Here is a 56,409-nt window from a genome sequence, read left to right as displayed (position 1 = left end):
AGCGAGACCGGTCCCGAGCGCCAGAACGGCGATCACGGCGGCAACGATGAGGATCATCGTTCGTCTGGTCATCTTCTTCGCTGGCGTCGCGGTTTCGTCGGTCATTCGCATCCTTCGTTCACTCGAAGGCTATTGGGTCGGCCGCGCTCTTCGCGTCGTCCTGCCGGATGACACGCTGCAGGACGACCCTTCGTTGCCGGGTCAGTCGGCATCGCCCCCGAGCTGTCTCAACAAATCCGCCAACTGCGAGCGTTGTTGCGGCGTCAGGCGCTTGAGTTCTTCTGCCTCCGAGGCGACGAGTGCAAGCATCGCGGCGTCGACGCGCGTCATTCCCTCCTCGGTGAGCCGTGCGAGGTTGCTTCGTCCGTCGGCGGGGTTCGCCTTGCGCACGATCAAACCGCGCGCGGCAAGGTTCTCGAGCCGGTTCGACATGGCGGCCGTGCCGATCACCGTGGCGCGGGAGAGTTCCATCGGGCTCATCTCGTGTGGCGGAACGGCGCGACGCAGGGCCGCGAGCACGTCGAACTCCCAACTGCTCAGCTCCGCGCTGCGGAACGCGGCTGCCCGGAGTTGATTGAGGCGCAGAGCCACACGACGAAGCCGCGACATGACATCGAGCGGAGTGAAGTCAACGCCGGGAATCCGGTCGGCCCAGGCGTCAACCAGGAGATCCACTTCGTCGTCTCTGCTCATGATCTCTCAGAGTACCGAGAGGTGGCGCAGTTACCGACCTTTGGCGAGTGCGCCGCCGAGGATCGTTTCGAAAGCCGCTCGCGGATCCGTGTCGACGCCCCGAGCGATCCGGTGCAGGATGAGCCCTTCAAAACACGCGGTGGTCGCTTCGGCAGCGGCGCGGGGGTTCGCCGCTCCCATCCCTTCGAAGGCGGAAACCACAGCATCCTCCATCCGTGCGCGGCCCTGCGACAGCGCCTCGCGAAGAACCTCGTTGTGGCTCGCTTCCATGAACAGCACGAGCCGGGCGGTCGTCAACGCGCGGTTTTCGCGCGTCGTGACATCGAGTACCACGCACATCGCGTCGATGAACTCCGCTGGCGTTCGAGGCGCGAATGCCTCGCTCACGGCGGGGAGTTCGCGTTCGACGATCCAGTCCGTGACGCCAACGAGCAGGGCCGCCCGCGTGCGGAAGTAGTTGGAGGTCGACCCCTTCGCCACCCCCGCCCGATCATCGATGCGAACGTGGGTGAGGGCTCGGAGACCTCCCGTGGCGAGGAGGTCTATCGCGGCGTCGAGGACGCGTGTCTTGGTCGAAGTCACGCTTCACTATATGCATAGTGAAGGGTCGAACCAGGAGCGCAGCGCCGTGGCAGGTTGGTCATTTCTCGCTGCGGTCAGGCGCCGTTCACCCCCGCGGCCAGCCGCGCGCCCCACGCCCGCGCCCGCTCGAGTTTGCCCTCTGCGACAGGGCCGGAATACCCGTGCACGCCGAAGGTCTCCGGCTTGGCCACCGGACGGAAACCCAGCGTGACGAGTCGTTTCATTGCCTTCTTCGCCGCTGAACCCGGCAGCCTTGGGCTCACGACCCGCGTGTCGAACGTCGCAACGGCCACGGCGCGGTCGGGCGAAGGCTGAGCCGCAATCCATTCCCGGATGCCCCGCTCGGGGATTCGCTCGGCACCCTGCTGTCTCGCAGACGAGCCATGTCGTCGCCGCCTTCGCAGCCCGTCGTACGTCTGGCTCAGATACTGTCGAAGGACTGCCACCTGTCCTCTGGTGCGTGCAGTTCTCCCCCTGGCATGAAAGGAATTCACCATGCCGACCACCCACTTCACCGTGACCGCGACGTCCTGGGTCACCCCGTCTCTTCGTCGCGTGCATCTGCGCACCGCCGACCTTTCCGCGTTCGCGGCGAGCGCCTTCACCGACCGCTACGTGAAGCTCGTCTTTCCCAAGCCCGGTGTCGAGTACCCCGACCAGATCGACATGCGATCGCTGCGCGGCTCGGTGCCGCCCGAGGACCTCCCGGATGTCCGGACGTACACCGCACTTCACCCCGACGTCGACGCCGGAACGATCGACATCGACTTCGTCGTGCACGGTGACGAGGGAATCGCCGGGCCGTGGGCCGCGTCGGCCGAGGTCGGCGATCCTCTGATCGTGAATGGTCCGGGTGGCGCCTATTCCCCCAGCCCGAACGCGGACTGGCACCTGTTCGCCGGCGACGAGTCCGCCATCCCCGCCATCGGGGCTGCCCTCGCCGCGCTCCCGGCGAGCGCCGTCGCCCGGGTCGTGCTGCTCGTCGACTCCCCGGCGCACCAGCCCATCCTGACGACTCCTGCCAACACCGAGGTGACCTGGGTGTACCGGGCGGATCCGTCGACGGGCACCGTCGCATCCGCGGTTCGCGCTGTGGAGTGGCTCGATGGCCGGGTCCACGCCTTCATCCACGGTGAGGCGCAGGAGACGATGCACGGCATCCGGCCCTACCTCCGAACCGAACGCGGTCTCGGTCGCGACCAGCTCTCCATCTCGGGTTACTGGCGTCGCGGCCGCACCGAAGAGGGGTTCCGCGAGTGGAAGGCAGAACTCGCGAAATCCGAGAGCGACGAGCCGCGCGCCGAAATGCGGCCCGACGCGCGCTAACCGCCGGCGGCATCCGTCGAGAGGTCCCGAAGGGTCATTGGGCACATCGAGATGCCTGAAAAGGCCGTTCGCATCGACCGCGAACAGTCATTTGGGGCAAATCGATTCGTCGAGGAGCGCTTTGTGGCGATTCGGTTCGTCGAGTTTCATTCAGGGGCCTTGCGGCACGGCGGTCGGTACGAGTTACATGGCTAACCCGAAAGAAGGACAACGAAGGTAGGAGTACGTCATGACGCACCATGTAACTTCACTGCTCGACACCTATCCGAAGGGCATCCAGCTCGACAAGGAGAAGCTGGCCGAATGCATCACGGCCTGTTTTGAGTGCGCACAGACATGTTCCGCCTGTGCTGATGCCTGCCTCGGCGAAGACATGGTGGCCGAGCTCACCACCTGTATCCGCACAGACCTTGACTGCGCTGAGATGTGCACGACGACAGGGAACAGCCTGTCCCGCCAGACAGGTTTCAACCCGGAACTGACCCGCGCCCTGCTGACGGCGTGCCTCACCGCCTGCCGGCTGTGCGCCGAGGAGTGTGAGCAGCACGCCGATATGCATGAGCACTGCAGAATCTGCGCCGAAGCATGCCGCCGTTGCGAGAAAGCCTGCGACGACCTTCTTTCGGCACTGGGATAAGGGTCCGCGCGCTGGCTACGGCGCGACGACACCGTTCTGGAATGCCCAGACGACGGCCTGGAGCCGATCGCGGGCGCCGGTCTTCGTGAGGATGCCGGCGAGGTGATACTTCACGGTCGTCGCCTCGATGAACAGTCGCCCCGCGATCTCCGAGTTCGACAGCCCCTCGCTCAGGAGCGACAGGATCTCGAGCTCCCGGGCCGTGAGCGGCACGGACGGCGCGGACGGGGCGCGACCCGTTGCCGACCTTCGGTTCGCGAACTCGGTGATCACTCGCCGGGTGAGTCGCTGGTCGAGAGTGCCGTCACCGCGGGCGACCGACCGGATGGAACCGAGCAGCGTGGGCTCGTCAGCACCCTTCAGCAGGAACCCGGCCGCTCCCGCTTCGAGCGCGCCGAAGACGTAGTCGTCGAGGTCGAATGTTGTCACGACGAGCACACTTGTGGTGTTGTCTGGTTCGGCGGTGATCGCGCGCGTTGCTGCGATGCCGTCAAGTCCCGGCATCCGGATGTCCATGCAGATCACATCCGGGCGCTGGTCCCGCACGAGTGCGATCGCTTCGTGGCCGTCTCGAGCTTCTCCCACCACCCGGATGTCGGCTTCCTTCTCGAGGATGACCGACAGCCCCGCACGCACGATCGCCTGGTCGTCGGCGATGGCAACAGTGATCATGACTCGACTCCGTCGTAGGGGACCTCAAGGCTGTTGACCCAGCCGCCATTAGAACTCCGGCCGGTGCGGAGTGTGGCGCCGATCAGTTCGGCGCGCTCCGCCATCCCGAGAAGGCCGAAGCCATCGCGAGACGGATGCCCGGGGGCGCTTCCAGCAGGAACCGCCCCGTTGCTCACGGTGACGCGCAGCGCGCTCTCGCCATAGTCGAGTTCGACGGAGCATGCTGCCCCCGGCGCGTGCTGGCGCGCGTTCGCCAGCGACTCCTGAACCATCCGGTAGACCGCGATTCCCGCGAGGGGGCCGAGCTCTTTCGCGGTGCCGGACTCCGAGAACGAGACGGGACTCCCGGCCGCCGAGGCGTCGGCGACCAGGGCGGGCAGCTGCTCGATCGACGGGACAGGAGCAAGCGAGCTCCCGCTCTCGGTACGCAACAGCCCGACGGTCTGCCGCAGGTTCGTGAGTGTGGTGCGGGCGTCACTTTCCACGCGGCGAATGTATTCGCCCGCGCGTTCCGGGTCGGTGGATCGCAGAGCGTCCGCGGCCTGAGCGCTGACGATGATGCCCGTCAGGTGGTGGGCGGCGATGTCGTGCAGCTCGCGCGCCATGAGGGCACGCTCTTCTCGCACCGCGTCCTGGGCACGTCGTTCCCTCTCGCGCTCCGCGGCATCCGCTCGCTCACGCAACGCCTCGACGAGGCGGGTGCGCCCATCGACGATCTCGGCGAGCACGACAGGGAACACAAATGCCATGGCTCCGCGGAAGATCGCGAACGGAAGCGACCACACGGTCGGCACCTCGACGCTCGACTGCACGGCAATGAAGGCGACGACGGTCGAGGCCACAGCGAGGATGGTGGGGACGACATAGTGGGACGCCGCTCTGCGCTTGCGGGAGTACGCATACACCGCGACCATCACCGCGAATGTGCCAGTGCCCAGTTCTCCCGACGACATCAACAGCATCACTGCGTCGAGCACGACGATGGCAGCGAGCACCGTCGCCGGGGCCCGGTACCGCGCCAGTAAAGCTCCTGCCTGGGCGAAAATCAGGAGACCGAGCAGCCACGGGTGTTCCTCCGATGCTGAGCCTCCGTCGATCAGCGTGGCCCCGATGAGGTAACCGACCCCGATCAGAATTGTCAGCGCAACGGGCGTACCCCGCCAGAGAGCGTGTCGAACGCTGCTCTGACGGGGCGTTGTGGTCATTCGACCATTGTCGTGCACGGCAGGCTCAGATGTCGCGCGATCGCAGGGCGACTCCAGCCGCCGCCACCACGAGAGCGACGAGGGCCGCAAGCGCAGCCACGGCTGCGAGGGGCGGGATGCCTCCGGTTGCGCCACTCGACACCGCCGCCTGGCCGAGGGAGAGCGGCATCAGTTGCGCCCACACCGGGAGCGTGCCTGTGACGAGCTGGATGGTCGCTTGCCCGATCAGCTCGAACAGGAGGATGCCGAGCATGATCAGAACTCCGGCCAGCTGGCTGCGGGCAAGGATGCCGATGGCCAGCCCGAGGAGGGCGAACAGGGTCACGGCGAGCGCCCCTCCACCGAGCACTCCGGCGAGTTCGGGCAGGCTCGCGGCGAGCTCCGTCCGTGCGAGCAGGAGTGAGACCAGCAGTGTGCCGAGGCTGACCACGGCATAGATGACGCCGACGACGAGCCCGGCGAGCGCCGTCGCGAGAACCTTCGCCGTCAGGATCCTGCCACGCCGTGGTTCGGCGAGTGCGGTCGGAACGATTCCCCCGAAGCGGTAGTCGGTTGTGCCCGCAAGAACGCCGAGAATGAGAACCGCGAGAACCGCGATGCCGATCGAACCGGCGCCCGTCGAAGACCCGAGCGGGCTGACCGCGGCGAGTTGTGCGGCTCCCGTCGTCAGGTCGAAAGCCGGAAGGTCATCGCCGAGCACCTCGGGGCCTGGGCCGATGGCCCCGCTGGCGAGGGCGGGAAGGACAGTGACAAGAGTCACCTGCGTCGCGATCAGGCCGGCGACGCCGACAGCAATCGCTGCCTTTGTGGCCCGCGTGGTCGTGAGTTTGAGCAGTTCTGCACGGAACATCAGCGCACCCCCGCACTCGTTGCGGTGAGGTCGAGGTAGAAGCGTTCGAGGTCTCCGCCATGGGCGGCGACGGTCGACTGCAGTTCGCCTGCAGCCGCGACCCTGCCCTGGGCGATCACAACGATGTCGTCGGCGACGAGTGCCACTTCGGACAGAACGTGGGAGGAAAGGAGGACGGAGCCGCCGGCATCCGCAAACGAGCGGATCAGCTCACGGAGCCAGTGCATTCCCGCCGGGTCGAGCCCGTTGGCGGGCTCATCGAGAACGAGGATGGACGGCTCACCGAGAAGCGCAGCAGCGAGGGCGAGACGCTGCCGCATGCCGAGCGAATAGCCGGCGACGCGGCGGTTTGCGGCCGGGGCCAGACCGACCTCGTCGAGGACGGCGTCAATCCGCGCCGGTGGAGCGGCGATCTGTGCGGCGGCAATGCGGAGGTGCTCACGACCGGTGCGACCCGGATGCAGCCCGGCAGCGTCGAGGACCGCCCCAACCGTTCGGCCGGGCCGTTCGAGGTCACGATAGGCGCGTCCATGAATGAGCGCCTCCCCGCTGTCGGGAGCGGCGAGGCCAAGGATCATGCGCGTCGTGGTGGTCTTGCCGGCACCGTTGGGGCCGAGAAGGCCGACAACTCTGCCGTTGAGCACGTCAAAAGAGACGTTCTCAACGGCTCGGTAGCCGGAGAAGGACTTACTCAGCTCGCGAATCGCGAGAGCTGGAGTGGTGGATTTCGTCATGGTTCCAGCGTGCTGCGGTCGATTCGCCACCACCCCATCCGCAAGGACAGTCCTCATCCTGTCCTCACGGCCGGGGCGCCCGCGTCCAGGCCCGGGAAGGGTGGAACTGTCCCGATTCGCAGAGGACACAACCGTCATCACTCACAGGAGAAATCATGTCCACCTCCCAGAACGGCACGACGCACACGACACAAACGCCGGCGGCCCCACCCACCCGACGCCGCTCCGCCGCTATCGCGACCACGAGCGTCCTGGCCATCGGCGCCCTCGTCGCTGGCGCGTGGGGAGCTGGAGCTTTTTCGGATGCCGGCGCCGACACCCAGCAGAAGCCCCCGACCGGTTCTGTGATGCAGGAGCAACTCGACTCTCTGGTCGATCTTGGATTCCCCGGCGCACTGGCATCCGTCACCAGTCCGAACGGAAAAGACGAAAACCTCGTGGCCGGGATCGGCGACCTGGAGACCGGCGCACCGGTGCCCGCCGATGGCGAAGTGCGGGCGGGAAGCAACACGAAAACGTTCACAGCGGTCTCCGTGCTGCAGCTCGTGCAGGACGAGCTCGTCGAGCTCGACGAGCCGGTCGAGAGCTACCTGCCCGGGCTCGTCCGCGGCGATGGCATTGATGGGTCTCGGATAACCGTGAGGCAGTTGTTGCAGCACACGAGCGGGCTCCCCGAATACACGACCGATATCGCGACAGACATCGAGAAGATTCGGGATGCCTATCTGGCGCCGAGGGACCTCCTCGACCTCGCGCTCACGCAGCCCGCACACTTCGACCCGGGTGAGCGCTGGGAATACAGCAACACCAATTACGTGCTGCTCGGAATGCTCATCGAGCGGATCACCCAGCGGCCACTCTTCGAGGTGATCACGGAGAGCATCATCGAGCCGCTGAAACTGCAGAACACCTACTTTCCCACCGTCGGAGAGAAGACCCTTCGTGGCGATCACCCGAAGGGCTACCACCAGGATTCGGAGGGCAAGTCTCTCGATGTGACCGAGCTCGATCCCTCGTGGGGCTGGGCCGCCGGACAAATTGTCGCGAGCCCCAGCGATCTCAACGAGTTCCTGCGCGCCGTTCTCGACGGTCGGTTGCTCAGCGACGCCATGATCTCCGAAATGCAGACAACGGTCCCCAGCGACGATGGCCTGATCGCGGGCGCCGAATACGGCCTGGGAATCCAGAGTTTTCCCCTGAGTTGCGGCGGCGAGATCTGGGGGCACGGCGGAGACATCCACGGCTACCAGACCAGGGGCGGCGTGAGCGTGAACGGAGAGGCGGTCACCGTCGCCGTGACCTCCCTCCCCTGGGGCTTCATCGAGATGGATGATGAAGAGCGACTGACCGCGGCCTACAAAGCGGTGACGGATGCCGTCGATGCGGCTTTCTGCGAGAAGTGACGGCGGTCGCGCGGTGGAACAACCATCCCCATGGCGCGGGCTCTGTGACCTGTCGCTCGCAAGGAAATGCGGACGATGCCGCGAAGCCCTAGATTCGAGTGACTACGAAATCGGACATATGGAACACCGAAGGAATCCCGCCATGGACGACGACCTCGCCACATCCGCCCCTCGCAACGCCGCAGACTCACTCCGCTCCCGACGGACGTCACTCGGGATGGAGCTGGGCTCAACCCGGATCAAACTCTGCCTGATCAGCGACGACGACCCGTCGCTGGTTCTCGCCGTCGGCGCGCACGACTGGGAGAATTCGTTCGTCGATCAGCTCTGGACCTACTCGCTGGAGGAGGTCTGGTCGGGAATCCAGGCAGCACATACCGCGCTACTCGACGATGCCGAAAAACGTCACGGTGTTCGACCGAACGGCTACGGGGCCATCGGAGTATCCGCGATGATGCACGGCTACCTGGCGTTCGACGCAACCGGCGAGCTGCTCGTCCCGTTCCGCACCTGGCGCAACACGACAACCGGAGTTGCAGCGGAAGAGCTGTCGAATCTCTTCGGCGTCAACATTCCCCTCCGCTGGTCGATTGCCCACCTGCACCAGGCGGTCGTCGAAAATGAAGCGCACGTTCCGCAGGTCGACTTCATCACGACTCTCGCCGGCTACGTGCACTGGAAACTCACCGGGCGCAAGGTTCTCGGCGTCGGTGACGCATCCGGGATGTTCCCCATCGACTCCTCGACGAAGAATTACGACGCGGAGCTCCTCGCCCGCTACGACGCTCTCGTGGCTGAGAAGCGTCCTGAGCTGAAGCTCGCGGACATCCTCCCCGAGGTGCTCGTCGCAGGACAGGTCGCCGGCGCGCTCTCGCCGGAGGGTGCCGCACTCCTCGATCCGACGGGTGCCCTGCAGGCCGGCGCCGTGCTGTGCGCTCCGGAGGGAGACGCTGGCACCGGCATGGTGGCAACCCGCTCGGTTGCACCTCGAACGGGAAACGTGAGCGCTGGCACCAGCATCTTCGCGATGGTCGTCCTCGAACGTCCACTCGAGAACGTCCACCACGAACTCGATCTCGTGACCACGCCGGCCGGTGACCCGGTCGCGATGGTGCACTGCAACAACGGTGCAAGCGAACTCGCCGCGTGGGCCGGGCTGTTCGGCCGCTTCGCATCAGCCGCGAACGTCCCCCTCGACAACGACCAAGTCTTCGATGCCCTCTTCCGTGAGGCTCTCACGGGAGATGCGGATGCCGGCGGCCTGCTCGCGTACAACTACCTCGCGGGTGAGCCGATCACGGGGCTCAACGAAGGTCGGCCGCTCGTCGTTCGCGCGCCCGACAGCACGTTCACGCTCGCTAACTTCATCCGCGCCCAGCTCTACGGCGTGTTCGGCACCCTGGCTCTCGGCATGCGCGTGCTCGATGGTGAGGGCGTTGCACTCGACCAGATGTTCGCTCACGGTGGGATGTTCCGCACGGCTGGCGTGGCACAGAGGTTCCTTGCCGGAGCGCTTGCCTCCCCGGTCTCCGTCGCGGCGACGGCATCCGAGGGTGGCGCATGGGGAATCGCCGTCCTGGCGTCCTTCGTGTCTGCCGCGGATTCAGGCGCCGATCTGGACACGTATCTGAACGAGCGGGTCTTCGGCAACGCTGAGTTCGCCACCGTCGAACCGGACTCGGCCGACGTGGCAGGTTTTGCCGCCTGGCTGGAGCGCTATCGCGATGGCCTGGCTGTCGAACGTTCGGCGGTCGAGGCTCTGCCTCTTAAGGGGTCTGAGACCGAAGAAGGTTCCGCTCCCCAGTAGAACCGAGGCTGGCAGGTGTCACCCGCAGTGATGGGCGGCACCTACCAGTGGCTCGTTTAGCTATTGCGCTTAGCTAATTGGTTATGTACCATAGCCGTATGGCAACTGCTCCCAACACCCAATTTCTGGACCTGCCCGCAAACGGGCGGATCGCCTACGACGTTCAGGGCAATGGCCCGCTCGTCCTGCTCGTCCCTGGCATGGGCGAACTCCGCTCCACCTTCCGCTTCCTCGCGCCCTCTCTCATCTCGGCCGGATACCGCGTCGCCACAACAGATCTGCGTGGACACGGCGAGAGCAACACGTCGTTCACCAGCTACGGCGACGAGGACACAGCCGGTGATATCGCGGCGCTGGTCCGCGCACTCGGCGCTCCTGCTGTGATCGTCGGCAGTTCCATGGCCGCCGGCGCGGCCGTGATCGTGGCTGCCGAGCATCCGGAACTCGTTTCAGGCCTGGTCCTCGTCGGACCATTCGTGCGAGAACCCGCGAGACGAGCGGCAGAAACCCTTCTGTTCCGCGTCCTGATGGCGCACCCCTGGGTCGCGGCCGCATGGAACGCATACCTGCCGAAGCTCTACGCCGGCAAGAAACCTGTCGACTTCGCTGAGTACCGGGATGCCGCGATCGCCAGCATGAAACGCCCCGGCTACCGGCGCGCGTTCAGCCTCACCACGCGAACCGACCATGTGCGAGCGGGGAAGAGCCTTACTGCCGTCACGGCTCCGACCCTTGTCGTCATGGGTGAACTGGATCCCGACTTCACGAGCCCAAAAGCCGAGGCGGAATGGGTCGGCGATGCGCTCCGCGGAACCGTCGAAATGGTCCCGGATGCCGGCCACTACCCTCACGCCCAGCAACCGGAGATTACCTCGGCAGCAATCGAGCGCTTTCTCGCTACGGTGACTCACCGTGCCTAGGGCTGGCCTGGATTCGGCATCGGTGATCAGCCGGGCCGCTCACATGCTCGACGGCCCGGAGGGAGATGGACTCAACCTCGCGGCCCTTGCCACGAGCCTGGGCGTGCGACCCCCGTCACTCTACAAACACGTCGATGGCGCCGCCGGTCTGGAGCGCGGCGTCATGCTTCGGGCGAAAGCAGAACTCACGTCTGCGCTTGAGCAGGCGATCATCGGTAGATCGAAAGACGACGCAATCCGCGGCCTCTCGATTGCCTACCGACAGTGGGCTCTCGAGCATCCCGGCCAGTACCCACTCACCACCCGAGCCCCGAAATCCGGGGACGACGAAGACCTGAAAGTTTCCACGTCGGCCACAAGAGTGATCTTCGCTGCCCTCGCCGCGTACGGACTCTCGGGCGACGACGCGGTGGATGCCACCCGGTTCCTCCGGTCTGCCCTGCACGGATTCGTCGCCCTCGAAACCGGTAGCGCCTTCGAGCTCCCCGTGAGCCGCGAACGGAGCTTTCTTCGCCTCGTCGACAGTGTCGTGACGGCTCTCTCGACCTGGTCGTCGCGCTAGCCACCACACCAACGAAAAAGCCCCGGAGAGACGGCCAAACTGGCGTCTTTCCGGGGCTTTTCTCTGTGCGCCCGAAGGGATTCGAACCCCTAACCTTCTGATCCGTAGTCAGATGCTCTATCCGTTGAGCTACGGGCGCATGGGCTTGGCCTGGAGAACAAGTCCCTTGCAGGCCGTAGTAGAGACTACATGACCGCGCCGCCACGCGCCAATCCGGAGCCTTCGGCGCACTCACAGCAATCGCCGGATATAGTTGACCGTTGTCAACCATTCCCGAGCAGGAGTCCGATGTCCCGAGTCACACGCCCCAGCAAGACAAAACCACCGAAGCGCACCGTGTCTGCAGACGGCACCATGACGCAGCGCCAGGTGCTCGAATCACTGTCGGGCCTCCTGCTGGGCATGTTCGTGTCGATTCTTGCTGGCACGGTTGTGGCCACGTCGTTGCCGCTCATCATTTCCGAACTCAAGGGCGACCAGTCGGCGTATACGTGGGTCGTAACATCCACCCTTTTGGCGACGACCGTGTCCACTCCCCTGTGGGGCAAGTTCGCCGACCTGTTCAACCGCAAACTGCTCATTCAGCTTTCGCTCGGGCTCTTCGTGGTCGGGTCAGCGGCCGCCGGTTTCTCGCAGGACACGAACATGCTCATTCTGTTCCGGGTCTTCCAGGGCCTCGGCGGCGGCGGGCTCGCAGCCCTGAGCCAGATCATCATGGCCGACATCATCAGCCCACGTGATCGCGGCAAGTACGCCGGCCTCTTCGGCGGCGTCATGGCGGTAGGCACCGTCGGCGGGCCCCTTCTCGGCGGACTTGTAACGGATGCCTTCGGCTGGCGTTGGAACTTCTTCATCGCGTTACCGATCGCGATCGTCGCGATCATCCTGCTGCAGTCGACCCTGCACCTGCCGAAACAACCGAAGCGCAAGGTCCACATCGACTATCTCGGCGCGATTCTCATCGCTGGCGGTGTCTCGCTCCTGCTGATCTGGGTGTCGCTCGCCGGATCACAGTTCGACTGGGTCTCGGTCCCGAGCCTCGTGATGGTGGTCGGCTCCCTGCTCCTGCTCACAGCGGCGGTCATCGTCGAGCTCAAGGCGCGTGAACCGATCATCCCCCTCGGGATGTTCCGCAACCGCACGTTCACCCTCTCGGTCGTTGCGAGCATCGCGGTCGGCGTTTCCATGTTCGGCACGTCGGTCTTCCTCGCCCAGTACATGCAGCTCGCTCGCGGCGCCACGCCGACGGAGTCCGGCCTGCTCACCATCCCGATGATGGCCGGCCTGCTCATTTCGTCGACCATCTTCGGAGGCATCATCAGCCGCCGCGGCAAATGGAAAGCCATCATGGTGACCGGTGCGGTGCTGACCGTGCTCGGCTCAGCCCTGCTCGGCACGCTGCACTACGACACCAACCTCGTTCTCGTCGGCATCTACATGGCGGTCCTCGGCGCCGGACTGGGCATGCTCATGCAGAACCTCGTTCTCGTCGTTCAGAACTCGATCGAACTGAAGAACCTCGGGGTCGCCACGAGCGCCGTCACCTTCTTCCGGAGCCTGGGTGGAACGATCGGCGTCTCCGTACTCGGATCGATCCTCGGCACCGTTGTCGCCCAGCGCATTACGGAGAACATCGCCGCTCTCGCCCCCGCCGACCAGCTCACCGCGGGCAGATACCTCGGCAGTGGCGTGATCCCCCAGATCTCAGAACTGCCGGATGTCATCAAGACCGTCGTCGAGAGCGCCTACGGCACCGGAGTGGGTTTCGTCTTCCTCTGCGCCGTACCACTGACGATCGTTACGCTGATCGCTGTGATCTTCATCCCCAATGCCCCACTCGGCACGATGAATGCCGTGCAGCTCAAGAAGCAGACGGGCGCCACGGCGAAGCCGACTCGCGACGCGGGCGACGCCAGCGACACCCTCATCGATGTTTCCACAGCGAGCGTCGCCCTGCCGGCCGTTGGCCTCGCTCACCCCACCGGTTCGAACCGCGTCGTGAGCCCGGGCGAGCCCACGACGTGTGAGGGCACTCGATGACTGACGACCTCTCAACTGACGCTGCCGCCACGAACGACAGGCACGCCGAAGCGCTTCTCGCCGTCGAAGACCGGATGGGGGCGCTGTCACGCAGGTTGCAAGTGCTCGTGAAGAACGCTGCGACCGCCATCGATCCGTCACTGCCCCCGGCGGGATTCCGTTTACTGAGGATGATTGAGCGCTGCGGTAGCGTGCAGTCCAGCGTCGCCGCGGACATGCTCGGGGTGGATCGCAGCATGATCAGTCGGCAGGTCCGGCAGCTCGAAGAACTCGGTTTGGTCGAGACACGCAGCGACCCGGTCGACGGTCGCGTTCGCTTTCTCACCCTGACGGAGGAAGGAACGCAGCGCATGCTCGAGGTCAACCCGACGAGTCGGACGATCATGTATCCGCTGCTGACGAGCTGGTCGGTCGACGAGCTGGAAGGCTTCTCTGCTCAGCTCGGTCGTCTCGTCGCGACGATCGACGACGGGACGACGCAGACAGGCGAGACGCCCTCCGAGTGATCCACGACCGGCGGCGACGGTCACTTCACGCTGCCGCTGACCAGCCCGCCAACGAGCCAACGCTGCAAGAAGACGGCGGCTGCGAACACCGGAATCACCCCGATGATGGATGCCGCCGCGATCTTCCCGAAGTCCTGGATCCGTTCCCCAAGCATGAGCGACAGCACCACGGGCACCGTTTGGGCGTCTGGACCCTGCGTGAGAAATGTGGCGAGGACGAACTCGTTGTAGTTGAGCACCGCGACGATCACCCCGACGGCCACGAGCCCAGGGGCCAGTAACGGAACGACGACGCTGACCAGCACACGGAAGGCGCCCGCGCCGTCCAGTTGAGCCGCCTCGTCAAGCTCGACCGGAAGCTTGCGCACGAATCCCTCGAGCAGCCAGACGGCGACCGCTGTATTCGCGAGGGCGTACACGATCGTGAGTCCGGCCAGAGTGTTGTTCAGGCCGAGCACGCGTAGCAGGGTGAAGAGCGGCACGACGGCGACGATCGGCGGCAGCAACCACGGGCTGAGGATCGTCGCAGCGAGTGTTCGCCCTCCGGTCCGGTAGCGGACCATCGCCCACGCGGCCGGCAGAGCGATGATGAGAGTGAGCAGCGCCCCACCGAGCGACGCAATTACAGAATTCAGGACGCCGCGGGGCAAACGCGACGCGACGGCATCCGCCCAGTTGCCCCACTCGGGCGTCAGCGACCAGAGGATTCCCGACGCGATCTCACTCTGCCGCATCAACGACACCGAGAAGAGGTAGAGCAGAGGCACCAGGGTGAACAGGAGCGCAACGCCCACGGCGATGGTTGCCACCCGGCTCGGACGGTTAATCATTGTGCAGCCTCCGCGTGATTGCCACGATCGGCAGCGTGACCACGGTCACGACGACGGCCAGGAGAAGTGTGATGGTTCCCGCCCGCCCGAGATCGAACTGCTGCAGAGCGGCCTGATAGATCAGGTAGGCGGGGACGGTGGTCGACTGCCCGGGGCCGCCCGATGTCATGATGTAGACGAGATCGAACACCTTGAAGGCGAGCACGATCCGGATGAGGAACGCCGCCCCAATCGTTCCGGCGATCGCCGGAAGCGTGATCCGGCGGAAGAGACGGATGCCTCCGGCCCCGTCGAGCGCGGCTGCTTCCGTTACCTCGGGGTCCTGTCCGAGAAGGGCGGCGAACACGAGGAGCGCAATGAGCGGTGTCCATTCCCACACGTCGGCTACGGCGACGCCGAGGAACGCGAGGGTCGGCGAAGCGAGGACCGAAACGGGGTCTCCGGAGTAGCCGAAGAAGGTCAGAACCGTATTGAACAGTCCACCGGAGGGGTTTAAGATCAGTTTCCACAGGATCCCGACGACGACCGGTGGCGTGATCATCGGCAACAAGAGCAGGGTGCGAACGACGGCCCCCGAACGCGCACTCCGGAACAGGGCCAGAGCCGTCGCGACTCCGAGCACCACGCTCGCGGTCGAGACGAGGACCGCGTAACCGGTGTTGCGGACGAGGGAGGCGACGACATCCCCATCGGCCAGTGCCGACTCGATGTTGGCGGAGCCCACCCAGTCCTGGAACGGGCGGCCCAGGCTCGACTCAGAAACCGCCGTGAGCACGATGAAGACGAGCGGGTAGAGGCCCAAAACCAACAGCGAGAGCACACTCGGCAACACGAACAGCCGGTGCGCCGTCGAGTCAGGCCGGGGGGTGCCGACCCGTGCACGGCGAACGCCGGCACCCGGCACCGTCGCGGGACGGTGGCGGGTGTCCGGCTCCTCGAGAGTGCTAAGAGCCAAGGATGTCTTCCCACTCCGTTTGCACCTGGTCGAGCGCCTCCTGGGCGGAGTCGTACTGACCGGCGAGGAGCTTCGCGAGCTCATCGGTGAGGATCTGCGCCAGCTGGGTCGCGTGCTTTCCGGTCGGCCAGGCGAGGGCACCGACCAGCGTGGCCCGGTTGGCTTCCTGCAGTTCCGGGTACTCAGCGCCATAGCTGTCGCTCTCCAGCGACGACACCCGGTTCGGGTCGATGCCGGTCGGAGGCGTTGCGGTCAACAGAGCCTCGTTCACCTCAGAGGACGCTGCCCATTCGATGAAAGTCTGAGCGAGCTCGGTCTTCTCGGTGTTCGCGGCGACCACCCAGCTGAAACCGGCGACGAGCGATGCACGGTTCTCAGTGTTGTCTCCTCCTGTCGGCAGGAATGACACGCCCCATTTGTCTGCGACCTCCGAGCCGCTGGCCGGGTCCTGCGACCTCACGCCGAGGTCCGTCCAGTTCTCGATGAAACCGACCTTGCCGGCGAACCACGCGCTGTTTCCGGCGCCGAAGTCGGTCTCTGCCGGAGTGGGCAACGCGTAGTCGTTGATGTCGACGAGTGCCTGAGCGGCCGCGACCGCCTCGGCGGAGTTGATGACAGGATTGCCATCGTCATCGAGGAACTCTCCGCCGAATCCGGCGAGCCGGTTGGCAAAGCTGGCACCGAGAATCAGGGGCGACTTCTGGCCGAAGATGGCTGCTCCGTAAACCCCGTCGGCTTTCTCGTTGGCCGTGATCGTCTTCGACTGTTCGAGGTATTCGTCCCAAGTCGCCGGCGGTTCGGTGAAGCCGTTCCGCTCGAGGATCTCCTTGTTGTAGAACAACACGTGGGTGTCGCCATCGAACGGAATCCCGTAGAGCTTGTCGCCGACCTCGCTGTACGGCTTGTAAATCGACGGGATGAAGTCGTCGGTGTCGAGCGAGCCGGTTGAATCGACCCACTCGGTGAGGTCCTGGATCGCGCCGTCCGCGGCGAGGTCACCCAGCGAGACGTACCAGGGTGCCGCGACGTCGATCGTGTTGGCGCCGGACTGCTGGTCGAGCGCGAGTTTCGATCCGATCTCGTCGTACGGCACGATGACCGGATTGATCTTCGCGCCGGTCTCCTTCTCGAACTCGGTCGACAGCCACTCGGATGCTCCCTCGTGGGACGAGATCAGAAGCACTGTGAGTTCCTGCCCGGTGAAGTCGCCGTCGGCGGTGTTTCCCGCCGCGGCCTGGCCGGAGCAGCCAACCAGGACAAGACTGGCGGATGCCGCAAGGCCGACCGCCGTGACGATGGTGCGCTGCCGGCGGGTGCGGCGAGAAAAGAATGACATGTCGGACTCCTGAGGGATGGGTGCACCCTGAATGTAGAGATGTCCGGTCCCTGTCCGTCAGTTGTGACGTAAGAATCCGACACGTTTCGTCATGTTTCGCGTCGGCCGGTCACGATGGCCGGCACGTCCTCGTGACCGACCGCTGCCAGAATGAAGCCATGGAAATAGCAGCAGCCCAGGAAGACGTTCGTCGGGTCTACCGCCACGGTGCGGTCGGACAGATCGTGACAGCCCTGGTCTGGGCGGCAGCCGCGACGACATCCACGCTGGGGTTTGGAACCATCGCTCCGTTCGTCCTCTTCCTCGGCGGCATGCTCATCTTTCCGCTCACGACGGCGGGGCTTCGCCTTCTTGGCGGGACGGCGACACTGCCATCCGGTCATCCGCTGTCGTCCCTGGCGTTTCAGACGGCAATGCAGGTTCCGATCGGACTCCTCGTGGCTCTCGTGCTCGCCACGTTTGACCCGAATCTCTTCTTCCCCGCCGCCATGGTGATCGTCGGCGCCCACTACCTGCCGTTCGTCTTCCTCTACGGAACGCGTTCGTTCCTGTTTCTCGCCAGCCCGATGATTGCCATCGGGGTCGGGATAGCGATCGTCGCCCCCGCCTGGTCCGTCGCCGGGGCCTGGCTCACTGTCGCTCTCCTGGCCACTTTCGGTGTCATGGCATTTGCGCGCGACGGTCGGGTCCGGGCAGCTGCCGTAACCCGATAGGCCGATCGGCTGCCCCGCCTGACTCGCTGTGGCTTGCACTGACGTTCTGCTCGGGCACGAAACCGACCTCGCGGGATGCGTCCACGCCAGACGACCGAACATGTCCTTACGTTTCATCGACCGGGCGGCGGGGACGTCGCCGCTGCTAGCTTTCGAAGTCCGGTGAACGGAACAGCAGGCATCCGTTCACGCGTTCATCACGACAGCATCGGACGGTTCCATGCCTTCTCGCATCATCCTCAACGCCTTCGACATGAGCTGCGTCACTCACCAGGCGCCAGGGCTCTGGCGCCACCCGGCCAACCGGGCAGACGAGTACAACACGCTCGGGTACTGGACTGACCTCGCGAAAACCCTCGAGCGCGGCAAGTTCGACGCGCTCTTCCTCGCCGATGTCGTGGGCATCTATGACGTCTACCGTGATTCCGCCGCTCCTGCTCTGACGGATGCCGCCCAGGTGCCGGTCGGGGACCCGCTGTTCCAAATTCCCGCCATGGCAGCGGTGACCTCGAGGCTCGGATTCGGCGTGACCGTAGCCCTGACGTATGAACAGCCATATGCACTCGCCCGCAAGTTCTCGACGCTGGACTCATTCACCCAGGGCAGGATCGGCTGGAACGTCGTGACGTCCTACCTCGACAGCGCCGCCAGGAACCTCGGCCTGACCACGCAGATTCCGCACGACGAGCGCTACAACCTCGCCGATGAGTTCCTCGACGTGACGTACAAACTGTGGGAGGGATCGTGGGAAGACGACGCCGTCGAACGCGACCGGACCACGGGGGTCTTCACCAACCCGGCCAAGGTCCACCCGATCAACCACCACGGGAAATACTTCGACGTTCCCGGGATCCACCTCTCCGAACCGTCACCGCAGCGAACCCCGGTGATCTTCCAGGCCGGGGCGTCGCCCAAGGGCAGGGACTTCGCTGCCAAGCACGGCGAGGCCGTGTTCATCAACGGGCTCACCCCTGAGTTGACCCGCAAAGCGACAGATGACATCCGGAAACGGGCCGAAGCGCTGGGTCGCCCACGAGACTCGGTCAAGATCCTCACCCTTGCCACGGTGATCACCGCGGAGACAGACGAGGCCGCGCAGGCCAAGTACCGCGAATACCAGGAGTTCGTCAGTCTCGAGGGCGCACTGACGCTGTTCGCCGGCTGGACTGGAATCGACCTGGCAGAGTACGACCCGGACGAACCGCTCAAGTACATCGAAACCGATGCCGGCCGCTCGGCGCTCGGGCTGTTCACCACCGCAGACCCGGACCGGGACTGGACCATCCGCGACATCGCGGAGCACGTCGGCATCGGCGGGATCGGTGCGGTCATCGTCGGCTCTCCGGTCACTGTCGCCGATGAACTCGAGCGCTGGATCGACGTGGGCGGCATCGACGGATTCAACCTCGCCTATGTGGTCACGCCTGGAACGTTCGAGGATGTCGTCGATTTCGTCGTTCCCGAACTGCAGAAACGCGGCCGGGTCTGGGACGACTACCCGGAGGGCACGCTCCGCGAACGGCTCAGCGGCGCCTCCTCTCCATTCGTTCCCGACTACCACCCCGCTTCCCAGTACCGCGGCGCATACGCGGCCCTCGAGTCAGCCGCAGATCACACGGCGCCATCGCGCTTCGACCGCACCCATCAGCCCGCCTGACCGTCACACCGCACAGGAGAACACCATGACCCACACGCTTGCAGCGGCATCCGTCCGCACCCACTGGTCCGGCAACGCCGACCAGTCCGAACTCGATTCCTGGCAGACGGTCGCCGAAGGCGTCGCCCGCGAACTGGCCGTCGACGTCCTGGAGCGTGACCGCGCCAACCAGGATCCCCACCGGGAACTCCAGCTGTTCCGCGATGCCGGTCTGGTCAATCTCCTGGACCCCGCCGAGCTGGGCGGAGGCGGCGCTCACTGGGAGACCGCGTTCCTCGTGCTCCGCACCCTGGCCCGCGTCGATGCATCCGTCGCCCAGGTCCTCGCTTACCACTACATCAATAAGAGCAACATCGCGTTCTCGCTCCCGGCAGACAGGCAAGCCGAGTGGTACCGCGCGACGATCGAGGGCCAGTGGTTCTGGGGCGACAGCGTGAACCCGGTCGATCCCGACCTGCAGCTGACACCGGATGCCGACGGCTGGCTCCTCAACGGCGTCAAACACTTTTCGACGGGCGCGTCGGTCGGCGACCGCATCCTCATCTCGGCGGCCGTCACCGGCGGGGAGCGCAACGGGCAACTGGTCCTCTTCGTGCTGGACGCCCACGCGGACGGCATCGAACCGCTCGGCGACTGGGATGCATTGGGCCAGCGCCTCTCGGCGAGCGGATCCGTCCGTTACTCCGACGTCCGCGTCACCGAAGCTGACCTCCTCGGCGAGCTGACAGACGATCCGTTCGCGAATCTGATCACGCCCGGCATTCAGCTGGCATTCGCGAACCTCTACCTCGGCATTGCGCAGGGTGCGCTGGAACAGGCCCGCGACATCACGCGAGCGCGCAAGAACGCCTGGTTCCTCTCGTCGGCCGACCGCTATCGCAACGATCCGTTCGTTCTCCGCGTCTTCGGCGAGTTCGTCGCGCGGATCGAAGCGGTCGAAGCACTCACCGACAAGATCGGACGCCGATTCGACGACGTTGTTGCCCTCGGCGACGGCGTCACCTTCGAGACCAGGGGCGCGATCGAGGTCGACATCGCCAAGGTCAAGATCGTGTCGACGGAGGTGGGTGTCGAGGTCGCCAACCGGGTGTTCGAAGTCACCGGCTCGAGCTCAGCCAAGTCCAGCGTCGGACTCGACCTGTTCTGGCGCAACATCCGCACCCACTCCCTCCACGACCCCGTCGACTACAAGAAACTCGAGGTCGGCGCCCACTTTCTCAACGGCGAGTTCCAGCCGATCTCGCTCTACACCTAGGAGTTCCCGTGCCAACGACAACAGAACAACGGACTCGGCTCGGGTCGGTCCTCGATCGGTTCCGGCCGATCTTCGACGAGATCGCTGCCGGAGCTGTTGCGCGCGAGCAGGAGCACACTCTCCCGCACCGGGAAGTCCGCCAGCTCGTCGATGCCGGTTTCGCCGCCCTGCGGGTTCCGGTGGAGAACGGCGGCGACGGCCTGAGCATCCCCGAGCTCGCCGAGGTCCTCGTCGAACTCGCGACGGCTGATTCGAACCTGCCCCAGATCTTTCGCGGGCACATCGCGTTCGTCGAGGACCGTCTCACAGCACCTTCCGGTGACGAGCGGGACCGCTGGCTCCGGCGCTTCGCGCAGGGAGAGTTCGTCGGGAACGCCTGGAGCGAAGTGGGCCAGGGCGCGCTCGGCGTCTCGCAGACCACCCTGGATGCCGGGGCTGATGGCTGGAGCGTCAGCGGTCGCAAGTTCTACACGACCGGCAGCATTTACGCCGACTGGATCGACGTCACCGCACGCCGCTCCGACGGCGTCGACGGCACCGCCCTCGTGCGTGCCTCCCAGCCCGGGGTGAGCATCTCCGACGACTGGGATGGCTTCGGCCAGCAGCTGACCGGTACCGGGACGACGACGTTCGCACAGGCATCCGTCGACGACGAGAACGTGTTCGCCTTCGCCGACCGGTTCCGCTACCAGACGGCGATCTACCAGCTCGTTCTTCTCGCTGTCCTCGCCGGCATCGCCAGGGCCGCCGAACGAGACACCGCTCGCGAGGTCTCGCATCGTCAGCGCGTGTACAGCCACGGTTCCGCGTCGCTCGTGCGAGAGGATCCTCAGATCCAGGCCGTCGTCGGTGAGATCTCCTCGGCGGCGTTCGTCGCCGAAGCCACGGTGCAACGCGTCTCGGATGCTCTCCAGCGCGCTTTCGAGACATCCGCCCGTCGCGGTTCGCCCGAGGATGATGCGGCGAACATCGCGGCAGAGATCGCGTCAGCCCAAGGCCAGGTCGCGCTGTCGACGCTGGTGCCCCAGGCGGTGACGCGAGTGTTCGACACGCTGGGGGCCTCGGCGGTCAGCCGATCTAAGGGCCTCGACAGGCACTGGCGCAACGCCAGGACCGTCGCATCCCACAACCCGTGGATCTATAAGGCCAGAATTGTCGGAGACTGGGCGATCAACGACACGCCTCCCCCGTTCATCTGGGAGATCGGCGTCGCCCCGGCCCGCTGAACCCAACACCCACCATCGAGGAGACCACCGTGCCCGACGACGTGCGCTTCGACGCATCCGTTCCCGACATCCACGCGCCGTACCAGGCGGCATCCGATCGGTACACCCACCTCGGCTATCGCCGGGTCGGGAACTGCGGCCTGCTGCTGCCGCCGATCTCGCTCGGCCTCTGGTACAACTTCGGCGATAACCGCCCGTTCGACACCCAGCGTGAGATCCTGCGCCACGCATTCGACCGCGGCATCACTCACTTCGACCTCGCCAACAACTACGGCCCGCCGAACGGAAGCGCCGAGGAGAACTTCGGACGGATGCTGTCACGCGACTTCCGCCCGTACCGCAGCGAATTGATCGTGTCGACGAAGGCGGGCTGGCCGCACTGGCCAGGGCCGTATGGCAACTTCGGATCGCGCAAGTACCTGCTCAACAGTCTCGACGAATCACTCGAGCGCCTGCGCACTGACTACGTCGACATCTTCTACTCGCACCGGGTTGACGCCGACACCCCGCTCGAGGAGACGATCGGCGCACTCGACACCGCCGTTCGCCAGGGCAAGGCGCTCTACGCCGGCATCTCGTCGTACTCGGCTGAGCGCACCCAGCGGGCGATCGAGATCGCGAAGAACCTCGGCACTCCGCTCGTGATCCACCAGCCCTCGTACTCCCTCGTCAACCGCTGGGTCGAAGAGGGACTGCTCGACACGCTGCGCACCGGCGGTATGGGCTCGATCGCGTTCACTCCGCTCGCACAGGGGCTCCTGACGGGCAGCAAGTTCCTCGCCGACCCTCACGCCGAACACGCGACGCCCCGCGGCTCGTTCAACGACAGTTTCCTGTCAGAGGACAACCTCGCGCGACTCCGCGGCCTCAACGACATCGCCGAATCGCGCGGGCAGACGCTCGCTCAGATGGCGATCGCGTGGGTGCTGCGTCCTGGCGGAGCGACGAGCGCGCTCATCGGGGTCTCGCGCATCGAGCAGCTCGATGAGAACCTCGCTGCCCTCGACAACACCTCGTTCAGCGACGACGAACTCAAGCGTATCGACGAGTTCGCCGGCGACGCAGGGGTCAACATCTGGGCACAGTCCAGCGATCTTTAGCGCATCGAGCCGCACTCCGGGGTTCGCGCTGGCCTTTCGGCGTTGCGCGGGTGACACTGCACCCGCGCAACGCCGAATCACCCGCGCACAGGCTCCGCGCCCCGGAACTACCGCAGCTGCAGCTCGTTCAGAGCGGTGAGCTGGCGTTTGAGGGCGACCTGGCGGTACGACGTGTCGATGAGTTCGGCGACAAACTGCCAGTCGGTGCGCTTGAGTGACAGGTCCATTCCGAGCCACCCGCCCGGACCGAAGTAGGGCGGCACGAAGAACCGGTCATCGTCGAGAAGCGCCGGGCGCTCGTCGGGGTCGGGTTTGAACACCATCGTGTGCGGCCGGTCCATCGACGAACCCATCACGACAAACAGCTTCTTTCCTGCCCGGAAGGTCGGGCGGCCCCACGCTTCGACCTCGGCAAACTCGGGATAGTCGACGCAAATGGCACGAACGCGGGCGACGACCGGGTCAGCGGGCTCAAACACCTTGGGATGCTCCATGGCCGCGATTGTACGCGCGCCGATCCGCCGCTGGCAGGGGCCGGGTCAGGACGAGGGGGGAGCGGTGGGGCAACGCAACTGGGTTTTCACACCCGTGCGGTCGACGTTGTGGAGCGACATCGCCTGCCCGCAGATCGGGCACGCGGACTCGGAGGCAGGAGGAAGCGCATCTTCACCGTACGGCCCGAGCGGCGGCGGCCCAATGTACGGACGCAGTCGGTTATTGAGCCAATTGGTGAAACCACCGGCATCCGAAATGCTCTCCCGCGGTTTCTTGTTTCGTGCCATGGCTCCAGCGTAAGCCTTCAGCCGCTACTGGCGACTCGGCATCCGGTCCGGCTCCTGCGGTAGGCTGGGAAGCGCGAAGGGGAGTAGTTCCCACCGCCGCTTTCACTCCAGAAACGGCGACGCGGTCTGTCGACATACTGGTTTTCACAACCCGGCAGCCCACCCGTTCCTGCGGGCGAGCGAGACCTTCGGCCATACGTTTGACGATGGCCGAAGACGGTTAGCCGCTTCGGTCACCAGCATCAGGAGAACACTGTGACCGAGTCCCCCACCCGCGGAACGCCCACCCCGACCGAGATCAAACGCTGGCGACAGTACCTTGCCGATGAACGCGCCGAGGCCCAGGTCTACGGCGAACTCGCGAGCCGTCGAACCGGCGAGGAGCGTGCGATCCTGCTCGGACTCGTCGAGGCCGAGCGCCGGCACGAAGCACACTGGATCGCGCTGCTCGGAGAACACGCGAATGACCCCACGCGCACCGCCCTCCGCACCCGGTTGCTCGGCTTCCTTGCGCGCCGCTTTGGTTCTGTTTTCGTGCTGGCCCTCATGCAGCGCACCGAATCCCGCTCCCCCTATGAAGCGGATGCCGACGCCACAGACGCGATGGCGGCAGACGAACGACTGCACGAAGAGATCGTGCGGGGTCTCGCGGCCCGCGGACGAAACAGCATTTCGGGCACCTTCCGGGCCGCGGTCTTCGGCGCCAACGACGGGCTCGTCTCCAACCTCGCCCTCGTGCTCGGGATGAGCGCTACCGGTGTCGGCACCGGAGTGGTCCTCGCCGCCGGTGTCGCCGGGCTCCTCGCCGGAGCTTTGTCGATGGCCGCCGGCGAGTTCGTCTCCGTACGGTCGCAGCGTGAGCTGCTCGAGTCCACGACCCCTGATCCCGCCGCGCGCCGGGTGCTGCCGCAGCTCGACGTCGATGCCAACGAGCTTCAGCTCGTCTACCGGGTTCGCGGCATGCCGCCGAGACAGGCGGCGGAGCACGCCCACGAGGTCCTCAACGGCCTTGACTGCGTACACGTCGGGATCAACACCGGCAGCGTGTCGGTCCAGCAGGACGACCACGAGGAGGTCGGCTCCGCCCGTGGAGCCGCGATCTCGAGCTTCTTCTTCTTCGCCTCGGGCGCGATCATTCCGGTGCTGCCGTATCTCTTCGGGTTGACCGGTCTCGCGGCGGTCGCCGTGGCATCCGTTCTCGTCGGAATCGCGTTGCTCATCACCGGTGCGATCGTCGGGGTGCTGTCGGGGGCGTCGCCGCTCAAGCGGGCGCTGCGACAGCTCGCGATCGGGTACGGCGCCGCTGCTGTGACCTACCTGCTCGGATTGTTGTTCGGCACGACGGTGGCGTAACGCCGATCGTTCAGGAGCGTCCGCCGCGCCCCCGGTTGCGGCCTTTGCCGAGCTTTTTCGGTGCGCGGCCCTGCCGCGGGGTGAATGGCTTCGCCTTCGGCTTCTGCTGCGGTTTACGTTCCTTCGGTGGGGCCTTCTCAGGCTCCTCCTGCGGCGCACGAGAACTGCGGGCGGTGCGGCCGCGGACGACCCCGATGAATTCTTCGACGTCGGGAGTGGTGTTCTCCTCGAGCCAGGCGAGCGCGATCTGCGACTCGGCGGCATCCGTCACCGGGCGCGCGATCACGTCCTTGCGGCTGTGCAGCCGGGCCACCGATTGCGGCACGATGACGATGCCGACGCCAGCTGCGACGAGTTCTGCCGCGTCATCACCGGTGCGGATGTCGGGAAGCGGCCTGCGAGTGCCGTCGCGGATCTCGTCGGCGATGTCGCGCCATTCGGGCACAGAGTCAGGATCCTGCAGCAGGTGCTCCCCCGCAAGATCCGCCACGGTCACCGTTTCCTGAAGCGACAGGTCGTGATCCTTGGACAAAACGACGACCGGGATCTCCCGGTAGAGCGGGATGACGCTGAGCTCCGCGTTCTCGACGGGGAGGCGTACGAAGCTGACCTGTGCTGTGCCGTCGTGCAGCACGCTCACCTGCTCGCTTTCCGCTGTCGGTGCGAAGCCGAGCGGCAGGTCGGGGCGCCTCTCGGCCCACACCTTCGACCATTTGGCGAGCGTCACTCCGGGCACGAACGCGACAGTGAAGAGGTGTTCGGCCGTTGGTTCGGCGTCCATGGGTTTCCCTCTCCTGCCGTTTTCGCGTGAAAACGGTCGTGTCACAGGGTATTACGGATGCCGCTGCCCGCGTGATCGGCGCGTCTCACCGGTTACGCTGGGGTCATGGCTTCCAACAAGACCCCCCAAACAATGAAGCCGGAGACGGCAGCGAAAAAGCTCAACGTCTACCTGCCCGCGATGCCCGAGGAGTTCCGTACCGGGTCGATCACCCGCGACCAGCTCAATGAGCTTCTCGAATCGCCCCCGGAATGGCTCGTCGAACTGCGCAAGAACGGTCCGCACCCGCGCCAGGAAGTCGCGCGCAAGCTCGGCATCTCGGTCTCGGGTCTCGCCCGCGCCGAGATGACGGATGCCGCCCTCACGACCGCCGAGATCACCGAACTTCTCGCGGCACCGCCGGAGTGGCTCGTCACCGAGCGTGCCGTGCAGGCCGAGGTACGCGCGGAGAACACCCGGATCAACGAGCGCGACGCCGGCCGCCGCGCCCTTGCCGAAGAAAAGGCGCGTCAGGAAAAGCAGTAGTCGAACGCCGAAACGGCCCGGAAGCTTTCGCTTCCGGGCCGTTCGTTTTGCTGGCGCACCTTTTCGGGCGTCGGCGTAGTCATCCGTTCCGGACGACAACATCCGGCGTACTGGATGTTGTCGTCCGAAGTGGACGATCAGGTGATCAGGCCTTGCGGGTCCGGCGCACGAGCATCAGCGCGATGCCACCGAGCAGCAGCGCACCGGCGAGCGGCAGCGCCCAGCCCATCTCTGCACCCGTCGACGGCAGCTCAACGTCGGGTGGTGTCGTTGCCGCGGGCGGCTCGACCGGAGGAGTCGTCGCTACAGGCGGTTCAACCGGGGGTGTCGTACTGACGGGCGGTTCAACCGGAGGAACAACGACGGGCGGTTCCGTCGGCGGGACAACCACGGGCGGTTCTACCGGCGGAACAACAACCGGCGGCTCCGTCGGCGGAACAACCACCGGCGGCTCTACCGGAGGAACAACAACCGGCGGCTCCGTCGGCGGAACAACCACCGGCGGATCTACCGGCGGAACAACAACCGGCGGCTCTTCCGTCTCCGGGCACGCTTCAGTGATGCCGTCGAAATCCCGGTCGTATTCGGTGCCGGTCGCGTCGACCTCGACGGTCCACTCCGTGCCGACGGTGATGTCGTCAAAAGAGTAGGTCTCGTTGAAAGACGCTCCGAACGATTCGGATGCAATCTCTTCACCATCCAGAGTCACGATGATTTTATTGGGTGCCGCGTTGCCGGCATCCGCGGTGTAGTTCTCCAACGCAACGGTCAGTTCACTGCAGGTTGCCTGCACTTCGGGGGTGTGTGCACTTGCTGGGGTTGCACCGGCGAGAAGCACGAGGGCTCCGCCTACGAGGACGCTGGTGTTGAAACCGGCCATCAATTTGGTACGAGTTCTCAAGATATCCGTTCCAGGCGCGAGTCCCGTTTAGGGCGGAACGCGCCATTGAGCCCGGCTCGAGAAGCGGAGCAGTACACGTCGGGAAACGCAGGATCGCCCGCACTCGGGCCTGGCGTGCGCTGGTCTCGATAGACCGAGCGCTAAGTCGGGAGGAGATTTCCTCCCGCATTCCTCATACTCCGTGAGGCGCGTCAGGATAACCCACGCATTAGACGCAATTTTTGCCTGCGTGCTTTTCGGTTCGGCGCAATCGCTCATTGCGGACGAACACATCCGGCGTGCCGGGTGTATTCGTCCGTGATGGGTGATCAGGCGCCCGGCCGCCGGGCATGCTCGCGGAGCGGCTCTACTTGGTGTTCGCCACCGCCGCGGCCGTCGCAGGGTCGTTCGCGACAGCATCCGGGGTCACGTTCCTGCCCTTGCGCCGCCTCGTCGTGCCGCCGGAGCGGCCGTACACGAGGTACATCGTGAGACCCATGATGATCATGAGAAGCACGGTGTAGACGAAGGTGATCGACATCGAGTCGAGGTTGCTCTCACCCTCGGTGCTGGCCTTGATCGCTATACCGAGCGGCTCGTACAGCGGGTGGTAGAGGAACACGGCGGCGTCATAGTCATCGAGCAGGCTGTTGAAGTTGAGCGCCGTGATGGCGGCGGCCGTCGGGATCACGAGCGGGAAGAGCACTTTCCGGAACGTGAAGAGCGACTTCGCGCCGAGGATGCGCGCGGCATCCTCGAGTGAATCCGGGATCGAGGCGAACGCCGCTTTGAGCAGCCGCAGCGTGAAAGGGATTTTCACGATGATGTACGCGACGAGCAGCAGCAGGGTTGTCCCGGTGAGCACCTGACCGCCGATCAGCGGGTTCGGCCGGTCGAACGTCATCACGAGCGCGAGGGCGATGAGGATCGTCGGGAGGATCCACGGAATGTGCAGCAGGTATTCGAGAACGGATGTCACAGGGTTGCGGTATTTCTGAATCACCCGAGATACGAACAACAGCCCGCCGACGACGATGAGGGCCGCGAGCGCGCTGTAGACGATGCTCACGATGAACGGCCGGAGCACCGCAGGAGAACCAAAGACCGTTGCGTAATTCTCGAGCGTGAAGGAGCCGAGCGTGATGGACCCGGTCAGCACGGCCGAAGAGTCGACGAACGAGAACAGCACGATGAGAAGCACCGGCGTCGCATAGACGATGAAGAGCAGGTAGGCGACGACGTGAACGACGACGTTCGCTAGCGGGTTCGGGATCCGTTGCTTCTTCAGCGGAGTAGCGACTTTCGCGACCGAGAAGTAGACACCGGACTTTTCGACCCGGTTCATCACCGCCAGGAGGATGATCGTCGCGAGGCCGAGGATGATCGCGAGGAGCGCGGCGAGGTCGCGCGAGCTCGCGCTCTTCGAGAACGTGACGATCATCGGGGCGATGGTCTGGAAGTCGGCGCCACCGAGAACAAGCGGTGCGGTCAGGGCGCCCAGCCCGGTCAGAAAGGTGAGCACGGTGACGGCGAAGATCATCGGCCGGAGCGCGGGGAGGACGATCTTCCAGAGGATCTTCCACGTCGACGCACCCATGTTCCGCGCGGCTTCGATGGTTTGGTAGTCGATCTTGGCGAGCGACGAGGAGAGGAACAGCATGTGGTTCGTCGTCGTCGCGAAGGTCATGACGAGGAGCACGGCGAAGAACCCTGAGAACCAGTTGGGGTCGACCTCTGGCCAGACGTTCCTCACGGCATTAGTGATGAATCCGTAGCGACCATAAATGAAGTTGTATCCCGCGGCGAGAACGATACCGCCGTAGATCAAGGTCGTCGCGTATCCCAGCCAGAGGACGCGGGATCCGCGGATCTGGAAGTACTTCGTGACGAGCACGATGAAGATTCCGACGACGTTAACGGTGACCGCGAGCGAGAAGGCGAGAAGGAAGCTGTTGAACAGGCTCTTCATCGCCCGTTCAGAGCTGAAGAGTTTTTCGACGGCACGCGCGCTGAACTCTCCGCCCGGGAAGAAGGTCGACACGAGCAGGTTGATGTTCGGGAACAGCAGGAAGGCTGCGATGAACCAGAGGAGAACCACCGAGACGACGAGAACCAGCGGGGAGCGGAACATGGTCCGCAGTGACGAATTCCGCATGTCGTCGCCTCAGTATTGAAGGATCGAGGACGGATCGATGTACAGGTCGGCGGTGGCACCCGGCTGGAGCACTGCTTCACCGTTCTCTGTCACCATGGCGATGAGTCTCGTACCGCTCGACTCGATCACGTAGGTGCTGTATGCACCGTGGTAGGTGCGCTCAGCGACGATGCCGTCGAGCCGGATCGCAGCCTCTCCTGTGCGGGGCGGATACAGCGACACCTTCTCACGGCGGAGGTACGAAGGTTTCGACGGGTCGAGCTGCGCAGCCCCGGCGTCAACGAGTCGCTGAACGAACTCACGCGAGAGTGTGTTGATGGCACCGACGAAGGTGCAGACGAATTCGGTGGCGGAGCGATCGTAGATGTCTTCAGGCGCGCCGACCTGTTCGACGACACCCCTGTTGAAGACCGCGATCCGGTCACTCATGGTGAGTGCTTCCTCCTGGTCGTGCGTGACATACACCGTGGTGATGCCGAGCTCGCTCTGGAGGTTTTTCAACTGCTCGCGCAACTGAACCCGAAGCTTGGCGTCGAGGTTCGACAGCGGTTCGTCGAGGAGAAGGATGCGGGGCTTGAGAACGAGAGCGCGGGCGATCGCGACCCTCTGCTGCTGCCCACCGGAGAGCTCAGCGACGTTCTTGTCCAGCTGGTCGCGGGTCAGCTCGACCTGATCGGCGATCTCCGCGACGAGGCGTTCGGTCTCCTGCTTCTTCGTCTTACGGACGGAGAGGCCGAACGCTATGTTCTCGCCGACGCTCATGCTGGGGAACAGCGCGTAGTTCTGGAACACCATGCCGACGCGACGCTTCTCGCTCGGCAGCCGCGTGGCATCCTTGCCGTCGATGAAGACCTTGCCGCGCGATGGCTCGATGAAGCCGGCGAGGGTGCGGAGCGCTGTCGTCTTGCCGCACCCCGATGGGCCGAGAAGCGTGAAGAACTCCCCTTCGCGGATCTCGAGGTTGAGGTCCGGGATGGCGACGTGGTCGTCGAAGCGGACTTCGACGTTGTCATAGCTGATCATGAGCGCTCCCGTCGGCCCGTTCAGCTGTGAACGGCCGACGTAGGTCGAATGACGGCCGCGGCGCTCGAAAAGCACCGCGGCCGCCACTCCCCGCAATCGGGGATGAGTGAGGTTAGGGCAGGTACTCGAGTTCGGTCTTCTCGACCCAGGCGGCGATGTTCTCGCGGACCAGGTTGTAGTCGATGTCCTGCTTGTCGAGGGAATCGATCAGCTCGATGACCTCGGGCAGCGCCTGAGCACGAGCCTCTTCGTTGACGGGGTACGCGGAGAATTCCTTGGCGAACTCCCCCTGCACTTCGGCGCTTCCGAACCAGTCGATGAACTCCTCGGCGCGGTCCTGCTTCGAGGTGCCCGCGATGACGGAGATCTGCTCGGTCACGTACGGAACGCCGACCTCAGGTGCAATGACACCGGTCTCGGTGCCGTACTCGGCGTCACGTGCGGCGATGCCGCTCGAGGGGAGGACTCCGAAGTCCACCTCGTCGCGGGTGATGCGAGCGTAAAGGTCGGTGCCCTCCACAGCGGGCGAACCGTGGGCGAAGTACTTCTCGACCTCTTCCCAACCCTCGTCGGACACACCCAGGTCGCCGTCTTCGTCGAGGTGCTGCGTGAGCAGTCCGGCGAGGATCAGTTGAGGGGTGGCCTGGCCGAGTGCGGTGTTGACCTCGTAGCGACCGTCCCACTTGGAGTCGTTCCAGAGGTCGCTCGTGTCATCCGGAGCATCCGACTCGGAGATCTTGTTGGTGTCATAGACGGTCACGATGGCTTGCTCGACGAGCGGCCAGAACGCACCGTCCTTCGGGTCCCCGGACTCCTGGTCGACTTCAGCGGCCCACTCGGGCTCGTATGCGGCGATGGCCTCTTCGGCCTTGAGGGTTTCGAAGTACATGTTGTTGAGACCGAAAACGACGTCGCCGACCGGGTTGTTCTTCTCCGCGACGATGCGGTTCGCGAGGTCGGCGCCACCGAGCCCGACAATCTCAATGTCGAGGCCCGCCTCCTCAGCCTGCTCGGTGATCCACTCGCCGCGGCCGTCGGAGTTGGAGTTCGTGTACACGATCAGGGTGCCGGTCGAGTCGCCCGATTCGCTCGATTCGCCGCCCGACGTTTCCGTACCGGCGGCGCATCCCGTCAGGCCGATCGAACCCACGACGACAACGGCAAGAGCCGCAGATTTGAGATTGCGCTTTTTCACGGTCAGTCCTTTCGAGCAACGACAGACCCCCGGGTCGTCCCTTGCTGATCATGCGAGTTTCAAGTGCTTCCCAACCTAGGGGACGGAGCGGCTCGAATGAGGGTCGGTTGACGAATGTTCGCCTGATGTTCGTTATCCGGAGCCTCGACCGCGTGATGGGTGCGCGCTAAAGTGCGCGAAGGGTCGCGCCAGCACGACGTCACCCAGTGCGGACCAAACCATCCGGCGTACCGGGTGATTTCCTCGGGGGGTGGATGCCCGGAGCTCAAGGAGTCCGGGCGGGCGAGCCCTAGAGGACCCGATCGAGCTCGCGCTCACGGCGGCGGGCACGCACCCGAAGAACGGTCCGGACGACCCACCAGATGACGAGCGCCACGACACCGGCGACAACGATGTACTTGAGGATGTCGGCGTACTCGAGAACGGCGCTCCAGTTTTCACCGAGCAGGAACCCGGCGATCACGAAGATGCTGTTCCAGATGAGGGAGCCCGCAGCGGTGAGCAGTCCGAACGTCACCAGGTTCATCTTTTCAATGCCGGCAGGGATGGAGATGAGACTGCGGAAGATGGGGAGCATCCGCCCGAAGAAGACGGCCTTCTTGCCGTGGCGACCGAACCAGGCGACCGTCTTGACGATGTCGTCAGGGTCGACGAAGGGGATGCGAGCTGCGAGCCAGACGGTCCGGTCGTGACCGAGCCAGCGGCCCAGCCCGTAGAGAACAAAAGCCCCGAGGATCGAGCCCAGCGTCGTCCAGATAATGGCTTCGGCGATGGTGAACGAACCCTGACTGGCCGTGAAACCGGCGAGCGGAAGAATGATCTCACTCGGGATGGGAGGGAAAACGTTCTCGAGGAAGACAATGAGGCCTGCACCGAGCGGGCCGAGCGCTTCCATAACCTGAATGGCCCACTGGGCGATTCCGTCTGCGACGCCGGCGGAGGTCGAATCGGCGGATGCCGCGAGGAGTGACTCCGAGCGAGAGGTTGAAAGCATGGGGGTTGTCTCCACAGTGGATGGGACTGCGGCAACGACAACTCCGACGATGCCAGGACGGACGGCGCCAGTCTTGCACATCGACTCCGGCCTTGGCTGGGAGTCTCAGGCGATTCCCGGGCGCCCGCCGTGCCAGCCCCGACTCCTTGTGCGTGGCCACAAACGGCTGGACTCCGGCTCGAAGTCCAGCCATTTGTGGCGGAGCAAAAAGCGACCTATGCGGCTGACCAACCGCCGTCGCTCGCAAGGATGACGCCGTTGACGTTCACGCCGTCGTCGCTGAGGAGGAAGGTGATCGACGCGGCAAGAGCGTCGCCCTCGACCGCCTCGGGCATGACGGCCATTCCGGCACGAACGCGCTCAGAGCCGAGGGTCGACGCGAACGTTGCCTCGATGTTGGTGATGACCGGACCGGGTGCGACGGCGTTCACGCGGATGCCGCTCGGTCCATACATGAACGCGCTCGACTTGGTGAGCCCGGCGACCGCGTGCTTCGACGCGGTGTACGCGGCGCCAGCGGCTGAACCACGAAGTGCTGCTTCAGATGCCACGTTGACGATCGAACCGGCCTGGCGGGCGAGCATCGACGGAACGACCGCGCGCATGAGCTTCATCGTTCCTTCGACGTTGATCGCGAACACGCGCTTCCAGACGGCATCCGACACTTCGTGCACCGGCGTCATGTCGTCCATGATTCCAGCGACGTTGGCGAGAGCGTCGATCTGGTCGCCCGCAGCAGCGACGATCTCGGCGATTGCGTTGTCGTCGGTGATGTCGGCCGTCACGGCGATGATGTCAGCAGACGGGAGCTCGTCGAGGAGCTCGTCGAGACGCTCGCGCGCGATGTCGACAGCGATGACGCGTCCACCCTCACGGGCGACCCTGGATGCCGTCGCCCGACCGATTCCGGATCCGGCGCCGGTGACGATGACCGTCTTGCCGGTGAAGCGACCGTTGCTGATCCGTTCGACCCACTCCGGGCGCTCGACGGCGTCGACGGCGTTGTCGTCCACCGGAGCCGGCGCAGCGACATCGGTTGTTGCGGTCGCAGCGGATGCCGGCACGTCGCCGATCTCGACGCGGCGCACGAGTTCGTCGATCAGTTCGGCGGGAAACGAACCCTTGCTGAGCTTGACGAGGCGCTTAATCGCGAGGCGACGGACGGGTCGGAGCGTCTCTGCGCTCTGGCCGGCCTGGGCCAACAGGTCGCGGAGGATGAGCCCGCCAACCGGGTGGTCGAGCCAGGTGCCGACGGAGGAGTCTCCGGAGAGGGTGGAGGAAGAAGCCATGGGAATTCTGCTTTCTGGTCGGGATCGCCGATGCATACCGGACAACGTTGTCCGGTTGTAGGCTACACGGGTGTCAGCTCCCGGTAAAGCGAATCGGGGCCCGAGTGCCGGGCCCGAGAACCGTCGAGCCCTCGTGGCCGCGGCTCGCGAGGTATTCGCCGAAGACGGACTGTCTGCGCCGCTCAGTGCGGTCGCCAGGCGGGCAGGCGTCGGGCAGGGCAGCCTCTACCGCCACTTCCCCGATCGCATCGCCCTTGCCGTAGCCGTTTTCGATGAGAACACCGTCGACCTCGAGGGCGTCGTCGACAATCCGGATGCCACGCTCGACGACTTTCTCGATCTCGTCATCGCGCAAGCCCTGGTGTCGACGGCCCTGATCGAACTCATGACCTCGCATCGCCTTGACGAGCGCATCGCACACCTGGGCGACCGGCTGGCATCCCTCGTCACACGGATCACCGAGCGCGAGAAGGCGGCAGGGCGCATCGGGCGCCACGTCGACGTCGAGGATGTAATCCTCGCCATCTCGATGCTGGCGGGGGAACTTTCCCACACCGAACCGGATGCTCGCGCGAGCGTCGGTCGGCGCGCCTGGGCTCTTTTTCAGGCGGCTTTCGCACCCCACCCGGGCTAAGGCGCACACGCAAAAACCCCCGCTGCGAAGCAAGGGTTTCAGTGGCGGAGACGGCGGGATTTGAACCCGCGCGGAGCGAAGCTCCGCGAAAGGCGGCAGCCCGATCCCAGGTAATCCCGGGAACGAGACTGCGATCCGCAACCATATTAAGAAGTGGCGGAGACGGCGGGATTTGAACCCGCGGTCCCCTTACGAGGACTCCACCTTAGCAGGGTGGTGCACTAGGCCGAACTATGCGACGTCTCCATGAGCGACCGCTGAACGGACGCACGGGCTTAATCATAACCGGCAAATCGCCACCGACCGAATTGGGGTCAGTTGTTGGCGACAGAGCAGGTCTGGTCGAAGGCCGTCTGGCCCTGCAGCCCTTCGATCACATCCGTCGTCGGGGTGGGCGCCGGGGTCGCTCCCGGCGTGGCATCCGGAGCCGGCGCGTTCGCCGGAGGCGTCGCGGGCGGAGCCTCGGGCGCATTCGGATCTGCTTCAACTCCCGTACGGTTCGCGTTCGGATCCGGGGCGAAGGGAGCGTCAGTCTTGATGCGCTCAAAAAGCTGGTCGGCGAGGCCCTGCAGCGGCACGACGCGGTTGCGGTTGTTCGGGTCGTCCATCACCGGGTACTGGATCAGGTTGAGCTTGTCGAGATCGACGGTGACGAGTGTGCGCGCCATCGCAACCATGCGCGTGGGGTTCGTCAGCGACGTCGACAGGTTGACGTGCTTCGCAGCGACCTGGGCGAGGGAGTAGAGCTTCGTCACGTCGGTGAGGGTGTCGTTGCTCTTGATCGTGCGCACGAGTGACGAGATGTACTGCTGCTGGCTCGCGATACGCGAGAGGTCGCTTCCATCGCCGACGCCGTGGCGGGTGCGGAGGAACGCGAGCGCGGTTTCACCCGACACGACGCTCGTGCCGGCGGGAAGGTCGAGGTCGGAGAGGGGGTCGTTGATCGGGGCCGTGAGGCACACGGGAACACCGCCCACGGCATCCGTCATGCGGACGACCGACGCGAACGACATCAGCGCCGCGTACTCGATCTCGAGCCCGGTGAGGTTCTCGATCGTCCCGACGACACACGCGAGACCGCCGCGTTCGAATGCCGCATTGAGCGGCTGGGCCTGTGTCGGGCCACTGCTCTCGCCCGTCTCCGGATCGACGCAGGTCGGGTGCGAAATGACGAGGTCGCGCGGGAAACTGACGACGACGGCGCTGGAGTGGTCCTCGGACACGTGCAGCAGCATGTTGACGTCGTTGAGGGTGATTTCGCGTTCGCCGAATGCGTCACCCTGCTCCGGATCGTTATCGGCGCCGACGACGAGGAGGTTGAAGCCACCCTCGAAAGCGTCGATATTCGGCACGGCGGGGAGCGGTGTGTCATCGGGGCCACTGATATCGATCGCGTTCGACGAGACGTTGGACGCCAGATCCCAGACCACCCAGGCGGCAACGGATGCTCCGCTCACGAGCACGACGGCCATCACGATTGAGAGACCCCGAAGCAACGTCGAAAGCGCACCGCGGCGCGGCTGGCGGCCGTGCTTGATGCTTGTCTCGGTGGATCTCGACGTTCTCACAAAGTAACTCTAAAGCCCGAAGCTGACCGTCGGATCCTCCAGGAGGAGGAGAGGTTCAGTCGTTGCCCTTTGAGCAGGTGTAGTCGCCGGCCGTCTGGCCCTGGACGGACTTGTCGAGCACGACTCCCGGCGGTGTCGCGTCGGTTTTCGGCGCCTCGGGGTCTTCGGTTTGAGGGGTGTCGTCGACCGGTGCATCGTCGACCGGTGCATTCGGGTCGAGAACCGAACCGGGGCCGGTGTCACCGCTCAACGTCAGGGGTTCATCTGCTGCGAGCGCGTCAAACAGCTGGGCCGCGGGCGTCTTCAGCGGAAGAACGCCCTCATATCCGTTGATGTCGCCGTATTCCGTCGGGTACTGCACAAAGACGACCTGGTCGAGCGGGATGTTCTTGAGCGCCATCGCGATCGACACCATGGTGTTGAGGTTCGACAGGCTCGTCGACAGCGTCATATTGCTCGCGGCTGCTTTGGCGATACCGAACAGCTTCGTCGGGTCGGTGAGGGTTTCGCTGCTCTTCAGCGTGCGCACGAGCGAGGAGAGGAAGACCTGCTGGTTGCTGATCCGGCCGAGGTCGGATCCGTCACCGACGCCGTGGCGGGTGCGGAGGAACTGGATCGCCTCCGTTCCCTGAAGCGTGTGGACGCCCGCGTCGAGGTAGGTTTCGGTGCGCCAGTCGTTGATGGGCTCCGCGACGCAGACGTCGACGCCGCCAACGGCGTTGGAGAGCTCGATCACGCCACCGAACTGCACTTCGGCGGCGAACGGAATCGAGAGCCCGGTGAGCTTTTCGACCGTGAGGACCGTGCAGGCGAGGCCGCCATACGACAGCGTCGTGTTGATCTTCTGCGCCGCCATGGAGTCGTACGTGCCGCCGTTCTCCTTCGGGCAGGAGGGGATCGGAACGAACATGTCGCGCGGGAAGCTCACAACGGTTGCAGCGCTGTGATCCTCCGAGATGTGGAGGAGCATCGTCACATCGTTGAGCGTGGCCGAGTCCTTCGCGTCATCGCCGAAGACGGCATCCTGCCCCTGCCTGCTGTCGCTGCCGACGAGCAGGAGGTTCACGCCTCCTTCGATCGCGTCGATGTCTGGCGCGCTCCCGCCGGTCTCGTTCGCGAGGGTGACGGGCGGAGCAACACTCGAGGCGATGTCCCAGACGGCGTATGCCGCGATCGCGGATCCGCTCACGAGGATGACGGCGAGCGCTGCCGAAAGGAAACGCGCGATTGTGCGGCTAGCCGTCGACTTCTTGAGCTGGCCGTGCCGTGCCGTCGATGGCGCGGACCGGGGGCGACGGACGGGTTCGCTCACGCTCGTTCCTTTCGCGGCAGGCGGCTGTGGAGATGTGACTCGGGTGGCTCGAGCGGGTATGGCGGAGGGCGTGGGATTCGAACTGCACATGTCGTTTGTGCAATCCGTGCCCCGGTAGTGCTGGGTTTGTCCTCGCGTTGGCGGAGGGCGTGGGATTCGAACCCACGAGACATTTCTGCCCACCAGTTTTCAAGACTGGCTCCATCGGCCGCTCGGACAGCCCTCCATGCACGCTGTTCTACAACAGCAGGCAACGCTCGATTGTAGCCGATGAGGGCCAATCAAGAGTGACAGAGCGCCCTGACAGGGGACTGAAAGGCCCGGTCAGAGCGAGCGGAGTACTGCTACGAGGCCGTCGTCGTCGATGCTTCCGGTGACCTCGTTCGCCGCCGCTTTCACTTCATCCGGGGCCTGGCCCATTGCGACGGCACGACCGGAACGGCCGGCCCACTCGAACATCTCGATGTCGTTCCGCCCGTCACCGACGGCAACGATCCGGTCCTCGGGGATGCCAAGCCACTCCCGCACGCGCTCGAGCGCGGTCGACTTGTTGACGCCGAGCGGGGCAATGTCGAGCCAGGCCGTCCACCCGATCGCATAGGTGACCGAGTGCAGCCCCATCTTCTCCACGACCGAGAGAAAGTCGAGTTCATCGTGCTCGGGCGACACGACGACGACACGCGTGACCGGTTCGCTCAGGAGGTGCTCGAACTCCACTTCTTCGGCGTTTTCGAGGTTCCAGTCCGTCATGCCCTGGGTGTACCGGCGATACCCGCTCGGGTACTCGACCATGTACCGACCGTCTGCGAGGTGCGACCGGATCTGCGTCAGGACCTCGCGCGGGTTGAACGTCTCAATCACGTGCCTGCGGTACCCGGTGGGCTCAGTGGCATCCCGCTTCATGACGAGTGCGCCGTTCGCGCACACGACGTACTCGGGCGTGATTCCGAGCTGGTCGAGCACGTGGTGCGTGGTCTCCCAGCTGCGACCGGTCGCCAGCATGAGCACGTGACCGCGAACGGATGCCGCCTCCGCCGCGTCGATGACGGCATCCGACATCGTCCCGTCCTCGGAGATCAGGGTGCCGTCGATGTCGAGGGCGACGAGCAGCGGGGCGTCGGTCACAGCGGAGCGATGACGTCGAGCCCACCGAGGTACGGGCGCAACGCTTCGGGGACGAGCACGGATCCGTCAGCCTGCTGGTGCGTTTCGAGCAGTGCGACGAGCCAGCGGGTGGTCGCGAGGGTTCCGTTGAGTGTTGCGACCGGTGTGGTCTTGCCGCCGTCTTCGCCCGCCCGGTAGCGGGTGTTGAGGCGCCGGGCCTGGTAGGTCGTGCAGTTCGAGGTCGAGGTCAGTTCGCGGTAAGCGTCCTGAGTCGGAACCCACGCTTCGACGTCGTACTTGCGGGCGGCGCTCGAACCGAGGTCGCCGGCGGCGGTGTCGATGACGCGGTAGCTGAGGCCGAGGGCCTGCAGCATGCCTTCCTGCCAGCCGAGGAGTCGGAGGTGTTCCGCTTCGGCTTCTTCCGGGGTGGTGTAGACGAACATCTCGAGCTTGTTGAACTGGTGCACCCGGATGATGCCGCGGGTGTCGCGGCCGTAGGAGCCGGCTTCGCGGCGGTAACAGGTGGACCATCCTGCGTACCGGATCGGGGCATCCGCCACGTCGATGATTTCGTCGGAGTGGTATCCGGCGAGCGCGACCTCGCTCGTGCCGGTGAGGTAGAGGTCGTCGGCGGGCAGGTAGTAAACCTCGTCGGCGTGGGCGCCGAGGAACCCGGTGCCGGCCATGATCTCGGGCTTGACGAGCGTCGGCGTGATGAGCGGGATGAAGCCCTCGGTGAGGGCCCGGTCGAGCGCCATGTTCATGAGCGCGAGTTCGAGGCGGGCGCCGATACCGCGCAGGTAGTAGAACCGGGCGCCGGAAACCTTGGTTCCGCGCTGCATGTCGATCGCACCAAGGAGTTCACCGAGTTCGAGGTGGTCCTTCGGGGTGAAGTCGAACGCGGGCTTTCCACCGACCTCGCGGAGGGTGACGAAGTCATCCTCACCGCCGGCCGGGACGCCGTCGATGATGGGGTTCTGGATAGCGCCGACGATCTCGGTGAAGCGGGTTTCGGCATCCGTCACCTGGGCCTGAGCCTGCTTGACCCGGTCGGAGAGACCTTTCACCTCGGCGACGAGGGCGGCCTTCTCGTCTTTCGGCGCCTTGGCGACGCGTTTGCCGAACGCGTTCTGCTCGGCACGGAGCTCCTCGAATGCGGTGATCGCGGCGCGGCGGTCACGGTCGGCGTCGAGGGCCTGGTCGACGAGTTCGACACTCGATCGCCTCGCCTCCTGCGAACGCCTGATGAGGTCTGGATTTTCGCGGAGGAGCACTGGATCAATCACGGGGGCAAGTCTAACGTCGCACGGTACGGTTGCAGGTATGGGCGAGTCGGGGCTGAAGCACGCGGCGGTGGTGTACAACCCGACCCGTGTCACGCGGAGCGCCCTCCAGCCGCTGATCGAGCGGGCTGCGGCCGACGCCGGGTGGGGCGAAACGCTGTGGTTCGAGACGACGCTCACCGACTCAGGCAAGGTGCTGACCCGCGAGGCGGTGCGCTCTGGCGCTGATCTGGTTTTTGCTGCCGGAGGCGACGGTACCGTGCGATCGGTGGCCGAAGGCATCCGTGATTCGGGTGCCGCCCTCGCGCTCCTGCCGTCAGGAACGGGCAATCTGCTCGCCCGCAACCTCAAGCTCCCGATCAACAACGTGACGGATGCCATCACGATCGCGTTCACCGGACGCACCCGCCACATCGACCTCGGTATTGCGACGCTCAGCCGGGTCGACGGCTCCATTGAGGAGCACGGTTTTCTTGTGATGGCCGGGATGGGCATTGACGCCGACATCATGGCGAACACCAGCGAGGTCCTGAAGAAGACGGTGGGCTGGCTCGCTTACGTGGATGCCGGCATCCGTGTTCTCCCGGATGCGCGACCATTCCGGATCCAGTACCAGCTCGACGGCAAACCAGTGCACAGCGCCCACGTGTCGACGATCCTGTTCGGAAACTGCGGCACCCTCACCGGTGGACTCGAGATGATGCCGGACGCCATCGTCGACGACGGGCTCCTCGACATCGCCGTGCTGCAGCCGACGGGAACGCTCGGCTGGATCGACATCTGGCGCAAGCTGCGGTTCGAGAACGGCTTTTTGCGTCGGTCGAGCATTGGGCGCAAGATCATTTCGGCCACGTCCGGGAGCGCTTCGACCATTACGTACCTGCGTAGTGGAGGCGTCACGGTGTCGCTCGACAAGCCTCGCCACGTGGAACTCGATGGCGACGGGTTCGGCATCGTCGCGGGCGTGCGATTCGCGGCGGATGCCGGTGCGCTCGCCGTGCGGGTACGGTAGCGCTGCTCACGCCACGAGTTCATGTTGTTCCCCTGCTGCGTTGCCACAACCGGTTGTTGTATTCGCCTCATTGCCAGAACAGGTCGCTCGGAGGCGCAAACTCCTGCCCAATTTGGGAAAGGAGCGCCAGTAGTCCACCGGAAAACCTGTGGAGAACAGAAACAGGGGATGTCACCTTAAGGCATTCTCGAGCGGTGACATTCCGACGACCTCTTCCTTTACCGCTACCGGCAACGTTCTCGGTGGCCGATGCCTACAGTCGCGGATTCACACGAGGGCAGATGCGAAATCCGTCCCTTACATCGCCCTTTCACGGCACCCGAATCAGCATCGGCGCCGCGACTGACTTCGAACTGAACTGCCGCGCACTCTCGACACGGATGCCATCCGGCGCCGCCTTCAGCCATCGAACGGCCGCGCACCTGCACGGAATGCCACTTCCTCAGGGCAAAACAGTCGGCCCGCTTGAGGTGACGGTGCCGGTGCCCGGCCGAGCGATGCGCCGTCGCGGAATGCTGGGGCACCGAGCCTTGCTCCTCACGGGTGACGTCCAGATCCTCAGGAATCTGCCCGTCACATCCGTCGAGCGAACCTGGTGTGATCTGGGGACCGTTCTGGACCTGCCCGACCTCGTCGCCGTCGCTGACTTCCTGTTGTGGCACGAGGCACCCTTGTCGACGATGTCCCGGCTGACGGAGGCCACCGAGACCTACCCGTCGCGCACCGGGCGACCTGCCCTCCGCCGCGCTATCCGCCTCAGCAGCGACCACTCCCGGTCGCGTCCTGAATCGCTCGTCCGGGTGGATCTTGCCCTGAGCCCACTACCAACACCGCTGGCGAACTACGAGCTGTATCTCACGGTGGCGCGGAGGACGGTGTATTTCGACCTGGCGTATCCCGAGTACAAACTCGAGCTCGAGTACCACGGCGACCAGCACCGCACCGACCTCAAGCAGTGGCGCAGCGACGTGCGACGCGCGAATGACATCGGCGACGAGGGGTGGCAGACCCTGCAGTTCACAGGGGCTGACCTCCCGAACCTCTCCGGGCTGAGGGGTCGCGTGGAACGACGCCTGCGTCGTCTCGGATGGAACGGTTGAGGGACCGCCGCCGGGGCATCCGTTCGCCTGGTCTCAGCTCGTGCATTGCCAAAAAAGGTCGGATCTGAAATAGCGTTGCCAGGAACGGTTGCGGATCCGACCAATGCGCAACGTTTTCTGGCAACGCAACGCACCAACGGATGCCGCCGAGCGGCATCCGCACACGACCAACGGCTAGATGACGCCCTGCGCGAGCATCGCGTCGGCAACCTTGACGAAGGCAGCGGTGTTCGCGCCGACCACGTAATCGCCGGGGCGCCCGTACTTGTCTGCGGCCTCGTACGCTGCCGTGTGGACCCCGCGCATGATGTGGTGCAGCCGGTCTTCGCTGTCGCTGAAGCTCCAGCGCTGGCGCGACGCGTTCTGGCTCATCTCGAGGGCGCTCGTCGCAACACCGCCGGCGTTTGCTGCCTTACCCGGCCCGAACAGCACACCCGCCTGCTGGAACGCGTGCACCGCATCGGGGAAGCAGGGCATGTTCGCGCCCTCGGCAACAGCCTCGACACCGTTGGCGATGAGCGACTTGGCGTCGGCAAGGTTCAGTTCGTTCTGCGTCGCGCTCGGCAGGGCGATCTGGCCGGGAACATCCCAGACGCTTCCGCCAGACACGAAGTGCGCAGACGGGCGGCGCTCGGCGTACTCCGAGATCCGCAGCCGTTCGACCTCCTTGATCTGCTTCAGCAGGTCAAGGTCGATGCCCTTCTCGTCGACGATGTAGCCAGACGAGTCGGATGCCGTGATGGCACGTCCGCCGAGCTGGTGAACCTTCTCGATGGCGTACGTCGCGACGTTCCCGGAGCCGGAGACGATCGCGGTCTTGCCGTCGATGGACGAGCCCTTGGTGGCGAGCATCTCTTCGGTGAAGAAGACGGCGCCGTACCCGGTGGCTTCGGTGCGGACTTCGGCACCGCCCCAGCCTGTACCCTTGCCGGTGAACATGCCCGACTCGTGGCGGTTGGTGACCTTGCGGTACTGGCCGAAGAGGTACCCGATCTCGCGTGCGCCGACGCCGATGTCACCGGCGGGCACGTCCGTGTGCTCACCGAGGTGCCGGTACAGCTCGTTCATGAAGCTCTGGCAGAACCGCATGATCTCTGATTCGCTCTTACCGTGCGGGTCGAAGTCGCTGCCGCCCTTGGCGCCACCGATGCCCTGCGCCGTCAGCGCGTTCTTGAAGATCTGCTCGAAGCCGAGGAACTTGATGATCGACAGGTTCACCGTCGGGTGGAACCGCAACCCGCCCTTGTACGGGCCGAGCGCCGAGTTGAACTGCACACGGAAACCACGGTTGACTTGAACGCGGTTCTTGTCGTCGGTCCACGGCACACGGAAGATGACCTGGCGTTCCGGCTCGACCAGCCGCTCGAGGATGCCGGCTTCGCCGAATTCGGGGTGCTCCGCAAGTGCAGGCTCGATCGACTCGAGCACCTCGTGGAGGGCCTGGTGGAACTCCGGCTCCCCCGGGTTGCGGGCAACGGCTGTCTCGTAGGCAGCGCGAGTGAGTTCAGAGGGCAGAGACGATGAGGGCACTGGGGATCTTTCTGAGGGCGTGATGATCGCGAACGACGCTGAACGCAAGGGACGCGGGGCTCTCGATTCAGGGATCCATCGGGGGCGCGACGCGCAGAAAGGCCGTTGTGAGGCCCCCGACAGTCTGACTTGCAGGAGCGGCATCCGTCAATTTGAGAGGCGATCCTGCTCGCTCGTCGAGTCCGGGAACGGATGCTGCGGTCGCCACCGCGCGGCTGCAACGAATCCCGAACCGATGACCACGGCCAGCCCGGCCGCCGGGAGTAGGGCGACGGGTTTGAGCTGCCAGCCGCCGAGCGATCCTGGCCGCAGCCCTCCATCAACGGGTCCCCAGCTGACATACGAAACGTCACCGTCGTCATCCTCCACGATGGTGACAGTCGGCATCGGCCCAGCCGACCGCAGGTTGTCGAAGATGAACCACTGCCGCATCGACGACGTGTCGAAGCTGAACAACTCCTCGTCGGTCGACTCGATGATCGTCCGACTCTCGGCGATGGAGGCGTCCGCCGCGTCGCTGCGAGCCTGGGCATCGAGTGCGGCGATCCCGACTCCACCAGCCAGGAGGAGCATGCCGGCAATCACGGCGCGAGCCACGCCGCTCAACCGGTGTCGTCCAGCCATGATCAGTCCGCCACGCTCCGCTCGGCACCGTTCGCTGATTGCTCACCGAAGTCGTCATCCGCCCACCGGCGCCGTGGTCGCCACCGCCATGCCGCGAAGAAGAAGACACCGAGGAGTGTCAGAACTCCGGCGAGCGCGAGGAGCGGAGACAACCCCCATGCAAGCTGGGAGAGGAGCATCGCCTCTTCAGCCTCCGCCTGTGTTGCGCCCGGCGCACTCATCGCGCCCCCGTACACCTGCGACACAGACCAGCGGAACCCGCCGATCCCGCCACCGACCAACACGACGGCGAGAACCGTGAGGCCGATCAGGTAGGGGTTGCGCCACGGCGAGACCGGCAGCTCGGCCGCCTCCGGATCATCCACGACGGAATCCCCGGGCATCCTGTTCTCCGCCGGGTCGTCGCCGGTCGATGCCGCGGCGTCGGAGCCCCCAGCGGGAGCCGGCGGAATCCGACGGGCGGGAGGCGCAGGAACCGTGTCGATTCGCTCATGCGACTGGGCAGTCACCGACGGACCGTCGTGCAGCGCCGGGTCGAAACCGCGCTGGAACTCAGGACTATAGCGGGGGTCGAAACCTGTGCGATCCATCCGTTGCTCCTTCATCGATGCAGCTGATCGGAGCCTAGCGAACGACCGCAACCGGAGCGAGTATCAGGCCTCGGGTTCGCCCGTGATGATGCCGCGGAGCCAGTCGCGGGCTTCGACGAACACCTCATCCGAGTACTTCGGGTCGAACGTTATCGACGCTTTGTCCGCCCGCGGGTATGACCCCAGGAACATCACACCGGGGCTGAACCGGCGAACTCCGAGAAGGGCATCGGCGACCCGTTCGTCGCGGATGTGCCCGTCGGCGTCGATGATGAACCGGTAGCGGCCAAGCTCATCACCGATCGGGCGGGATTCGATGAGACTCATGTTGACCCCGCGGGTGGAGAACTGCTCGAGCAGTTCGAGCAGGGCTCCGGCGCGGTCGATCGGCAGCTCGGCGATAAGGCTGGTCTTGTCTGCCCCGGTCGGTGCGGGCAGCATGGTTGTCCTGCTGACGTGCAGAAAGCGAGTGACAGCGTTGGGGTTGTCACCGATGTTCTCCGCGAGAACCTCGAGGTCGTAGTGGGCGACGATCCCCGGTGGCGCGATGGCGGCATCCGCGAGGTCGTTGTCGAAGAGAGCGGATGCCGCGGCCACGTTGCTCGTCGCGGGAATGTGCCCGTGGTTCGGGAGGGTGGCGTCCATCCACTGGTGGCACTGGGCGTAGGCGACAGGATGGGCGTTCACGACCGTCACGTCGGCGAGGGTCGTGCCCCGTCTGGCGACGAGCACGAAGTTGACAGACACGAGGTATTCACCGACGATCCGAAGACCTGGCATCGTGGCGAGCGCGTCCTGCGCGACGGAAACACCGCCCTCGATCGAATTCTCGATCGCGATGACGGCGCCGTCGCTGCGGCCGGAGATGACATCGTCGAGCGCCTCACCGACGTTGTTGACCGAACGCCAGTTCTGACCGACCGCTTCAGGCACCTGCGCGAGCGCAGCCTCGGTGAACGTTCCCTGCGGACCCAGATAACTGTAGGTGCGAAGCGGTGAACGGGTGTCTAACATGCTCGAAAGCCTACTGGTCGCGCCCGAAAGGGGAGTGTCGCCCGGTAGCGCATACCCGCTAGTGTAATCAGAGTCCAGCCGGCGGCTTCTCGCTGGTCGGGGCGACATTCGGGCGTCGCGGGACTGAGGGTGGGACTCGGTGGGTTTATGGGGGGCAGCCAGGGGGACGGTTTCACGCCGTATCTCCCCGGTTTGGCATGCGGTCGGCGGTGCAGCGACTGCCTTCGCCGTTGGCGCTGCCGGTCTCGGGTTTCTCGAGACGTCCGTCAGGCCGGGCACAGCTCCCTCACCTATCACAACGGTCGAAGCCATTCCCGCGACCGGTATGGAGTTCGCAGCGCAGTTCGCGGGTCGCGCACCTGCAGCCGCTGATCTCCTCGCCGCTCTTCCGCCGCTGACGGTGGCGACCCTGTGGAGCACTCTCCCGCGATCCTTCATCACCGAGCTGATCGACGAAAAAGCGGATGTCATCGGCAACCTCGACGGCGCACGTTACGCCGATCGCGACCGCGCGAATGTTCGCCGCCTCGGGAGCTCACTGGCCCTGGCCGTCGCGGATGAGCGGCGCGCGCTGGCTCAGGTGAACTCCCCCTCAGCTTCCACCTCCTCCGCGCGGATCGCGGCCGAGGCGTCCGCTCGTGTTGAGTCTGTCGAGGTGCTTCTCCGGTTGTTCGCCCCGGAGCAGGAAGCCGACGAACGACGGTACCTGGTCAGCCTCGACTTCTCGGTCGACGGGCCGCCGCTCGCTGCGATCGCTGTCGGCGACCTCGACGTCGCGAGGTACACGACGTTCTTCGTGCCGGGCATGAACAGCAGCGTGCGCGAAGCCGAGGACCTTCTTCGTGGCGTCACCCGCATTCAGCAGGCATCGGCAGACAGCGCCGCCGTCTTGTGGGTGGGCTACGAAAGCCCCGGACCGGTCGACACGGTGTCGACCGGCCACGCCGAAGCCGGTGCCGTGCGCCTGGCCGAAGACCTCGACGGGTACTCGGCTGTTCGCGATGTCTCGGGTATTCCGTCTGAGCTGACGCTCCTCGCCCACTCCTACGGTTCGACGACTGCCGCCATCATGCTCGCAGGTGGCTCCCACGGCGTCGACGCGTTCGTGATGATCGGCTCGGCGGGAGTCCCCGCGGACATCCACCTGGATGACCTCCATATTCCCGCGAAGTCCGTGTTCGCGTCAGAAGCCATGGGAGACGGAATCGCCGGAAGCGGCCAGTTCTGGTCGGGGCGCGCAAACCCGGCATCGGCCGAGTGGGGCGCGCAGTTGTTCAGCAGCAACGGCACCGTACTCGACGACGGAACGGTGCTCACCGCGGTTCGGGCCCATGACGTCGTCGGCTCAGATGACCACACCGATGCCGAGAAGTACCTCGGCGACGGAACGGAAAGCCTCTACGGCATCCGCATGATCGCCACCGGCCACCGCGGCCCGCTTGGCCCTGTTGCCCCGACCCCGCTCACGGACTCCACTATCGTCGCCGCTGCCGGGAAGTAAATCCCTGACGGATGCGTCGATCCGGGTGCCACAATGGGGGCATGACTGACCGCGCAGGTACCCCAGCAGCTGAGTCCGACCTCATCGACGTCCCCGCCCTCCTCGAAGCCTATTTCGCGCTGAAGCCCGACGTCTCGATTCCGGAGCAGCGGGTGGTGTTCGGCACCTCCGGTCACCGAGGTTCGTCGTTCAACACGGCGTTCAACGAGCACCACATCGCGGCGACAACGCAGGCGATCGTCGAATACCGAACCGATCAGGGCATCACCGGTCCGCTGTTCATCGGTTCCGACACCCACGCACTCAGCCATCCCGCCCAGACCACGGCGCTCAAGGTGCTCGTCGGAAACGATGTGCGTGTGCTCGTCGACGAGTTCGACGATTACGTCCCGACTCCTGCACTCAGCCACGCGATCCTGGCCTGGAACCGCTCCGGAGCGACCGACCAGGCTGACGGCATCGTCGTCACTCCCAGCCACAATCCGCCGGGCGACGGCGGGTTCAAATACAACCCGCCGCACGGCGGCCCGGCAGACAGCGACGCAACGAGCTGGATCGCGAACCGTGCGAACGAGATCATCGAGGCTGGGCTCGTCGACGTGAAAATGGCGGAGCCGAGCGCTGTTGAAACGTACGACTTCCGCACTCACTACGTCGACGACCTCGCCAACATCATCGACCTGGATGCGATCCGAGACTCGGGCATCCGCATCGGCGCCGACCCCCTCGGCGGTGCAAGCGTCAGCTACTGGCAGGCGATCGCCGACAAGTACAGCCTCAACCTCACCGTTGTGAACCCGCACGTCGACCCGACCTGGCGCTTCATGACGCTCGACTGGGACGGCAAGATCCGCATGGATCCCTCGTCACCGTCAGCCATGGCATCCGTTCTCGCCCATCGCGACGACTACGACATCCTCACCGGCAACGACGCGGACTCAGACCGGCACGGCATCGTCACCCCGGATGCCGGCCTGATGAACCCGAACCATTTTCTCTCCGTCGCGATCGACTACCTGTACCGCAACCGGTCGGGATGGCCAGAGGATGCCGCGATCGGCAAGACACTCGTCTCCAGTTCGATCATCGATCGGGTCGCCGAGTCCCTCGGTCGCCGGCTCGAAGAGGTCCCTGTCGGATTCAAGTGGTTCGTCCCCGGACTCCTCGACGGCTCGGTCGCGTTCGGCGGTGAAGAGAGTGCTGGCGCAAGCTTCCTGCGCAAGGACGGCACCGTCTGGACCACCGACAAGGACGGCATCCTGCTCTGCCTGCTCGCGGCCGAGATCCTCGCCGTCACCGGTAAGACTCCGTCCGAGCGTTACCGCGAACTGACCGAGGAGTTCGGCGACCCCGTGTACGAGCGCGTCGACGCCGCCGCGACCCCGGCGCAGAAAGCCGCGCTCGGCAAGCTCGACGGCGACGCCATCGCGGCGACCGAACTCGCCGGCGACCCGATTCTCGCAAAACTCAGTAAGGCGCCGGGCAACGGTGCTGCTGTCGGTGGTGTGAAGGTCGTGACCGAGAACGCCTGGTTCGCGGCCCGCCCGAGTGGTACCGAAGACGTGTACAAGATCTACGCCGAGTCGTTCCGTGGGACTGACCACCTCAAGCAGGTCCAGGCGGAGGCGAAACGCATCGTCGATGAGGCGCTGGGAGCCTAGAGTTTGGAACTGCTCCAGCAACTCCGGTTGAGCGGTTCCTGAGCAAGGTCGCTCGCGACCGCGTCGCAGGGCGACCACCGTCGGGGTGTTACAGGCCGAGCTTCGTGAGTTCCTCGTCCATTCGCGCAGCGATCGCGGCGTACCCTTCGTCGTTCGGGTGCACGCCATCCATGGACAGCCATTCCGGGTGACCCTCCATCCATCGTGACGCTCCGGCGATAAAGTCCGCATCCACATCCTCGGCGGCATTCTCGACCCAGTCGTTGATGGTGCTGACCGATGCCGGGCGCTCATCGAGGTGCCAAAACGGCTCGACGACGATCAAGCGTGCGTCAGGAAGCTCCTCCGCGAACGTGCTGAGATCCTCGTGAATCGCCTCCTCAAGCTCCGCAGCACGGTCGGGCATGGCGAAGTTGTCGTTGAGGCCCATGGTCACGATCACGATGTCGGGCTCCTCGGCCACGATCTGCTCGACCAGATCCTCCCCGAACAAACCGCGGTTGATCACATATCCAAGTCCGTCGACACTCGGGTTCAACTCCGCCCAGCCGCGTTCCTCACAAATCCGGGTCGACCAGCGCAGGGCCGGGTCACTCGCGCCGGTGCCACGCGTGTACGAGTCACCGTAGAACGCGGCGACGGGTTGTCCGGGCGAAGCGGATGCCACGGGGTCGACAGCAGGAATGTTCGCTGAGCACCCGGCAAGAGCGGGCAGCGCAAGCACGAGTCCGGCAATTGCCAGAGTTCGAGCGAGAGAAAACGCCGCCATGCTCCGACAGTAACCCGCTAGGCCGGAACACTCCAGAACCAGGCGTTACCCCCGGGGTGCTCGTCCGTGATCGTGACGTCGAGGTCGCGGTACGGGCCGTCGAGGTTGTGGCTGGCAAACCCGATCTTGGTCACACCATCGACCACCTTCACGCTCGACACGAGCATCACGTGGTCGGGAATGTCGTTGTCGTTCCAGTCGAACATGCCGATGTCGCCGATCTTGACCTGGTCGCGCTGGTCGAGGTTCAGCAGCGTGACATCCGGGCCGTTGTCGCTCGCGAACCAGTCGTGCATCGCGGGCACGTAGCCCCAGGCCGGGCTCCAGTCCGCGAGCGTGGCCGCCGCGTTCTTGTTGAACCACACCTCGTTTTGCACCCATCCGCGTTGGATGAGTGTCTGGCTGACGAAGTTGGCGCAATCGCCACCGACCGGGTTAAGGTTTCCCCACTCCGCCAAGTTGTACTCGTCCCAATGCCTGAGGGCATACGACATCTGCTTGTCGAGCGGCGTTTCAACGGCATAAGCGTAGGTCAGCGGCTCCGCCTGCGGCACCGCTTCATCGCCGGCAGCAACCACGATCGCAGCTTCTGCCGGCTGGAAGTCGAGCGCCGCAGGTGTAATGGCGGTGACCGTCCCGTCGGCGGCTACGGTCACGTCGGTTGCGGGAACGCCTCCGACGGTGACGGTTGTGACGTCGTCGAGCGCGGTTCCCGAGATCGTGAGTGTCGTGGCTCCCGTCACCGAACCGGATGCCGGTGAGACGGCGGTGACCGCCGGAACCTCGACCGGTGTCGATGAACTTGTGGGCTGCGGTCGCGAGCCGGTCGGCGAAGCGGGCGCGGAGCATCCGGCCCAGAGGAGAGCGGAACTCGAGACGAGCGCAACAGCCGCGAGACGGCGGGTACGTACCCGGAGGCTGGCGGGACGACGGATGCTACTCGGCACAGGAAATCCTTCAAGAAGACGGTGGTGAACTCCCATGTTAGGTGAGGGATGTGAACGGATCCTGATGACTCACTTGACAACAAGCCTTTCCACGCCGTAGCTTGTCCTCTAATTCGTGAGAGCGCTCTCACGCAGCTAAATGAGAGCGCTCTCATGAAGCCACTGACCAGTCCACGCACACACAAAGGAGTGACCGTGAGTCTTTCACGCCGCACCAAGCTCTCGACCGGCATCGCCGGCGCTGCAGCCTTCGCCCTCCTCGCCACCGGCTGCGCCTCGCAAGGCGCCGCCAGCTCCGGTGACGAGAAGGTCGAATTGTCCATCACCACGTTCGGAACCTTCGGCTACGACGAGCTCTACAAGGAGTACGAGAAGGCCAACCCGAACATCACCATCAAGGCAGACAACATCGACACGGGCGGAAACGCCCGCACCGATGCCTTCACCAAGATCTCCGCCGGATCCGGCCTCACCGACATCGTCGCCATCGAAGAGGGCTGGCTCGGCCAGATCATGGGAGTCTCCGACCGGTTCGTCGACCTCAACGAATACGGCGCAGCAGACGTCAAGGACAACTGGGTTCCCTGGAAGTTCGAGCAGGGAACAGACCCCGACGGCCGCGTCATCGGCTACGGCACGGACATCGGCCCGCAGGGCCTCTGCTACAACGGCAAGCTCTTCGAAGCGGCCGGCCTGCCGAGCGACCGTGAAGCCGTCGCTGAACTCTTCGGTGGAGAGGACGCGAGCTGGGAAACCTACTTCGAACTCGGTGAGCAGTATAAGAAGGCAACGGGCAAGGCCTGGTACGACCACTCCGGATTCGTCTGGAACTCCATGGTCAACCAGCTCGACGAGGGCTACTACACCAAGGACGGCGAACTGAACGTCGAGGGCAACACCGAAATGCGCGAGCGTTTCGACCAGCTCGCAGCAGGAACCGCCGCCGGCCTCTCGGCCAACCAGGCGGCGTGGGACTGGGGCAAGGGCAAGGCGTTCGTTGATGGCTCCTTCGCCACCTTCGTCTGCCCGGGCTGGATGCTCGGAACCATCAAGGGATCGCTCGAGTCCGGCGGCGGCGACGCCTCCACCGGCTGGGACTTCGCTGACGTCTTCCCCGGCGGTGCATCCAACTGGGGCGGCGCATTCCTTTCGGTCCCGACCACGTCGGAGCACCCGAAGGAAGCAGCAGCACTGGCCAAGTGGCTGACCGACCCCGAGCAGCAGATCAAGCAGTCCGCGGCAGCCGGCAACTTCCCGAGCACCATCGAAGCCCAGAAGAAGCTCGCCGAAGACGCGACGCCGAACGAGCTGTTCAACAACGCCCCGACCGGAGCGATCCTCGCATCCCGCGCCGAAGGCGTCGTCGCCCAGTTCAAGGGTCCGCACGACTCGCTCATTCAGGAGAACGTCTTCGGCCCCGCGCTGAAGAGCCTCGACACCGGCAAGACGAAGAGCGCTGACGAGGCCTGGGACCAGGCCCTCCAGCTCCTCAACGACCTGGTCGTCAACAACTAGGAACACCAACCGAGAGGCTCCCGGGAGAGATCCCGGGAGCCTCCGACCTGGACGCGAGAACATGACAAGCACACTGAACAGGCCGCCGGTCGAGAGTTCTTCTCCCGGCACGCCGCGAACGACGACCAAGGCGCCGATCTCACTGAGGCATCGCCTGAGTGCCTTCGATCACAAGGCGTCCCCGTACTTCTACATCGCCCCCTTCTTCATCCTTTTCGCCATCGTCGGGCTCTTTCCCCTCGTCTACACGTTCGTGGTCTCGCTCCACGACTGGGATCTGCTCCAGGGCCAGAGCGACTTCGTCGGCCTGGAAAACTTCACCGCCGTTCTCGGGGACCGGTACTTCTGGAATTCGCTGTTCAACACGGTCAGCATCTTCTTCCTCTCGACCATCCCGCAGCTCATCGCCGCCGTCATCATCGCCGCCGTTCTCGACCAGAACCTCCGCGCGAGAACCTTCTGGCGTATGAGCATCCTCCTGCCGTACGTCGTCACCCCCGTTGCCGTCGCGATGATCTTCTCGAATGTGTTCGGCGAGGACTACGGCCTCCTCAACAACATCCTCGTGAGCTTCGGAATCGATCCGATCATGTGGCGGAATGAGACCCTGCCGAGCCACATCGCAATCGCGACCATGGTCAACTGGCGCTGGACGGGATACAACGCCCTGATCCTTCTGGCGGCAATGCAGTCGGTGCCCCGTGACATCCACGAATCCGCCGCACTCGATGGCGCAGGCGCGACCCGCCGGTTCTTCAGCATCACACTCCCCTCGATCCGCCCGACGATGATCTTCGTCATCATCACGGCCACCATCGGCGGCCTGCAGATCTTCACCGAGCCGCGCCTGTTCGACCCGGTAACCGCGGGTGGATCGCAGCGCCAGTTCCAGACCACAGTGCTCTACCTGTGGGAGATGGCGTTCTTCCGCGGGAACTTCGGCAAGGCTTCAGCGATCGCCTGGCTGTTGTTCCTGCTCATCGTGATCTTCGGGCTGATCAACTTCCTGCTCTCCCGGAGCATCGCCACGGCGGAAGGGCGAGGAGCGAAAGCCCGCTCGCAGCGCCGTCTGCTCAAAATGCGCCAGCGCCAGGCGCGCGACACCGTGCGTGCGGGCACCGCGGCATCCGTTCTCTCTGAGACCGTCCCCGTGCCGGGCCCGGCCGACAGCACCGAACCGTCCGCATCGACAGAAGAAAGGAGCACCCGATGAGCGTGAACACACTCACCCGCCCAACGAAGACTCGCGAGAGCCTCCCCACGCGGCGCAAGGCCAAGTTCTACGGAATCGATAAGCGGCCTGGCTGGCTGACCTATTCGCTCCTCGGCGTGTTCTTCCTCTGCTCGGCCTATCCCCTGTGGTGGTCGTTCGTGATGGGAACCCGCGACAACGCGGCATTCGGATCGACCTGGCCGCCACTTCTTCCCGGCGGCAACTTCTGGAAGAACGTCGGCGAAGTCTTCGACACCGTTCCGTTCTGGCTCGCGCTCGGCAACAGCGTGCTCATCTCGAGCATCATCACCATCTCGGTCATCACGTTCTCCACCCTCGCCGGTTACGCTTTCGCGAAGCTGAAGTTCAAGGGGCGCGACGGACTCATGGTGTTCGTCATTGCGACGATGGCGATCCCGACCCAGCTCGGCATCATCCCGCTGTTCATGGTGATGCGCACGCTCGGCTGGACCGGCGAGATCGGCGCCGTGATCATCCCGACCCTCGTCACGGCATTCGGCGTGTTCTTCATGCGCCAGTACCTCATCGATGTCATCCCCGACGAACTCCTCGAGGCGGCCCGCATGGACGGGGCCAACATGATCTCAACGTTCTGGCACGTCGCAGTCCCCGCCGCCCGGCCCGCCATGGCGATACTCGGACTGTTCACGTTCATGACGGCCTGGACGGACTTCCTCTGGCCCCTGATCGTGCTCAACGCCGGCAACCCGACCCTGCAGACGGCACTCAGCCAACTTCAGTCCGCAAGGTACGTTGATTACTCAATCGTCCTCGCGGGAGCCATCATGGCTACAATTCCCCTGCTTCTTCTCTTTATCGTGGCAGGTAAGCAACTCATTTCAGGCATCATGCAAGGAGCAGTGAAAGGTTAATGACTATTAACTTCCCCCCAACGTTCATCTGGGGGTCGGCAACAGCTGCGGCCCAGGTCGAAGGCGCCGGCCACGAAGGCGGCAAAGAGGATTCGATCTGGGATGCTTTCGCTCGCGTCCCCGGCGCAGTCGCCAAGGGCGACAACCTCGAGGTAGCTGTCGACCATTACCACCGCTACGCCTCCGATGTCGCGATCATGAAGAAGCTCGGACTCGACTCGTACCGCTTCTCCACGAGCTGGGCGCGCGTCGTCCCCGGCGACCGCGAGCCGAACCCTGAAGGCCTCGACTTCTACTCGCGACTCGTCGACGAGCTGCTCGAAGCGGGCATCCTGCCGTGGCTGACCCTCTACCACTGGGACCTGCCGCAGGCGCTCGAAGAGAAGGGTGGCTGGGCCAACCGCGACACCGCGCACCGCTTCGCCGACTACGCCGAGACTGTCTATGGCGCCCTCGGCGACCGCGTGAAGAACTGGACGACGTTCAACGAACCGTTCTGTTCCTCTCTTCTCGGCTATGCCTCTGGCGTTCACGCTCCCGGCGTTCAGGACCCGGCGAAGGCCGTTGCGGCAATTCACCACCAGCACCTCGGCCACGGCCTCGCCGTGAACCGCCTGCGTGAGCTTGGCGCTGAGCAGATCGGCATCACGCTCAACCTCTCGAACGCGATCCCACTCGACGCCAACGACCCCGTCGACGTCGAGGCCGCCCGCCGGTTCGACGTTCTGCAGAACCGGGTCTTCCTCGACCCGATCGTCACCGGCGCGTACCCCGAGGACGCACTGAGCGACCTCGAACAGTTCGGGCTCCGCGACGTCATCCAGCCGGGCGACATGGAGATCATCGGCACGAAGATCGACTTCCTGGGCGTGAACCACTATCACGACGACCAGGTCTCCGGTCACCCGGATGACTCAGGAACCGACGGTCACTCCGGAGCGACCGAGCGTGACATCCGTTCGTGCTGGATCGGCTCCGAGTACATCACCTTCCCGAGCCGCGGGCTGCCGCGTACGGCGATGAACTGGGAGGTGAACCCGTCCGGACTGCACAAGCTCCTCGTGCGTCTGGGCAAGGAGTACCCGAACATGCCTCCGCTGTTCGTCACCGAGAACGGTTCGGCGTACGAAGACGTCCTCTCGGAGGACGGCCACGTTCATGACCCCGAACGCACCCAGTACGTCGTCGACCACGTGCAGGCCGTGTCGGATGCCATTGCTGACGGCGCTGACGTTCGCGGTTACTTCGTCTGGTCGCTTCTCGACAACTTCGAGTGGTCATGGGGCTACGACAAGCGGTTCGGCATCGTCCGGGTCGACTACGACACGCAGGAGCGGACGATCAAGGACTCCGGACTGGCTTACGCGGGAATCATCGCGGACGCGAAAACCGGCATGCTGGCGCAATAGAGTGGTGCCGTTGAGGGGAAGGTGGAGACGATGAGCATCCAGTCGCAGTCTCCGACACTGGAGATGGTCGCCGCGCGCGCCGGGGTTTCCCGCGCGACGGTATCGCGCGTCGTCAACGCCTCCCCCAAGGTCACCGCCGAGGTGGCGGCGATCGTCAATACGGCGATCGCCGAACTGAACTATGTGCCGAACCGGGCCGCGCGCTCACTCGCGAGTCGCAAGACGCAAGTCATCGCGCTCGTCGTGCCCGAGTCGACGGCAAAGGTCTTCGCCGACCCGTTCTTCGCGTCGGTCGTGCAGGGCGTCGCGCTCCACCTCGCAGAGACGGACTACACGCTCAACCTTCTCATCGCGTCGGAGACCAAGTCGGACAAGACGAGGCGCTACCTTCTCGGCGGAAACGTCGACGGGGCGCTCGTGGTTTCGCACCACTCCGGCGACCATTCCTATACCGACCTGGGGCAAAAGCTCCCGATCGTTTTCGGCGGCCGGCCGATCAGCCGCGACTCGACGCTCGGCCACTATGTCGACGTCGACAACGTGTCAGGCGCCCGCGTCGCCACGCAGCACCTCATCGAACGCGGATGCCGCTCCATCGCGACGATCGCGGGGCCGCAGGACATGCCCCCGGGTCTCGACCGTCTTCGCGGCTGGCGGGATGCCATGGCATCCGCCGGTCTCGACGATTCCCTCGTCGAATATGGTGACTATTCCCCCGACGACGGTGCCGCTGCCATGCGTCGG

Annotated in this window: 55 protein-coding genes and 3 tRNA genes (2 of these 58 only partly in view); 25 read left to right on the top strand and 33 right to left on the bottom strand. The window is 65.0% G+C overall.

Going from position 1 to position 56,409, the window contains the following annotated elements:
* The 4 genes from ACWA1Q_RS01165 to ACWA1Q_RS01150 all read right to left on the bottom strand — a co-directional run.
* Window positions 1-105: the beginning of a hypothetical protein gene (locus tag ACWA1Q_RS01165; protein ID WP_463758837.1), read on the bottom strand. The gene continues 588 nt to the left of window position 1, outside the view; only the first 105 of its 693 coding nucleotides appear in the window; it begins with the start codon at window positions 103-105; the stop codon falls past the left edge of the window.
* Between the two features lie 96 nt (window positions 106-201).
* Window positions 202-693 (bottom strand): MarR family winged helix-turn-helix transcriptional regulator, encoded by a 492-nt coding sequence (locus tag ACWA1Q_RS01160; protein WP_463758836.1) that lies wholly within the window; start codon window positions 691-693, stop codon window positions 202-204.
* Window positions 694-723: 30 nt separating this feature from the next.
* Window positions 724-1,275 (bottom strand): TetR/AcrR family transcriptional regulator, encoded by a 552-nt coding sequence (locus tag ACWA1Q_RS01155; RefSeq protein WP_463758834.1) that lies wholly within the window; start codon window positions 1,273-1,275, stop codon window positions 724-726.
* Window positions 1,276-1,349: 74 nt separating this feature from the next.
* On the bottom strand, window positions 1,350-1,499 hold the full coding sequence (locus ACWA1Q_RS01150; RefSeq protein WP_463758833.1) for a hypothetical protein: 150 nt from the start codon (window positions 1,497-1,499) through the stop codon (window positions 1,350-1,352).
* Between the two features lie 271 nt (window positions 1,500-1,770).
* Here ACWA1Q_RS01150 and ACWA1Q_RS01145 point away from each other — a divergent pair, with 271 nt between their 5' ends.
* The gene (locus ACWA1Q_RS01145) at window positions 1,771-2,601 is read left to right on the top strand and encodes a siderophore-interacting protein (protein WP_463758832.1); all 831 of its coding nucleotides are present in this window, start codon (window positions 1,771-1,773) and stop codon (window positions 2,599-2,601) included.
* Window positions 2,602-2,830: 229 nt separating this feature from the next.
* The gene (locus tag ACWA1Q_RS01140; RefSeq protein ID WP_463758830.1) at window positions 2,831-3,238 is read left to right on the top strand and encodes a four-helix bundle copper-binding protein; all 408 of its coding nucleotides are present in this window, start codon (window positions 2,831-2,833) and stop codon (window positions 3,236-3,238) included.
* A 15-nt stretch (window positions 3,239-3,253) separates the two neighbouring features.
* Here the strand turns inward: ACWA1Q_RS01140 and ACWA1Q_RS01135 are convergent, their stop codons facing one another.
* The 4 genes from ACWA1Q_RS01135 to ACWA1Q_RS01120 are packed head-to-tail and all read right to left on the bottom strand — an operon-like array spanning window position 3,254 to window position 6,699.
* On the bottom strand, window positions 3,254-3,910 hold the full coding sequence (locus tag ACWA1Q_RS01135) for a response regulator (protein ID WP_463758829.1): 657 nt from the start codon (window positions 3,908-3,910) through the stop codon (window positions 3,254-3,256).
* Window positions 3,907-5,115, bottom strand: coding sequence for a sensor histidine kinase (locus tag ACWA1Q_RS01130; protein ID WP_463758828.1), 1,209 nt, complete (start codon window positions 5,113-5,115; stop codon window positions 3,907-3,909). The genes ACWA1Q_RS01135 and ACWA1Q_RS01130 overlap by 4 nt, the downstream gene beginning before the upstream one ends.
* Before the next feature lie 25 nt (window positions 5,116-5,140).
* Window positions 5,141-5,965 (bottom strand): hypothetical protein, encoded by an 825-nt coding sequence (locus ACWA1Q_RS01125; protein WP_463758826.1) that lies wholly within the window; start codon window positions 5,963-5,965, stop codon window positions 5,141-5,143.
* Window positions 5,965-6,699, bottom strand: a complete 735-nt coding sequence (locus ACWA1Q_RS01120; protein WP_463758824.1) for an ATP-binding cassette domain-containing protein — start codon at window positions 6,697-6,699, stop codon at window positions 5,965-5,967. The genes ACWA1Q_RS01125 and ACWA1Q_RS01120 overlap by 1 nt, the downstream gene beginning before the upstream one ends.
* A gap of 155 nt (window positions 6,700-6,854) precedes the next feature.
* Between ACWA1Q_RS01120 and ACWA1Q_RS01115 the strand changes: the two genes are divergently transcribed.
* The 4 genes from ACWA1Q_RS01115 to ACWA1Q_RS01100 all read left to right on the top strand — a co-directional run bounded on the left by ACWA1Q_RS01115 (window position 6,855) and on the right by ACWA1Q_RS01100 (window position 11,391).
* Window positions 6,855-8,102: a serine hydrolase domain-containing protein gene (locus ACWA1Q_RS01115; protein ID WP_463758823.1), complete on the top strand. Its 1,248-nt coding sequence runs from the start codon at window positions 6,855-6,857 to the stop codon at window positions 8,100-8,102.
* A 142-nt stretch (window positions 8,103-8,244) separates the two neighbouring features.
* A complete protein-coding gene (locus ACWA1Q_RS01110) occupies window positions 8,245-9,909 on the top strand; it encodes a xylulokinase (RefSeq protein WP_463758821.1) in 1,665 nt (554 codons plus the stop codon).
* A 98-nt stretch (window positions 9,910-10,007) separates the two neighbouring features.
* Complete coding sequence (locus ACWA1Q_RS01105) at window positions 10,008-10,829, top strand: alpha/beta fold hydrolase (RefSeq protein WP_463758820.1); 822 nt, start codon at window positions 10,008-10,010, stop codon at window positions 10,827-10,829.
* Complete coding sequence (locus ACWA1Q_RS01100) at window positions 10,822-11,391, top strand: TetR/AcrR family transcriptional regulator (RefSeq protein ID WP_463758819.1); 570 nt, start codon at window positions 10,822-10,824, stop codon at window positions 11,389-11,391. Before ACWA1Q_RS01105 ends, ACWA1Q_RS01100 begins: the two co-directional genes overlap by 8 nt.
* Before the next feature lie 66 nt (window positions 11,392-11,457).
* On the opposite strand, the gene ACWA1Q_RS01095 is transcribed toward ACWA1Q_RS01100, so the two are convergent.
* Window positions 11,458-11,530, bottom strand: a tRNA-Arg gene (locus ACWA1Q_RS01095).
* A gap of 215 nt (window positions 11,531-11,745) precedes the next feature.
* On the opposite strand from ACWA1Q_RS01095, the gene ACWA1Q_RS01090 reads away from it, so the two are divergent.
* A complete protein-coding gene (locus tag ACWA1Q_RS01090; RefSeq protein ID WP_463760895.1) occupies window positions 11,746-13,431 on the top strand; it encodes an MDR family MFS transporter in 1,686 nt (561 codons plus the stop codon).
* Entirely contained in the window at window positions 13,428-13,937 is a 510-nt protein-coding gene (locus ACWA1Q_RS01085) for a MarR family winged helix-turn-helix transcriptional regulator (protein ID WP_463758817.1), read from the top strand. Before ACWA1Q_RS01090 ends, ACWA1Q_RS01085 begins: the two co-directional genes overlap by 4 nt.
* A 20-nt stretch (window positions 13,938-13,957) precedes the next feature.
* On the opposite strand, the gene ACWA1Q_RS01080 is transcribed toward ACWA1Q_RS01085, so the two are convergent.
* Genes ACWA1Q_RS01080 through ACWA1Q_RS01070 form a run of 3 tightly spaced genes read right to left on the bottom strand, consistent with a single transcriptional unit; the run spans window position 13,958 to window position 17,058 of the window.
* A complete protein-coding gene (locus ACWA1Q_RS01080; RefSeq protein WP_463758814.1) occupies window positions 13,958-14,767 on the bottom strand; it encodes a carbohydrate ABC transporter permease in 810 nt (269 codons plus the stop codon).
* Window positions 14,760-15,722, bottom strand: a complete 963-nt coding sequence (locus ACWA1Q_RS01075; RefSeq protein WP_463758813.1) for a carbohydrate ABC transporter permease — start codon at window positions 15,720-15,722, stop codon at window positions 14,760-14,762. The genes ACWA1Q_RS01080 and ACWA1Q_RS01075 overlap by 8 nt, the downstream gene beginning before the upstream one ends.
* Entirely contained in the window at window positions 15,712-17,058 is a 1,347-nt protein-coding gene (locus ACWA1Q_RS01070; protein ID WP_463758811.1) for an ABC transporter substrate-binding protein, read from the bottom strand. The genes ACWA1Q_RS01075 and ACWA1Q_RS01070 overlap by 11 nt, the downstream gene beginning before the upstream one ends.
* Window positions 17,059-17,216: 158 nt before the next feature.
* Here ACWA1Q_RS01070 and ACWA1Q_RS01065 point away from each other — a divergent pair, with 158 nt between their 5' ends.
* From ACWA1Q_RS01065 to mgrA, 5 genes are all read left to right on the top strand, one after another.
* The gene (locus ACWA1Q_RS01065) at window positions 17,217-17,771 is read left to right on the top strand and encodes a DUF7010 family protein (protein WP_463758809.1); all 555 of its coding nucleotides are present in this window, start codon (window positions 17,217-17,219) and stop codon (window positions 17,769-17,771) included.
* A 220-nt stretch (window positions 17,772-17,991) separates the two neighbouring features.
* Complete coding sequence (locus ACWA1Q_RS01060; RefSeq protein WP_463758807.1) at window positions 17,992-19,428, top strand: LLM class flavin-dependent oxidoreductase; 1,437 nt, start codon at window positions 17,992-17,994, stop codon at window positions 19,426-19,428.
* A gap of 25 nt (window positions 19,429-19,453) precedes the next feature.
* The gene (locus ACWA1Q_RS01055) at window positions 19,454-20,683 is read left to right on the top strand and encodes an acyl-CoA dehydrogenase family protein (protein WP_463758806.1); all 1,230 of its coding nucleotides are present in this window, start codon (window positions 19,454-19,456) and stop codon (window positions 20,681-20,683) included.
* A gap of 8 nt (window positions 20,684-20,691) precedes the next feature.
* Window positions 20,692-21,909 carry an acyl-CoA dehydrogenase family protein gene (locus tag ACWA1Q_RS01050; protein WP_463758805.1) on the top strand — a complete coding sequence of 406 codons (1,218 nt, stop codon included), beginning with the start codon at window positions 20,692-20,694 and terminating at the stop codon, window positions 21,907-21,909.
* Between the two features lie 29 nt (window positions 21,910-21,938).
* Window positions 21,939-23,009: an L-glyceraldehyde 3-phosphate reductase gene (gene mgrA, locus ACWA1Q_RS01045; RefSeq protein ID WP_463758804.1), complete on the top strand. Its 1,071-nt coding sequence runs from the start codon at window positions 21,939-21,941 to the stop codon at window positions 23,007-23,009.
* 107 nt (window positions 23,010-23,116) lie between these two features.
* Here mgrA and ACWA1Q_RS01040 read toward each other — a convergent pair whose 3' ends face one another.
* Together ACWA1Q_RS01040 and ACWA1Q_RS01035 are read right to left on the bottom strand one after the other, a co-directional pair.
* Window positions 23,117-23,503: an MmcQ/YjbR family DNA-binding protein gene (locus ACWA1Q_RS01040; protein ID WP_463758802.1), complete on the bottom strand. Its 387-nt coding sequence runs from the start codon at window positions 23,501-23,503 to the stop codon at window positions 23,117-23,119.
* A 45-nt stretch (window positions 23,504-23,548) separates the two neighbouring features.
* The gene (locus ACWA1Q_RS01035; protein ID WP_463758801.1) at window positions 23,549-23,791 is read right to left on the bottom strand and encodes a hypothetical protein; all 243 of its coding nucleotides are present in this window, start codon (window positions 23,789-23,791) and stop codon (window positions 23,549-23,551) included.
* Window positions 23,792-24,046: 255 nt separating this feature from the next.
* On the opposite strand from ACWA1Q_RS01035, the gene ACWA1Q_RS01030 reads away from it, so the two are divergent.
* A complete protein-coding gene (locus ACWA1Q_RS01030) occupies window positions 24,047-25,144 on the top strand; it encodes a VIT1/CCC1 transporter family protein (protein ID WP_463758800.1) in 1,098 nt (365 codons plus the stop codon).
* Between the two features lie 10 nt (window positions 25,145-25,154).
* On the opposite strand, the gene ACWA1Q_RS01025 is transcribed toward ACWA1Q_RS01030, so the two are convergent.
* A complete protein-coding gene (locus ACWA1Q_RS01025; RefSeq protein WP_463758798.1) occupies window positions 25,155-25,925 on the bottom strand; it encodes a LysR family substrate-binding domain-containing protein in 771 nt (256 codons plus the stop codon).
* Between the two features lie 105 nt (window positions 25,926-26,030).
* On the opposite strand from ACWA1Q_RS01025, the gene ACWA1Q_RS01020 reads away from it, so the two are divergent.
* Window positions 26,031-26,450 carry a DUF5997 family protein gene (locus ACWA1Q_RS01020; RefSeq protein WP_463758797.1) on the top strand — a complete coding sequence of 140 codons (420 nt, stop codon included), beginning with the start codon at window positions 26,031-26,033 and terminating at the stop codon, window positions 26,448-26,450.
* A 145-nt stretch (window positions 26,451-26,595) separates the two neighbouring features.
* On the opposite strand, the gene ACWA1Q_RS01015 is transcribed toward ACWA1Q_RS01020, so the two are convergent.
* The 6 genes from ACWA1Q_RS01015 to ACWA1Q_RS00990 all read right to left on the bottom strand — a co-directional run bounded on the left by ACWA1Q_RS01015 (window position 26,596) and on the right by ACWA1Q_RS00990 (window position 33,986).
* Window positions 26,596-27,351, bottom strand: coding sequence for an LPXTG cell wall anchor domain-containing protein (locus ACWA1Q_RS01015; RefSeq protein ID WP_463758796.1), 756 nt, complete (start codon window positions 27,349-27,351; stop codon window positions 26,596-26,598).
* A gap of 346 nt (window positions 27,352-27,697) precedes the next feature.
* Entirely contained in the window at window positions 27,698-29,485 is a 1,788-nt protein-coding gene (locus tag ACWA1Q_RS01010; protein WP_463758794.1) for an ABC transporter permease, read from the bottom strand.
* Window positions 29,486-29,494: 9 nt separating this feature from the next.
* Window positions 29,495-30,508 carry an ABC transporter ATP-binding protein gene (locus ACWA1Q_RS01005; protein WP_463758792.1) on the bottom strand — a complete coding sequence of 338 codons (1,014 nt, stop codon included), beginning with the start codon at window positions 30,506-30,508 and terminating at the stop codon, window positions 29,495-29,497.
* Between the two features lie 112 nt (window positions 30,509-30,620).
* The gene (locus ACWA1Q_RS01000) at window positions 30,621-31,703 is read right to left on the bottom strand and encodes an extracellular solute-binding protein (protein ID WP_463758790.1); all 1,083 of its coding nucleotides are present in this window, start codon (window positions 31,701-31,703) and stop codon (window positions 30,621-30,623) included.
* Between the two features lie 289 nt (window positions 31,704-31,992).
* On the bottom strand, window positions 31,993-32,697 hold the full coding sequence (locus ACWA1Q_RS00995; RefSeq protein ID WP_463758788.1) for a DedA family protein: 705 nt from the start codon (window positions 32,695-32,697) through the stop codon (window positions 31,993-31,995).
* 215 nt (window positions 32,698-32,912) lie between these two features.
* Complete coding sequence (locus ACWA1Q_RS00990; RefSeq protein ID WP_463758787.1) at window positions 32,913-33,986, bottom strand: SDR family NAD(P)-dependent oxidoreductase; 1,074 nt, start codon at window positions 33,984-33,986, stop codon at window positions 32,913-32,915.
* Between the two features lie 70 nt (window positions 33,987-34,056).
* Here ACWA1Q_RS00990 and ACWA1Q_RS00985 point away from each other — a divergent pair, with 70 nt between their 5' ends.
* On the top strand, window positions 34,057-34,620 hold the full coding sequence (locus ACWA1Q_RS00985; RefSeq protein ID WP_463758786.1) for a TetR family transcriptional regulator: 564 nt from the start codon (window positions 34,057-34,059) through the stop codon (window positions 34,618-34,620).
* Window positions 34,621-34,774: 154 nt separating this feature from the next.
* On the opposite strand, the gene ACWA1Q_RS00980 is transcribed toward ACWA1Q_RS00985, so the two are convergent.
* The 6 genes from ACWA1Q_RS00980 to serS form a co-directional block, all read right to left on the bottom strand.
* A tRNA-Ser gene (locus ACWA1Q_RS00980) sits at window positions 34,775-34,866 on the bottom strand.
* Window positions 34,867-34,934: 68 nt separating this feature from the next.
* Window positions 34,935-36,188 carry an LCP family protein gene (locus ACWA1Q_RS00975; protein ID WP_463758784.1) on the bottom strand — a complete coding sequence of 418 codons (1,254 nt, stop codon included), beginning with the start codon at window positions 36,186-36,188 and terminating at the stop codon, window positions 34,935-34,937.
* Window positions 36,189-36,243: 55 nt separating this feature from the next.
* Window positions 36,244-37,500 carry an LCP family protein gene (locus ACWA1Q_RS00970; RefSeq protein WP_463758783.1) on the bottom strand — a complete coding sequence of 419 codons (1,257 nt, stop codon included), beginning with the start codon at window positions 37,498-37,500 and terminating at the stop codon, window positions 36,244-36,246.
* Window positions 37,501-37,638: 138 nt separating this feature from the next.
* A tRNA-Ser gene (locus ACWA1Q_RS00965) sits at window positions 37,639-37,726 on the bottom strand.
* Window positions 37,727-37,824: 98 nt separating this feature from the next.
* Window positions 37,825-38,625, bottom strand: coding sequence for an HAD family hydrolase (locus ACWA1Q_RS00960; protein ID WP_463758781.1), 801 nt, complete (start codon window positions 38,623-38,625; stop codon window positions 37,825-37,827).
* On the bottom strand, window positions 38,622-39,890 hold the full coding sequence (gene serS / locus ACWA1Q_RS00955) for a serine--tRNA ligase (protein WP_463758780.1): 1,269 nt from the start codon (window positions 39,888-39,890) through the stop codon (window positions 38,622-38,624). Before serS ends, ACWA1Q_RS00960 begins: the two co-directional genes overlap by 4 nt.
* 37 nt (window positions 39,891-39,927) lie before the next feature.
* Here serS and ACWA1Q_RS00950 point away from each other — a divergent pair, with 37 nt between their 5' ends.
* On the top strand, window positions 39,928-40,899 hold the full coding sequence (locus ACWA1Q_RS00950) for a diacylglycerol/lipid kinase family protein (RefSeq protein WP_463758779.1): 972 nt from the start codon (window positions 39,928-39,930) through the stop codon (window positions 40,897-40,899).
* Window positions 40,900-41,330: 431 nt separating this feature from the next.
* The gene (locus ACWA1Q_RS00945) at window positions 41,331-41,999 is read left to right on the top strand and encodes a hypothetical protein (RefSeq protein ID WP_463758777.1); all 669 of its coding nucleotides are present in this window, start codon (window positions 41,331-41,333) and stop codon (window positions 41,997-41,999) included.
* 174 nt (window positions 42,000-42,173) lie between these two features.
* Here the strand turns inward: ACWA1Q_RS00945 and gdhA are convergent, their stop codons facing one another.
* The 4 genes from gdhA to pheA all read right to left on the bottom strand — a co-directional run bounded on the left by gdhA (window position 42,174) and on the right by pheA (window position 45,757).
* Window positions 42,174-43,529, bottom strand: a complete 1,356-nt coding sequence (gdhA, locus tag ACWA1Q_RS00940; RefSeq protein ID WP_463758776.1) for an NADP-specific glutamate dehydrogenase — start codon at window positions 43,527-43,529, stop codon at window positions 42,174-42,176.
* Window positions 43,530-43,676: 147 nt separating this feature from the next.
* Window positions 43,677-44,153, bottom strand: a complete 477-nt coding sequence (locus tag ACWA1Q_RS00935) for a hypothetical protein (protein WP_463758775.1) — start codon at window positions 44,151-44,153, stop codon at window positions 43,677-43,679.
* A 2-nt stretch (window positions 44,154-44,155) separates the two neighbouring features.
* Window positions 44,156-44,743, bottom strand: a complete 588-nt coding sequence (locus ACWA1Q_RS00930) for a hypothetical protein (RefSeq protein ID WP_463758773.1) — start codon at window positions 44,741-44,743, stop codon at window positions 44,156-44,158.
* A 63-nt stretch (window positions 44,744-44,806) separates the two neighbouring features.
* On the bottom strand, window positions 44,807-45,757 hold the full coding sequence (gene pheA, locus ACWA1Q_RS00925) for a prephenate dehydratase (protein WP_463758772.1): 951 nt from the start codon (window positions 45,755-45,757) through the stop codon (window positions 44,807-44,809).
* 325 nt (window positions 45,758-46,082) lie between these two features.
* On the opposite strand from pheA, the gene ACWA1Q_RS00920 reads away from it, so the two are divergent.
* Complete coding sequence (locus ACWA1Q_RS00920) at window positions 46,083-47,258, top strand: alpha/beta hydrolase (protein WP_463758771.1); 1,176 nt, start codon at window positions 46,083-46,085, stop codon at window positions 47,256-47,258.
* 41 nt (window positions 47,259-47,299) lie between these two features.
* Complete coding sequence (gene pgm, locus ACWA1Q_RS00915; RefSeq protein ID WP_463758769.1) at window positions 47,300-48,919, top strand: phosphoglucomutase (alpha-D-glucose-1,6-bisphosphate-dependent); 1,620 nt, start codon at window positions 47,300-47,302, stop codon at window positions 48,917-48,919.
* 88 nt (window positions 48,920-49,007) lie between these two features.
* Here the strand turns inward: pgm and ACWA1Q_RS00910 are convergent, their stop codons facing one another.
* Window positions 49,008-49,688, bottom strand: a complete 681-nt coding sequence (locus ACWA1Q_RS00910; protein WP_463758768.1) for an SGNH/GDSL hydrolase family protein — start codon at window positions 49,686-49,688, stop codon at window positions 49,008-49,010.
* A gap of 17 nt (window positions 49,689-49,705) precedes the next feature.
* The gene (locus ACWA1Q_RS00905) at window positions 49,706-50,635 is read right to left on the bottom strand and encodes an amidase domain-containing protein (RefSeq protein WP_463758767.1); all 930 of its coding nucleotides are present in this window, start codon (window positions 50,633-50,635) and stop codon (window positions 49,706-49,708) included.
* Window positions 50,636-50,830: 195 nt separating this feature from the next.
* Between ACWA1Q_RS00905 and ACWA1Q_RS00900 the strand changes: the two genes are divergently transcribed.
* The 5 genes from ACWA1Q_RS00900 to ACWA1Q_RS00880 all read left to right on the top strand — a co-directional run.
* Window positions 50,831-52,150 (top strand): ABC transporter substrate-binding protein, encoded by a 1,320-nt coding sequence (locus ACWA1Q_RS00900; RefSeq protein ID WP_463758765.1) that lies wholly within the window; start codon window positions 50,831-50,833, stop codon window positions 52,148-52,150.
* Window positions 52,151-52,211: 61 nt separating this feature from the next.
* Window positions 52,212-53,363, top strand: a complete 1,152-nt coding sequence (locus ACWA1Q_RS00895; RefSeq protein WP_463758763.1) for a carbohydrate ABC transporter permease — start codon at window positions 52,212-52,214, stop codon at window positions 53,361-53,363.
* Complete coding sequence (locus ACWA1Q_RS00890; protein WP_463758762.1) at window positions 53,360-54,256, top strand: carbohydrate ABC transporter permease; 897 nt, start codon at window positions 53,360-53,362, stop codon at window positions 54,254-54,256. Before ACWA1Q_RS00895 ends, ACWA1Q_RS00890 begins: the two co-directional genes overlap by 4 nt.
* Window positions 54,256-55,665 (top strand): GH1 family beta-glucosidase, encoded by a 1,410-nt coding sequence (locus ACWA1Q_RS00885; RefSeq protein WP_463758761.1) that lies wholly within the window; start codon window positions 54,256-54,258, stop codon window positions 55,663-55,665. Before ACWA1Q_RS00890 ends, ACWA1Q_RS00885 begins: the two co-directional genes overlap by 1 nt.
* Before the next feature lie 30 nt (window positions 55,666-55,695).
* Window positions 55,696-56,409: the 5' portion of a LacI family DNA-binding transcriptional regulator gene (locus ACWA1Q_RS00880; protein ID WP_463758759.1), read on the top strand. The gene runs 297 nt beyond the window's last position; only the first 714 of its 1,011 coding nucleotides appear in the window; its start codon is at window positions 55,696-55,698; its stop codon lies beyond the right edge, outside the window.

The sequence above is a fragment of the Mycetocola sp. TRD_SC_2 genome, from assembly GCF_055361225.1.
The sequence above is the reverse complement of the archived record's forward strand: the minus strand, read 5'-3'. Positions and strand labels throughout refer to the sequence as shown.

Coding starts and splice junctions, on each gene's coding strand:
- ACWA1Q_RS00890 (WP_463758762.1), top strand. CDS start 53,360: ATGAGCGTGAACACACTCACCCGCCCAACGAAGACTCGCGAGAGCCTC.
- ACWA1Q_RS01080 (WP_463758814.1), bottom strand. CDS start 14,767: ATGATTAACCGTCCGAGCCGGGTGGCAACCATCGCCGTGGGCGTTGCG.
- ACWA1Q_RS00950 (WP_463758779.1), top strand. CDS start 39,928: ATGGGCGAGTCGGGGCTGAAGCACGCGGCGGTGGTGTACAACCCGACC.
- ACWA1Q_RS01060 (WP_463758807.1), top strand. CDS start 17,992: ATGCCTTCTCGCATCATCCTCAACGCCTTCGACATGAGCTGCGTCACT.
- ACWA1Q_RS01130 (WP_463758828.1), bottom strand. CDS start 5,115: ATGACCACAACGCCCCGTCAGAGCAGCGTTCGACACGCTCTCTGGCGG.
- ACWA1Q_RS00945 (WP_463758777.1), top strand. CDS start 41,331: ATGCCACTTCCTCAGGGCAAAACAGTCGGCCCGCTTGAGGTGACGGTG.
- ACWA1Q_RS01035 (WP_463758801.1), bottom strand. CDS start 23,791: ATGGCACGAAACAAGAAACCGCGGGAGAGCATTTCGGATGCCGGTGGT.
- ACWA1Q_RS01105 (WP_463758820.1), top strand. CDS start 10,008: ATGGCAACTGCTCCCAACACCCAATTTCTGGACCTGCCCGCAAACGGG.
- ACWA1Q_RS00995 (WP_463758788.1), bottom strand. CDS start 32,697: ATGCTTTCAACCTCTCGCTCGGAGTCACTCCTCGCGGCATCCGCCGAT.
- pgm (WP_463758769.1), top strand. CDS start 47,300: ATGACTGACCGCGCAGGTACCCCAGCAGCTGAGTCCGACCTCATCGAC.
- ACWA1Q_RS01145 (WP_463758832.1), top strand. CDS start 1,771: ATGCCGACCACCCACTTCACCGTGACCGCGACGTCCTGGGTCACCCCG.
- ACWA1Q_RS01070 (WP_463758811.1), bottom strand. CDS start 17,058: ATGTCATTCTTTTCTCGCCGCACCCGCCGGCAGCGCACCATCGTCACG.
- ACWA1Q_RS00895 (WP_463758763.1), top strand. CDS start 52,212: ATGACAAGCACACTGAACAGGCCGCCGGTCGAGAGTTCTTCTCCCGGC.
- ACWA1Q_RS01055 (WP_463758806.1), top strand. CDS start 19,454: ATGACCCACACGCTTGCAGCGGCATCCGTCCGCACCCACTGGTCCGGC.
- ACWA1Q_RS00885 (WP_463758761.1), top strand. CDS start 54,256: ATGACTATTAACTTCCCCCCAACGTTCATCTGGGGGTCGGCAACAGCT.
- ACWA1Q_RS01135 (WP_463758829.1), bottom strand. CDS start 3,910: ATGATCACTGTTGCCATCGCCGACGACCAGGCGATCGTGCGTGCGGGG.
- ACWA1Q_RS00930 (WP_463758773.1), bottom strand. CDS start 44,743: ATGGATCGCACAGGTTTCGACCCCCGCTATAGTCCTGAGTTCCAGCGC.
- ACWA1Q_RS00920 (WP_463758771.1), top strand. CDS start 46,083: ATGGAGTTCGCAGCGCAGTTCGCGGGTCGCGCACCTGCAGCCGCTGAT.
- ACWA1Q_RS01120 (WP_463758824.1), bottom strand. CDS start 6,699: ATGACGAAATCCACCACTCCAGCTCTCGCGATTCGCGAGCTGAGTAAG.
- ACWA1Q_RS01090 (WP_463760895.1), top strand. CDS start 11,746: ATGACGCAGCGCCAGGTGCTCGAATCACTGTCGGGCCTCCTGCTGGGC.
- ACWA1Q_RS01160 (WP_463758836.1), bottom strand. CDS start 693: ATGAGCAGAGACGACGAAGTGGATCTCCTGGTTGACGCCTGGGCCGAC.
- ACWA1Q_RS01115 (WP_463758823.1), top strand. CDS start 6,855: ATGTCCACCTCCCAGAACGGCACGACGCACACGACACAAACGCCGGCG.
- ACWA1Q_RS00935 (WP_463758775.1), bottom strand. CDS start 44,153: ATGGCTGGACGACACCGGTTGAGCGGCGTGGCTCGCGCCGTGATTGCC.
- ACWA1Q_RS00910 (WP_463758768.1), bottom strand. CDS start 49,688: ATGGCGGCGTTTTCTCTCGCTCGAACTCTGGCAATTGCCGGACTCGTG.
- ACWA1Q_RS01020 (WP_463758797.1), top strand. CDS start 26,031: ATGGCTTCCAACAAGACCCCCCAAACAATGAAGCCGGAGACGGCAGCG.
- ACWA1Q_RS01005 (WP_463758792.1), bottom strand. CDS start 30,508: ATGATCAGCTATGACAACGTCGAAGTCCGCTTCGACGACCACGTCGCC.
- ACWA1Q_RS01025 (WP_463758798.1), bottom strand. CDS start 25,925: ATGGACGCCGAACCAACGGCCGAACACCTCTTCACTGTCGCGTTCGTG.
- ACWA1Q_RS00990 (WP_463758787.1), bottom strand. CDS start 33,986: ATGGCTTCTTCCTCCACCCTCTCCGGAGACTCCTCCGTCGGCACCTGG.
- ACWA1Q_RS01085 (WP_463758817.1), top strand. CDS start 13,428: ATGACTGACGACCTCTCAACTGACGCTGCCGCCACGAACGACAGGCAC.
- ACWA1Q_RS01150 (WP_463758833.1), bottom strand. CDS start 1,499: ATGAAACGACTCGTCACGCTGGGTTTCCGTCCGGTGGCCAAGCCGGAG.
- ACWA1Q_RS01125 (WP_463758826.1), bottom strand. CDS start 5,965: ATGTTCCGTGCAGAACTGCTCAAACTCACGACCACGCGGGCCACAAAG.
- ACWA1Q_RS01010 (WP_463758794.1), bottom strand. CDS start 29,485: ATGCGGAATTCGTCACTGCGGACCATGTTCCGCTCCCCGCTGGTTCTC.
- ACWA1Q_RS01110 (WP_463758821.1), top strand. CDS start 8,245: ATGGACGACGACCTCGCCACATCCGCCCCTCGCAACGCCGCAGACTCA.
- ACWA1Q_RS01040 (WP_463758802.1), bottom strand. CDS start 23,503: ATGGAGCATCCCAAGGTGTTTGAGCCCGCTGACCCGGTCGTCGCCCGC.
- ACWA1Q_RS01065 (WP_463758809.1), top strand. CDS start 17,217: ATGGAAATAGCAGCAGCCCAGGAAGACGTTCGTCGGGTCTACCGCCAC.
- pheA (WP_463758772.1), bottom strand. CDS start 45,757: ATGTTAGACACCCGTTCACCGCTTCGCACCTACAGTTATCTGGGTCCG.
- ACWA1Q_RS01140 (WP_463758830.1), top strand. CDS start 2,831: ATGACGCACCATGTAACTTCACTGCTCGACACCTATCCGAAGGGCATC.